The following is a 55,851-nucleotide window of genomic DNA, read 5'->3' as shown; positions in this document are numbered from 1 at the left end:
GACGCGGGAGAGCGCAAGGTTCGCGCGTGGTACGCGCGCCACAAGACGGTCGAAGTCGCCTTTGCCGATGAGCGCGCGTTTTACAATATCAACTCATTGCAAGAACTGGCTGACCTCGAACGTACCTGAGCTCTCAGCCGAAATCCTGCTTCGGCCGCTAGACGGCCCCCCGGATCCGCATCCGGCCGACCGAAATCCGGCCAACCGCGTCCGGCCGCGACGCTCCTCCATTCATGACCACGCTTAACGAATTTTCCAGTTGCGTCGCCCAGTACGATCCTCACGCGCTGCCTGTTACGGCCGCTCAGGCGATCGTGCGCGAGTGGGCCACGCCCGTTACGGCGGTCGAACGCGTGCCGCTGCATGACGCGCTCGATCGCGTTCTGGCCGAAGACATCATCTCGCCGGGCGACGTGCCCGCGCACGACAACTCGGCCATGGACGGCTATGCCTTCCGCGGCACCGCACTCGCAGCTGCCGCCGCTTCGGACTCCAGCACGGTCGAACTGACAGTGGCCGGCAAGGCGCTGGCGGGTCATCCTTTCAGCGGCGCCGTCGCCGTGAACCAGTGCGTACGGGTCATGACAGGCGCCTCGATGCCGGCCGATTGCGATACGGTCGTGCCGCAGGAACTCGTCACCCGCACCGGGGACACCATCCGCTTCGCCGCCGACGCCGTGCGCGGCGGCGCCAACCGGCGCCTCGCAGGCGAAGACCTCGCCCGTGGCAGCGCAGCGTTGCTCGCGGGGCGCATCATGCGTGCGTCCGACCTGGGCTTGATTGCCTCGCTGGGAATCGCCGAAGTGCCGGTGCGGCGCCGTCTGCGCGTCGCGTTCTTTTCGACCGGCGACGAGCTGCGCTCGCTCGGCGAGCCGCTCGACCCCGGCTGCGTCTACGACAGCAACCGGCACACCCTGTTTGCGATGCTGCGCCGCCTGAATATCGACCCGCTGGATCTGGGCGTCGTGCGCGATCAGCCGGCTGCACTCGAAGCGGCGCTGCGCAGCGCCGCGGCGAGCGCCGATGTGGTTCTTACCTCGGGCGGCGTCTCGGTCGGCGAGGCGGATTTCACGAAGCAACTGTTGCAGACCTTCGGCGACGTCGCCTTCTGGAGCCTTGCCATGCGTCCCGGCAGGCCGCTCGCGTTCGGCCGCGTCTGGTCCGGCGAAAGGCCCGGCGTGGGCCGGCCCGCGCTATTCTTCGGCTTGCCGGGTAACCCGGTCGCCGTCATGGTGACGTTCTACCAGATCGTGCGCGAAGCCTTGCTGAAGATGGCTGGCGCGACCCCACGGCCCGTGCCGGTGTTGCAGGCGGCGAGCCGCGAGGTCATCCGCAAACGCGCGGGCCGCACCGAATTTCAACGCGGCGTCGCGGAACGCGACGCACACGGCCAATGGCATGTCACGCCCACGGGATCGCAAAGCTCCGGCGTGCTCAGTTCAATGAGCGAAGCCAATTGCTTTATCGTGCTCGACCACGCACGATCCGACATCACCGCAGGCGAGAGCGTGGATATCATGCTGTTCGACGGCCTGATCTGACTCACTACCCCTCTATCACTACTACTACGGCTAACGGGTTTGACTTACATGAAAAAACAGATCTCGTTCATCGCACCGGGACAGACTGCCAAGGCGCTCATCCTCGTGTACCTGACCTTCAGCGTACCCATTGTGCTGCTCGGTGTACTGGTCGCCTTCATCCGCTACGGGTCGGTCGAATTGAGCACCGTGTTCAGCGCACTGCTGCTGAATGCGATTCTTGGCTTCATCCTGCTGTGGATTGCCTGCCACGCGTATAACTGGGTAGCCTCGCGCTTTGGCGGCATTGAAATCCACTTGAGCGACGCGCCGGAGGAAGCGTAATGGCCGCCAAGATCCGCGCCGCGGCGCCCGGCGACGTCAGCGCGATTTTTTCCCTGATGCTGGAGCTGGCCGAGTTCGAAAGCCTCACCCATCTGTTCGTCGCCACTGAAGCGGGCGTGCATGATGCGCTGTTCGGCGCGCGGCCGTCGTCGGAGGCCATGGTGGCGCAGGACGAAGACGGTCGCATCGTCGCCTACGCGCTGTACTTCCACAACTTTTCGACCTTCCTCGGCCGCCGCGGGCTGTATCTCGAAGACCTGTACGTGCAGCCGGCCCAACGCGGCAGCGGCCTCGGCACACAAATGCTGCGGCAACTGGCGGCTTTGGCGGTCGAGCGCCAGTGTGGGCGCTTCGAATGGACGGTGCTGGACTGGAACCAGCAGGCCATCAGCTTCTACGAAAAAATGGGAGCGACCGTGCTGCCCGACTGGCGTATTGTCCGCATTACGGGAGATGCGCTGGAAGAGCTGGCCGGTACGACCGCGCTCAAGACGGAGTGAGGACTGAGGCATAACGCCTCGCCTCTGTTCCGCTTACTGCTCGTCCGCATCCGCGCCCAACAGCGCGTCGCCGAGCAGACCGCTCGCCTGCTCGCCGGGCAACGCCTCGACGTCGCGCAACTTGCGATTCATCATGCGAGTGCGCGTCTCGGCGGCCTCAATTGAACGGGTAACCGTCTCGAGCTGCGACTTCGTCTTCGCCAGCACGTCGCCGAACTTGCCAAACTCGGTCTTCACCGCGCCCAGCACCTGCCACACTTCGCTCGAACGCTTCTCGATGGCGAGCGTGCGAAAGCCCATCTGCAAACTGTTCAGCAAAGCAGTGAGCGTGGTCGGTCCGGCAATCGTCACACGGTAATCACGCTGCAACAGGTCGGTGAGACCTGGACGGCGCAGCACTTCGGCATACAGGCCTTCGGTGGGCAGGAACAGCAGCGCGAAATCCGTGGTGTGCGGCGGCGCCACGTATTTCTCCGCAATCGTGCGCGCCTCGATTCGAATGCGGGCCTCCAGCGCGCGCGACGCCTCTTCGACCGCCGCCGGATCGGCGCGCTCCTGCGCCTCGATCAACCGTTCGTAGTCTTCGCGCGGGAATTTGGCGTCGATGGGCAACCACACCGGTACCGTGATGCCTTCGCTGTCTTGCCGTCCCGGCAGCTTGATGGCGAATTCGACGCGCTCCGCACTCTTGGGTACCGTCGCGACATTCTTCGCATACTGATCCGCGGTCAGCACCTGTTCGAGCAAGGCTTCGAGCTGCACTTCGCCCCATGTGCCGCGCGTCTTCACATTGGTGAGCACTTTTTTCAGATCACCGACGCCCGCTGCCAGCGTCTGCATCTCGCCGAGCCCGCGATGCACCTGCTCCAGCCGGTCCGACACCTGCTTGAACGATTCGCCCAGACGCTGCTCCAGCGTGGCATGCAGCTTCTCGTCGACCGTGCGGCGCATCTCTTCCAGCCGGGTCGAGTTGTTCGCCTCGATGTCCTTCAGACGCTGTTCGATCGTGGCGCGCACCTCGGCAAACCGGCGATCGTTCGCCTCGCTCAACTGCCCGAGCTGCTGCGTCAGCGTTTCGCCGAAGCGCCTGAGCGTGATGCCCTGCTCGTCGCGCGCCTGCTGCGCCTGTTGCTGCAGGCTCTGCCGCACGGCTTCGAGTTGTTGCGCATTGGTTTCGGTCAGCTTGACCAGCTGTTGTGCAAAGCCGTCGATCTTGCCGTTCTGCACCGTCGTCATGCTGCTGAACTGCGCGGCGAGGGTTTGCTGAAACTGCGCGAAACCGCCATTCAACTCGGCGCGCGAGATCCGCGCCGTTTCCGTGATTTCGCTGCGCAGCTCGCGCTCGAGTCGTTCGACGGTCCGCGCCTGGGCTTGCGCGGTGGCCGCAAAGTGATCGCCGAGTTCGTCGAGGCGCATGTCCAGATCGCCATGGCGATTGCCGCGCATCAGGATCAACACGGCAATCACCAGCGCGACGGACAGTGCTACGACCGCCGCGAGCAAGGTCATCATCATGAACGGGCCTTGCCGATCACGTCGGGATTGACCGGATTCGGCGGACGTCCGGCGCGCGGTCCTTCACCCAGCGCCGCGATCAGGTTGTCCGCGGCGAGATTGGCCATGGCGCGCCGCGTCGCTTCCGTCGCGCTCGCGATGTGGGGCGTCAGCACCACGTTCGGCACTGTCAACAGCGCGGGGTTCAGGTTCGGCTCGCCTTCGTAGACATCCAGACCGGCAGCCGCGATCTGATGCGTGCGCAATGCTTCGGCGAGCGCCGCGTCGTCGACGATACCGCCGCGCGCGATGTTGGTCAGCGTCGCACTCGGCTTCATCTGCGCGAGTTCGGCGGCGCCGATGGTGTGATGACTCTCCTTCGTGTACGGCAGCACCAGCACCACGTGATCGGCCCGTCGCAACAGATCTTCTTTCGACACATACTGCGCGTTCAATTCGGCTTCGATCTCCGGCGCAACGCGCGAGCGGTTGTGATAGATCACCTGCATGTTGAAGCCGCGCGCACGCCGGGCGAGCGCCTGGCCGATGCGGCCCATGCCGATCACACCCAGTGTCGAACCATGGAGATCCGCGCCGAGAAAGCCGTCGTACGCCCACTTCTGCCACTTGCCGGCGCGCAACCAGTGCTCGGACTCGGCGAGGCGGCGGGCCGCCGCCATCATCAGCGCCCAGCCGAAGTCCGCGGTCGATTCGTTGAGCACGTCCGGCGTATTGGTGGCGAGCACGTTCGACGCGTTGAACGCGGCCATGTCGAAGTTGTTGTAGCCGACCGCCATGTTCGACACCACGCGCAAACGCGGCGCCGCCGCCAGCACGTCGGCGCCGACCGGATCGCCGGCGGTGAGCGCGCCATCCTTGTCGGCGAGGCGGCGCTTCAGTTCGTCGGCAGGCAGCACGTCGCCGTTATTCCAGTCGACTTCGAAATGCTGTTTGAGGCGTTCGATCACGTCCGGAAAGATCGGACGGGCAACAAGGATCTTCTGCATTGCAATTCTCCGAATAGCGCGGCGAGACCGGACCGTACGCGGGCCCGCCATCATCAACCGCTAAAAGAATATCCAGGTAGTCACCAGGAATACCGGCACTAACACGACCACGGACCACCCAAGATACGCAAAAAAACCTGGCATGCGCACGCCGCGCGATTCCGCGATGGCCTTCACCATGAAGTTTGGCGCATTGCCGATGTAGCTGTTGGCGCCCATGAAAACCGCGCCGGCGGAAATCGCCGCGAGCGTGGTAGCGCCCTGGGTCATCAGGATCCGCGCGTCGCCGCCGGCGAGGTTGAAAAACACCAGGTACGTCGGCGCGTTGTCGAGAAACGACGACAGCAGGCCCGTCGCCCAGAAGTACATCGCATCGTCCGGGTGGCCGGATGCATTGTTGACCAGATGGACGATGCCTGCAAACGCGCCCGCCTCGCCCGCGCGCAGGATGGTGATGACCGGCGCAATGGTCACGAAGATCCCGGCGAACAGTTTCGCAACTTCTTCGATAGGCGCCCAGTTGAACGCATTGCCGGCCCGTGCCGCACGCGGCGTCACTGCGAGCGACAACAGCGTGAGGCCGATCAAGCCGACATCGCGCACCCCGTTCTGCAGCGCGACGTGCGTGCCGAATACGTCGAACTCGACGCCGGGCTTCCACAGACCGCTCATCAGTACCAACGCGATCACCAGCGCAAGGATCACGAAATTGACCTTGCCGTCGATGCCCAGCATGTGCGAATCGGGCGTGGGGTCGAGAAACTGCGAGCGGCGCTCTTCGCGACGATGGTAATAGTACGAATCGAGCGCATAAAACAGCAGCAGGAGTACGCCGCACACGAATAGCATGGGCAGCAACAGATGCTGCGTGGTCCAGAAGAAGCTCACACCGGCCAGAAAACCGAGAAAGAGCGGCGGGTCGCCGAGCGGCGACAGCGAGCCGCCCGCGTTCGCAACGAGGAAGATGAAAAAGACCACCACGTGGACCACGTGCTTGCGGTCATCATTGGCGCGCAGCAATGGCCGGATCAGCAGCATGGCCGCGCCGGTGGTCCCCATGATGCTGGCGAGCAGCGTGCCGAGCGCGATGATGCCTGTGTTCAGACGCGGCGAGCCATGCAGGTTGCCGCGTACGCAGATGCCGCCCGCCACGGTGTAGAGCGCCGTCAGCAGCACGATGAACGGCACATACTCTTCGAGCATGGCGTGCGCCAGCGCGCCGAACGCGACCGCACTGCCGAACGTCACGGCAAACGGCACGAGAAACAGCATGGCCCACGCCGCCGCAATCTTGCCGAAATGGTGATGCCAGAATGCCGGCGCGAGCAGCGGGAAGACGGCGATCGACAGCAGCACGCCGGCGAACGGCACGCCCCACCAGGCCGACAGCGTGGCGCCGTCGAGCGTCGCAGCCGACGCAAGCTGAGGCCAGAGCGCCCATGCGGCGACGAGCCCCATGCTCGTCCACCCGGCATGTCGCTTCATATTCCTGTCCTTGTGACTGACGTCCGACAGCCCGCCGGGGTGGCCCATGTGGCCGGTATGCGCAAGGCCAGCCCTGCGCGATGCAAAGCTCACGCGCCGCGCACGACGATTGCATGCACCCGATACGGCCCATGGGCGCCAAGCACGATGGTCTGTTCGATGTCACCGGTACGCGACGGCCCGGACACAAAATTGACCGCGCGCGGCAGCTCGCCGCGTTCGGCGCGGATCAGGCCGAACGCCTCTTCATGACCGGCGACGATGCGCGAAGCGGGCACGATGGCAATATGCGTTTCGGGGAGCAGCCCCGCGGACGCGTACGTTTCGGGCCCGGACAGCAGCACCAGCGTGCCGGTCTCGGCCGTGGCGCAAAAACAGCCGGTGATGCCGACCACATCGCCGTCGATGGGCTTACGAAATTCGACCATGAGACCCGCTTTGACCCAGTCGAGGTCCTGCAGGGTTTGCCATGCGATCGCCTGCACCGGCAGGCCATGTTGTGCGAGGTAGCGATGCGCGGCGGCGGGAACGTCGCTCAATGCGTCGACGGTCTCAACCGTGGTCGCCATCTTCTGAGCTTCTTCGATGAAGTGCGTGACAAGGTCTTCCGGCATGAGCGGCCGGGGACCTTCGGGATGACGCGCGAGATAGCCGGCGGCGGCCTCGCGTTCAGGCGCGGACGGCTCGGCCTCGCGCCCTTGGGCTGCGCGGATGCGCGCAAGAATGTTGCGGCGGGCAATCGATGTATCCATGGGCGAAGTCCTCGCGAAGTGCTCGTTCAGATAGCCGTGCGGCGTCGCGAGGATTATAACGGCCGCCCCGTACGCGGACACTCGACCGGATGGCCAGTCGGGGCGCGATGTATACGGCCGCGCGCCCGCTGCAAAGCGTTACTTCGAGACTTCCGCTTCCGGCTCCGGAATACCGAACACCTGCCGCAAGTACGCCAGATAGGCCTTGTCTTCGCACATGTTCTTGCCCGGCGAGTCGGACAGCTTCGCGACCGGCTGGCCGTTGCAGCGGACCATCTTGATCACGATCTGCAGCGGGTTGTAGCCGAGATCGTTGGTCAGGTTCGTGCCGACCCCGAACGCCAGCTTGCAGCGGCCGCGGAAACGTTCGTAGAGCTGCAGAACCTTGGGAATATCGAGCGCGTCCGAGAACACGAGGATCTTCGTGCGCGGGTCGCAGCGGTTCGCCTCATAGTGCTTGAGCAGTCGCTCGCCCCAGTCGAACGGATCGCCCGAATCGTGACGCGCGCCGTCGAACAGCTTGCAGAAGTACATGTCGAAGTCGCGCAGGAACGCTTCCATCCCGTAGACGTCGGACAGTGCGATACCCAGGTCGCCGCGGTATTCCTTTGCCCACATCTCGAAGCCGAAGATCTGCGAATCGCGCAGCCGCGGCCCGAGCGCCTGACAGGCCTGCAGGTATTCGTGAGCCATCGTGCCGAGCGGCGTCAGGCCATGCTTCATTGCGTAGAAGACATTGCTCGTGCCGGTGAACTGCTCGCCGAGGTCGTCTTTCAGCGTGAGGATCACCTCTTCGTGCCAGCGTTTCGAGAAGCGGCGCCGCGTGCCGTAATCGGCGATCTTGCAATCGGCGAATTCCGCCCGCGCGCCAAGCAGCTTGATTTTCTCGCTCAGGCGCTCGCGGCCTTCGCTGTACGCCGGCTGCTGCTGCGTGTTGCGGAAGTAGACCTCGTTGACGATTGCCAGCACCGGGATCTCGAACAGGATCGTGTGCAGCCACGGCCCCTTGATGTCGATGTCGATCTCGCCGTTGCCCTTCGGCGAAGGCGTGATTGAGATGTACTTTTCGTTCAGATGGAAGAGCGCCAGGAACTCGATGAAATCGCCCTTGATGAAGCGCATACGCCGCAGGTAGTCGAGCTCGCCGTCGGTGAAGCGCAGTTCGCACAGCTTGCGCACTTCGTCGCGAATTTCCTCGATATACGGCACGAGGTCGACGTTCGGGGTCCGGCAGCGAAAGCGGTATTCCACGCTCGCGGCAGGAAAATGATGCAGAACGACCTGCATCATCGTGAACTTGTACAGATCAGTATCGAGCAGCGAAGTGATAATCATGATGGTGCGAACCGGACTGCGGAAATACGTTGGGCCAGTCAAGGCCGTGAGCCTGCGGCGCGCCCCTGCGCGCCGATTTGACGCATGTTACCCGAATGCGCCGGGCGGTACTTCGATACCGCCGCCGGCCGCAGTGCCATAAACTAATCACGAAATCGTATAAATGGCGTGAACGGCTAGTGTATATGCCACTTGACGTTACGTTACAATAGCGCTTTTGGCGTTTCGCCTCCCCCGATACCGCATGCAGGAGCTGCCTGAATGACTCACGTTGTGACCGAAAGCTGCATCAAGTGCCGCTATACCGACTGCGTCGATGTGTGCCCGGTGGACTGCTTTCGCGAAGGTCCCAACTTCCTCGCGATTGACCCCGATGAGTGCATCGACTGTGCCGTGTGCGTCGCCGAATGTCCGGTGAACGCCATCTACGCCGAGGAAGACGTACCGGGCGACCAGCAGGATTTCATCTCGCTGAACGCCGATCTCGCCAAGAACTGGCCCAGCATCACGAAAACCAAGGCTCCGCTGTCCGAGGCAGACGAGTTCAAGGACGTGAAGGAAAAGCTGGCCCTGCTCGCGCGTTAAGCGGCTCCCTGGCGGTGCCGGCGTGGCCAATCAGCCCTGCTCAGACCAGCACGGTTCGAACGGAACCGAGATGATCTGAAGGTATTGACAGGCCTGAAAGCACCCCCTACAATTTCGCTTCTCTGCTGTTGTTGTTCCCCGATAGCTCAGTCGGTAGAGCGCCGGACTGTTAATCCGTAGGTCCCTGGTTCGAGCCCAGGTCGGGGAGCCAAGAATTGCAAAGGCCCGTTAACCAAGACGGGCTTTTTTATGTAAAGGTTGTATCGCTGTTCCTCGATAGCTCAGTCGGTAGAGCGCCGGACTGTTAATCCGTAGGTCCCTGGTTCGAGCCCAGGTCGAGGAGCCAAAAATTTTGAAGGCCCGCATTCGTGCGGGCCTTTTGTTTTTGTCGACGACAAAAGATGTCAATCATCTGATTTCAACCCTCCGGTACGGTGAGCCGGGCAATTCGCCGCAGCTCTTCGCGGTGAAGCCATTTCGCGACTGCCGCCACCTCTCTCCTTCATCAAATACCCGGATGGCCACACCGCCCGACACGCCGTGGCGCGCCGAATGACGCCGCCATACGAATAATCTTAGACCTTTAAGAATTTTCTGATCGTCCACGAGCGCGTCTCGCCCGACAATTTCCATAGCGAAATAGCCTTTCAGGCGCAGCCCCGCGTTGCGACGCGGCGTCCCAAGATCACGAGATTCGAAAATGTCCAATGCACTGCTCAGTTTGTTCAAGAAGATGCTGCTCATCGCGGCGGCGTGCGCATCGACCAGTACATTTGCGGCGTATAGCGATTGCTCGGGTCCGCTGCCCCTGACCGTCAGCCTTCCGGCCGTGAGTGTTCCGGCCAACCTCCCGGTCGGACAAACCATACCTGGCGCGACTGCCACATTCGCGGTCCCCTTGACCTGTACAGTCAACCCAGTGGGTGACTGGTACCTCGCCGTATACTCTTCGCGCCTCACGCTGGTTCCGGGTTTTACGGATGTCTATACGACGTCGGGCATGACTGCCGGAATAGGTTTCAGAATCCGCAGCACTGCTGGAACCGTCCTGGTGCCGTTCGACTATGGCGCTGGTGGCGCGGTGAATGTGGGACCGTCGCAACTCGGCGCGAATGTTTTGCAGGGCGTTTTTGAGCTGGTCAAAACCGGCACCCCTGCAGTAGGTTCGGGTGGATTCCCCGCGGTCGGCACCGTAAACGCGAGGGAATATGCAAACGCCGGAAACCAGAGCAGCAGCACCATCAACTTCAACTACACGATTCTCAACAATTCGATCCCCAGTTGCTCGGTGACCACAACGGATGTCGCCGTGTCCATGCCTTATACAAAGACCTCGGCCTTTCAGGGCGTCGGCACGACGACCGCCGTGACTTCGTTAAATCTCGGCATGGTCTGCGACGCGAACGCGCATCCCTCCATCAGTTTCATGGACTCAGCCAATCCGTCGAATCAAAGCAACGCCCTGACGCTAGCGCCGGGCTCAACGGCGACCGGTGTGGGCGTGCAGATCCTTTACCAGTCGATACCGGTCATGTTTAGCCCCGGCGTCTATTCGTACACAACCAGCAATACACCTACGACCAACGGTGTTGCGCTCGGCACGCTCTCAGGGACTCAAACTGTGCCATTGCAGGCCCGTTATATCCAGACCGGCCCGTCCGTCACACCTGGCATGATCAAGGCCGTTGCGACCTTCACCATGAACTACAACTGACCTGCGAGACGGTCCAGGCGCCCGGTCGCGGTGATTTCGGTCCCGCGTGCGCAGCAACGCCGGAACGCGTGCGAGATAGACCGGCGCGGTGCACGAAGAATCACCCCGACAGCGAAAACAAGACCGCGGCCGTTATACGATGGCACTTTCCCCGCCATCATTCCGGTCTCCCAATGAAAACCACCTCGCTGTTGCGCATCGCGCTCGCCGTCGCCGTGGGCGCCCTCTTCGTTCCGCTCGTCCATAGCGAGGAGGTCGCCAGTGTCAACACCAACTTCCACGTGACAGGCTCCGACCGGGTCGTGGTCGAAGCCTACGATGACCCCGTCGTTCAGGGCGTCACCTGCTACGTGTCGCGGGCGCGCACGGGCGGCATCAAGGGTACGCTCGGGATTGCCGAAGATCCCACCGAGGCATCGATTGCCTGCCGGCAAGTCGGTGAGATCAAGTTTACCGGACCGCTTAAGCAGCAATCCGACGTGTTCTCGGTGAGCATGTCGCTGATCTTCAAGACGCTGCATGTGGTGCGCGTGGTCGACCCGAAGCGCAATACCCTGGTCTACCTGACCTACAGCGACCGGGTCGCCAGCGGCAGCGCGAAAAACAGCGTGACCGCCGTGCCGATGCCCGCCGGCACCACCATTCCGCTTAAATGAAGGCACCTCGTACGGGTGCGGTCCGCGCGCGCTAAACTGGCAGACCGCGCCGGACTTTCATCATGACCGTCACCCGTTTTCGCGATTCCGCCCGCTACTGGCGTACGCCGCTTTTGCCCGGCGCGGATCTGCTCACGGCCGAATATCACGATCACGAATTTTCGCCGCACTGGCACGACGCGTACACGATTCCGGTGATCGTGGCCGGCGCCGAGTGCTATCGCTATCTCGGCGCCGACTACGTCGCCGAGGCCGGCAGCGTGCCCATCATCAATCCCGGCGAACTGCACACGGGGGCGAGGGCGATCGAGGAAGGCTGGCGCTATCGGGTGCTGTATGCGCCGGTGGACTTCATCCATCAGCTGGCCGTCGAGGTCGCCGCCCAGCCGCAGGCGCTGCCTTGGTTCGAGCCGGGTGTGATCCGCGATCAGGACCTCGCTCAGCGGCTCGCACGCGCCCACCGGCTGCTCGAAAGCGCGTCCGAAACCGATCCGCTTGCCGCCGAAGCCGCCATGCTCGACGCCCTGTCGACCTTGCTGGTCCGCTACTCGGGCAATCCGCTGAAACCTGCCCGGCTCGCCGCCGACGACACCCGCGTGGCGACCATGAAAGAACAACTCACCGGCGATCTCACGGCACCGCTCAAACTCGCCGAGCTGGCCGAGGCTGTCGGCCTGTCGCCGTTTCACGCCGCCCGGCTCTTCACGCAGACAACCGGTCTGGCGCCGCATGCCTGGCGCAATCAGGTGCGGCTGCAGCGCGCATTGGCGCCGTTGCGCGCGGGCGTGTCCGTCACCGAAGTGGCCGCCGCCAGCGGCTTCACGGATCAAAGCCACTTCACGCGGCACTTCCGGCGCATGTTCGGCGTGCCGCCCGGGCGCTGGCAATCCGCCTGAGCGCGGCGCACCGGGGTTCACCGCAAGAACGTACAAGCTCCGCTCGCACAGTCGCGGCTATCCTCGGTGCATCAAGGAGGATAGATTGACCCAAGCAACCCTGACGCACCCCCGGCGTCTCACCGAATTCACCGCCGGCGCGCGCGACATCATTCCGATGATGGTCGGCGCGGCGCCGTTCGGCGTCATCTTCGGCACGCTCGTCACGTCCGGCCCGCTGCAGCTGTGGCACGGACAATTGATGTCGCTCGTCGTGTTTGCCGGCTCGGCCCAGTTCATCGCGCTCGGCCTGATTGCCAGCCATGCCAGCTTTGCCGTGGTGCTGGCCACCACCTTCGTCGTCAACCTGCGCCACGTGCTGTACAGCGCGACCCTCGCGCCCTATGTCTCGCATCTGCCGCTGCGCTGGCGTCTCGCGCTCGGCGCCGTGCTCACCGACGAGGTCTTCGCGGTTGCCTGGGCTCATTACCGGCACCATCAGCCGGGCAGCGTGGGACCGCACTATTTCCTGGGCGCGGGCGTTGCCATGTACGTCAACTGGCAGATCTGGACGCTCGCCGGCCTGCTGTTCGGCGCGGCCTTCCCGGGTCTGCAGTCGCTCGGCCTCGATTTCGCCATGGTGGCGACCTTCATTGCGATCGTCGTGCCGCAACTCGTCGCGCTGCGCTTTCTCGCAGCGGCCGCTACGGCGGGCGCGCTGGCGTTCTTCTGGCAGGCGTGGCCGTACAAGCTGGGGCTGCTCGGTGCGGTACTGGCCGGCGTCGTGGTCGGCGTCCTGCTGTCGCTGTCTCGCACCGACACGCAAGCCCGCACGGCGGAGGCGTCGCAATGAGCTACGTCGTTCTGATTCTCGGCATGGCGCTGATCACATGGCTGATCCGCGCGGCAGTCTTCGTGCTCGGCGACCGGCTGGTGTTTCCGCCGCTGGTACGCACCGCGCTCGGCTTCGTGCCGGTCACGGTGCTGACCGCGATCATCGTGCCGATGGCCGTCGCGCCGCACGGCGGCGGCGCCGAGCTGACCTGGCGCAATCCTCAGCTGGTCGGCGCGCTGGCCGCCGTGGCCGTCAGTGCGCTGACCCGCCGGCCACTGCTGACCATCGCGGTCGGGCTCGCCGTATTTTTCGTCTGGCAAGGCGTGGTGCTCAAATAGAGCCATCCACCTGGTTTGGGCCGGCGAATTTTGCGCCGCCCCGCGACATCCCTCAGCCAGCGGCAGATTGCCGCACAATGTGCGCGAAAGCGATGTGAAAGCAGCATAAATTCGCGCAAGTTCTCGCAAACGGGCCTTTCGGAGCTTGCTGCACGCCTCACCTGGCGGCCCTTGCGCCGCGCCCCATCCGTTTGCTCCCTGCCGCTTGCCCTCAAGTTTCACCCTGCTTCGCCGTTATGCAGTCGAGGTCCGCTCGTCGGGATGAAACCCCCGCTGGTTACGCGGCAACAAGCAGGATCAACCGCGTCGAGCATCGACGTCGCCCTCGTACCAAGGCACCTGGCAGACGGCGACACCCATGCGATGCAGCGCGGGAGGACCAAACGGGATAAGACATGGGTCAGATCACCCTTTCAATCAAGGACGAAACCGTCGCATCGCTGCGCAAGGATTTCGATGCTTTTCTGCGCGTATCGCTGAAGCTCGATCCGCAGTTCGCGACGCCGTCGTTTGAAGATTTTCTGCGCGCCAAGCTGCTCGACAACATGCTGCCGCTCACCGAACACGCGGTGAAGCGCATGTTGCAAGGTGGCCAGTACGCGTGGGCAAAACGCACACTCGACAAGGAGTTTCCGGACGTCGTCGCGATCCTGATGCAGCAGGCGCGCGAGTTCGGCTTCGGCTTCGCGGCACGCTCGGAATGGACCCCTGAGGAACTGGCCAAGCAGTGCCACGACTGGGCGGCGGCGATTGTCAGGGAAGCGGAAGGCGACGCCTCGCTGGTCGATCCGCTCGCGGCGCAGATCAAAAGCGAGGCACAGGACATTCAGGCACTCGAAGAAGCCATGCAGACGCCTGCGTGGCGGCTGGTGGAGTCGCTGCGTCAGCGCGTGTACGAGGCGAAAGTGGCGTGCGAAACAAGCGTGGGCAGCACCGCCCGCGAAAAGCTCGGCGAGCTGCGCGGCCTGCTGCGCCTCGGCATTTCGCATGGCTCGTTCCAGAAACAGGAAGCCCAGCAGATCATGGAATATCTGCGTCTGCTGAAGCCGGAGATTTTCGTCGACGAACCGTACGACATCTTTTCGCGGCTCGCGGGATGGCTGCGTAACTTCTTTGCGCCACCGCCCCCGCAACAACAGCAGCCGCGGCAATCGCGCTGACCGACCCGGCCGGACTCCGTCAATCCCACATTTTCCGCAGCTTCGCGGCGATTTCGAGCTTCGCCTGCGCTGCCGCAGCCAGCCCGGCTGCGGTCGGCGCGGCAGGCTCGGGAATGCGCGGCCACGCGTAGGCGTCGAAGAGCGGCATCAGATGCGCCGGAATGAAGCGGGTGCGCGACGCCCAGACGTGCCGGTCGCCCAGATGCGTCTGGTTGTGCACATAGAAACGCTGCGGCACGACGATGTGCAGGTCTTCTCTGGCACGCGTCATTGCGACGTAGAGCAGGCGCCGCTCTTCGTCGATCTCCTCTTCGCTGCCGGTACCGAGATCCGACGGAATGCAGCCGTCCACACCGTTCAGCACGAACACGTTGCGCCACTCCAGGCCTTTGGCCGAATGGATCGTCGACAGGATCAGATAGTCCTCGTCCAGTAGCGGAACGCCGGACTCGTCGCTGGTGGCATCGGGGGGGTCGAGCGTCAATTCGGTCAGGAAGCGCTCGCGCGACGCATAAGTGCCCGCGATGCTCTCCATTTGCAGCAGGTCGGCATGCCGGATGGCGGCGTCCTCGTGATTGCGTTCGAGGTGAGGCTCGTACCAGCGGCGGATCAGCTCGAACTCGGCGGGCCACGGCGAGTCGGCGCCGCAGACCCGCGACATCAGCGCGACAAACGGCTGCCAGTCTTCCAGCGCCCGGGCTGGCGGCGCGAATCCGGCCAGTACGGTGGACGCGTTTGCAACGGTGCGACGTGCGGCATCAAGGGCATTAGGCGCAGCGCCGTCCTCCTCATTACCGGCCGCATCATCTCCACCCAGTGTCACACCCGTATGCGCCGCGATCTGATCCAGCACGCGCGCGGCCGTAGCCGGCCCCACGCCCGGCAGCAGTTGCATGACCCGAAAACCGGCCACGCGATCGCGCGGATTCTGCGCCCAGCGCAACACGGCGAGGACGTCTTTCACGTGCACTGAATCGAGAAACTTGAGCCCGCCAAACTTGACGAACGGAATGTTGCGCCGGGTCAGTTCGATCTCCAGCGCGGCGCTGTGATGAGCCGCCCGAAACAGCACCGCCTGCGCCTTCAGCTTCATCCCGGCTTCGCGTGCTTCAAGCACCTGCTCGACCACGTACCGCGCCTGATCGGCTTCATCTGCGACGGTTACGAGACGCGGCCGCTGCGCCGAGGCCTGATCGGTCCAGAGATTCTTCGTGAACCGCTCCGAGGCGAGTTCGATCACTGCGTTCGACGCAGCCAGAATCGGCTGCGTGGAGCGGTAGTTGCGCTCCAGCGTGACCTGCTTTGCGGGCGGGTCGAAGTGCGTGGGAAAGTCGAGAATGTTGCGCACCGTCGCACCGCGAAACGAGTAGATGGACTGCGCGTCGTCACCCACTACGGTCAGGCCGCGCCCGTCCGGCTTCAGTGCGAGCAGGATCGACGCCTGCAGGCGGTTGGTGTCCTGATACTCGTCGACCAGCACGTGATCGAAGCGGCCGGACAGGTCTGCGGCAATCGTGGGTTGCTGCGCCATCAACGACCAGTACAGCAGCAGATCGTCGTAGTCGAGCACGCTCTGTTTCTGCTTGGCCTCCACGTAGCTGGCGAACAGCACGCGCAGATCCGCCTCCCATTCGCGGCACCACGGAAACGCGCCGTTCAGCACCTCGGCAAGCGCCGCGCCGGTGTTCACCACGCGCGAGTAAATCGCAAAGCAGGTGCCCTTGGACGGAAAACGCCGCTCTTTCGCTGAAAACCCCAGTTCATGCCGCACGAGGTTCATCAGATCCGCGGAATCTTCCCGGTCGTTGATCGTGAAGGTCGGAGCGAGGCCGATCAGATCGGCATATTCGCGTAACAGCCGCGCACCGATTCCGTGAAAGGTGCCCGACCAGGTAAGCCCCTGTGCCACCGAAGCGCGGCTGCCGAGTGCGTGCGTGGCGATACGCGTAACCCGGCGCGTCATCTCCTGTGCCGCGCGCCGCGAGAAGGTCAGCAGCAGGATGCGGCGCGGATCGGCGCCCTTGACCACCAGATTCGCTACCCGATGCGCGAGCGTATTGGTCTTGCCCGAACCCGCCCCGGCAATTACCAGCAATGCCCCGGGCAGCTGCGTGAGCGTGCCCGTGCCGTATTCGACGGCTTCGCGCTGCGCGTCGTTCAGCTTCGCCAGCCAGGCGGCAGTGTCAGGCGGCGAGGACGGCGCGCTCGGCGCGGAGTCGGCAACGGAGAGCACAGTGGTCGGGATCGTCAGATGGAAACGTGGCAAGGGACGGCAGCGCCGCATACTGTATATCCATACAACCCTTCACGACAAGCGCCCTTTTTAGATACACCCGACCGGCGCAGCCACCTCGCCGCAACGCCTATTCCTTCCTGGCGTCTTTTTCCTTCGCGTCTGCGGCTGCCTTATCGGCATCGGCCTGGGCGTCGGTTTTGGACTTGTCGGCCTTCGCCTGGGCGACGTCCGCCTTCTTGTTCGCCTTGGCCTGCTCCTTCGCGGCCTTCTTGTCCGCGTGGGTCGGCTCGGTCGAACCCGAGTCGGTCTGCGCAAAGGCAACCGCCGACAAACAGCCTGCGATCAATGCAACGGCAATTCTGCTAACTGACTGGTTCATGCATAACCTCCGTGATGGCCGCGGATGAGTGACTCGCCACCGCGCAGCCGCTAGCTGCCTGCGCCGCCAGCGGTTGCGCGCGCAACATCAATGCCTGGTGTCAGCCGAGTCGTCCTGCTGGGCCGACTGCCCTTGCATGTTCATCTTCATTTCGTTGCTGGCTGCTTCCTTGTCGGCCTTCTTGTTCAGTTTGGCGTCGCTGACCTGCTGCTTGTATTGCGATCTGGCCGCCGCCTGCTGTTGCTTCAACTGCTCCTTCGAGGCTTTCTTCGACGCGCTGTACTCCGCATTGGCCTTCGCATTGGCGTCGCGCTTTTGCACCAGCGGATCGGTCGAGCCGCTGGCCGTCAGGCGTTGGGGCGTCGGCGTCACCGGTTGAACGCCTTGCGCGGCGGGAGCGGCGTTATCCGCATTTGGCATCTCAGCCGGCGCCATTTGCTGCTGGCCCGCAGCGCCGGCATCCGGTTGCGTCATGGTCTGCGCGAAGGCGCTGCTCGCGCTGAGCGCAGCAGCAGTCAGGGCGGTACCGATCAGGAGCGAACGAATCTGGGTCATAGCAATCCTCTCTAAAATGGTTGTCAGAACCAGGCGCCGTGCGCGAACCGCGTGCGCACGAGTGAGACTCTCCCGGTCTGTCTATGGCCCACTGCAAAATGCAGCAGACTTCTTCTGCGAACTGATACTTTACGAGCACATTTCGCGAGAAACGCTCGCTGTTACGGAACGTTTCATTTTCTGACAGTCAGATAACATCTACTTTCAGCGACTTGAGGGCGATACAGGCCAAACTTCTGGCTTATGATGCGAACCCTTTCTTTGCACGCGCAATCGCCATGCCCAACCTCGATTTCACGCTGACCGGCGACTACGTCGAACTGCACAATCTCCTGAAGATTACGGGACTCGCCGACAGCGGCGGCTCGGCGAAAGTGATCGTGGCATCGGGCGCGGTGACGGTGGACGGGCAGGTCGAACTGCGTAAAACCTGCAAAATCCGCGCGGGACAGGTCGTGCTGCTTGGCGATACCCGTATCGCCGTTCACGAGGCGTAGTGCCCACAAAGCACTCGGCATAAGACGCCGTTCGGCGGCGCCAAAAATCCGCACCAAGAATGTGCTTACAGATCGACAACAGGTCGCCCACACAATAAGCTGTCTGTTTTGACAGAAGACGGCGCGGCTTTGCCCGCGCCGTTACTCGTTCATGACCCAATCCGGCTTTTCCCGGCTGACCGGCCGGCCGCCTACGTTGTCCCGCCACGCTGCCGACACCGCCCGCCTCGCTGCTCCGCTTGCCATCGCCCAGCTGTCGCAGATGGCCATGGGCGTCACCGACACGATCCTGCTCGGCTCGCTCGGCCCCGACGCGCTCGCCGCGTGCGGCCTCGGCGCGAACCTGTTCTTCGTGGTCGTCACCCTGCTGCAGGGCGTGCTCACCTCCGTCAGCGTGAGCGTCTCGCACGCGCGCGGCGCGCAGGCGGAGGACCGCGTGCCGCATATCTACTGGACCGGCTTCGTGATGTCGCTGCTGCTGGCGGTGCCGGCATTCGCGCTACTGTCGTTCGCCACGCCGGTCCTGCTGGCTTTCGGCGAGCCGGCGCTGCTCGCGCACAACGTCGGCGAGTACACGGCCATCCTGCGCTGGGGCGCGCTCGGCAGCCTGATCGGCATTGGCTTGATGCGCTCGTTCCTGCCCGCCATCGGCGCGGCGAAACGGTTGCTGTGGGTGTCTATCGTCGGCGTGTTCATCAATGGTTTTCTGAACTACGGCATGATTCACGGCGCGTATGGTTTGCCGCACCTCGGCTTTCTGGGCTCGGCCGCGGCCACCACGATCACCGTCTGGATCACCGCGCTCGTGCTGATGGCCTGGCTGCATCTGCGGCCGCGTTATCGCCACTTTGTCACCGCGACACGGCCGAAATTGCCACTGCTGGGCGAACTGTTCGGCATCGGCTGGCCAGTGGCCATTACGTACGGCGTCGAATCGACGCTGTTTCTGGCCACCGGACTGATGGTCGGCGTGCTCGGCGAGTCGCAACTTGCTGCACACCAGATCGCGCTGAACGTGGCGTCGGTCGCGTTCATGGTGCCGCTCGCCATCGGTCAGGCCGCCAATGTGCGGGTCGGCTTCTGGTCGGGCGCCGGGCAGCCGCTCGCCGCGCGTCACGCGGGCTTCGTGGCCCTCGCGCTCGGCGTCGCCTTCATGACGCTGTCGGGGCTCGTGCTGATCCTCGCTCCGCACTGGATCGTCGGTCTGTATCTGCATCTCGACGATCCGGCCAACGCGGCCACCGTCGCGCTCGCCAGTTCGCTGCTGGGCGTGGCGGCCATCTTCCAGATCGTCGATGGCATGCAGACGGTCTGCTCGGGATGTCTGCGCGGTCTGAAGGACACCCGGGTGCCCATGCTGGTGGCGGCCTTCGGCTATTGGGGCATTGGCTTCCCGACCGGCTACACGCTCGCGTTTCACTTCGGTCTGGGCGCACGCGGCTTGTGGTGGGGTCTTGCCGCGGGACTCGCGAGCGTCGCCTTGCTGATGACGCTGCGTTTTCACCGCCTCAGTTTGCGCCGTGCCGCGCCGGCTCCGGTGGCCTCCGCTTGAGGCGGCGGCACGCGGCGACGCTCAAAACACTTTCAAGGACTCTCTCATGCTTGCCCGGGTTACCCGTCTGTTTCCACTGTGGGCCGTGCTGGTTTCGCTGGCCGCCTATTTCTCGCCGGCCTCCTTCGGCTTTATCGCGCCGCACGTCACGACGCTGCTGACCATCATCATGCTGGCGATGGGCGTCACGCTTTCCATCGCCGATTTCAAGCGCGTCTTCACGCGGCCCGCGCCGGTCGTCGCCGGCATCGTGCTGCACTATCTGGTGATGCCGCTCGCCGCGTGGGCCATCGCCAGAGTGCTGCACATGCCGCCCGACCTGACGGCCGGCATGGTGCTGGTGGGCAGCGTCGCCAGCGGCACCGCGTCGAACGTGATGATCTATCTGGCGCGCGGCGACGTCGCGTTGTCGGTGACCATCAGCGCGCTGTCGACGCTGGTGGGCGTGTTCGCCACGCCGCTCCTCACGCGCCTCTATGTGGACGCGTCGATTGCCGTCGACGTGCACGGCATGCTGATGAGCATCCTCGAGATCGTCGCGCTGCCCATCGTGGTGGGCCTCGCGATCAATCATCTGTTCGGCAAACTGGTGCGCAAGGTCGAGCCGCTGCTGCCGCTGGTTTCGATGATCGCGATTCTGCTGATCATTTCCGCTGTCGTGGGCGGCACGCAAAAGAGCATTGCGTCCGTGGGTCTCGTGGTGATGCTCGGCGTCGTGCTGCACAACGGCATCGGACTGCTCGGCGGCTATTGGGGCGGCCGCCTGCTCGGCTTCGACGAGGCGGTGTGCCGCACGCTCGCCATCGAAGTGGGCATGCAAAACTCCGGTCTCGCCGCGACGCTCGGCAAGCTGTATTTCAGCCCGCTCGCTGCACTGCCCGGCGCGCTATTCTCGGTCTGGCACAACCTGTCGGGATCGCTGCTCGCGGGTTACTGGGCGGGACGTCCGGCGCAAGGCTCCACGCATTCAGGGAGCGCCGCGCCCCTCAACCCCGAGCGCGGCTGATGCCGGAGCGGCGCGCCACAGGAAAGGCGCGAGCAGCGTCATCAGCTCGCACCGCACCACGCAATGGTTCGGGGTACAGATAGTTTTACCCTGCTGCATCCGGTAGACGTTTCGTGCCGCCCTGAAACAACGCATGCAGGGCGAATTTCCGGTGCGCCGAGCAGCACCCGGCAGCCCGCGCCGAGGGCCGATGCCGCCGATTCCCCTTAGAATGCTTTCCACAACTGAGCGCATCGGCATCAGTTGCAATGCATCGGGGAAGATGCGCCCTGCAGTCGAATCCAGTGGAGGAACTAGCGTGCCGGCGTACAACAGCAACAACAACACCACGTCGCATCACAGTCAGGGTCCATCGCCAACGGAACGGCCCCGCGAAAGCAGCTGGCAGATCGGCTGGAGAACCGGCAAGCATTGCCTGCTGGTCGGTGCCGCTGCGGCACTTTTGACCGCCTGCGCGAGCCGGCCGCCCGCCAGCGCATTCGAGCGTCCGGTCACGCATGCGCTGCCCGCCTCCACCAGCACGCCGCTCAGTGCTGCCCTCGCCCCGCTGGAAACCGCGCATCCGGGTGAATCGGGCTTTCGTGTGCTGTCGAGCGGAACCGACGCACTGCAGATGCGCATCGCCCTCGCGCGCGCCGCGACGAAGACGCTCGACATGCAGTACTACATCGCCAACGAGGACACCACCGGCAAGCTGCTGCTCGGCGCCGCGCTCTATGCCGCGGATCACGGCGTGCGGGTGCGCATGCTGGTCGACGATCTGAACTTCAAGGACATCGACGACATCATGGCCAGTCTGAACTCGCATCCGAACATCGAGGTGCGCGTGTTCAATCCGTTCGGCAGTACGCATCGCAGCGTGTTCGAACGCACCACCGATGTCTTCACGAAGATCGACCGGTTCACGCGCCGCATGCACAACAAGGCGATGATCGCCGACAACCAGCTGGCGATTGTCGGCGGCCGCAATCTCGGCGACGAATACTTCAGCGCGAGCCCGACGCTGCAGTTCCGCGATCTCGACGTGCTGGCCGCGGGCCCGATCACATCCGAGGTCTCCGCCAGCTTCGACGAGTACTGGAGCAGCAGCGGCGCGTATCCGCTGCGGGCGCTGAATCATCAGCACTTCACGCAACAGGAACTGGACGATACTCGCGAGGCGCTGCGCACGCACTGGCGCACCAATGCCGATCCGTACAATGCCAGGCCGTTGAACGCGACGCCGCTCGCCACGCAGATCTCCAGCGACGAACTCGGCCTCACATGGGCGCCGGCCGAACTCAAGGTGGACTCACCAGGCAAGATCGACGCACCGTCACCGGATTACGTCAGCCCGCCGCTGCAGCGCCTCGTCGAACTGACGCACGAGGCACAGCAGGAATTCCTCATCGTCTCGCCCTATTTCGTGCCGCACGATGCCGGCGTCAAGGCTTTAGGCGAACTCACGCAGCGCGGCGTGCGCGTAGTGGTTCTGACCAATTCGCTGGCCGCCACCGACGCGGTCGCCGTGCAGGCCGGCTACAGCCCCTACCGCGTACCGTTGCTGCAAAACGGCGTCGAGCTCTACGAGTACAAGCCGCGCCAGGAAACCCGCGTCTCGGTGGCCGGCTCGGAATCGCGCGCGAGCTTGCATGCGAAGACCTACGTGATCGACCGCAAGATTCTGGTGATCGGTTCGATGAATCTCGACCCGCGCTCGGCGAATCTGAATACCGAACTGGCGCTCATCATTCACAGCCCGGTGCTCGCCGATCAGGTCGCGACGCTGTTCGGCCGCGCCACCACGCCAGAAGAAAGCTACCGTGTGACGCTCGCCACACCGCAACAGCTCGCGAACCTGAAGTACATCGGCGCGCCGCAGTCGCAGCTCGTCTGGACGGACGTCGAGGACCACCAGCAGCACGTCTACCACATCGATCCTCAAGCCGGTTTGTACCGAAACGTGCTGACAGGGATATTCTTGCTGTTGCCAGTTCAAGGGGAGCTTTGATGCGCGCCGCGCCACGATTGCGCACGCCATAGAAACGATGCAAAAAGATCGGAATCATCCAGTCAAACGGAGTTGAACCATGACCGAAAACGTACGAATGGAGCGTGACACGTTCGGCGAAATTGCCGTGCCGAACGCTCACCTTTGGGGCGCGCAGACGCAGCGCTCGCTGCAGAACTTCAAGATCTCGACCGAGAAGCAGTCGCCCGAACTGATTACGGCGCTGGCCGTCATCAAGCGTGCCGCCGCGGAGGTCAATCTGGGGCTCGGCGTGCTCGACGAAAGCAAGGCGAAAGCGATCATGCAGGCCGCCGACGAGATCATCGCCGGCAAGCATCCCGACGAATTTCCGCTGGCGGTCTGGCAAACCGGTTCCGGCACGCAGACCAACATGAACCTCAACGAGGTCATTGCCAACCGCGCAAGCGAACTGCTCGGCGGCGAGCGCGGCGAAGCGCGCAAGGTCCATCCGAACGACGACGTAAACCGCGGCCAATCGTCCAACGACGTGTTTCCGACCGCCATGCACGTGGCGGCGGCGGTGGGCATCGTCAAGCATCTGCTGCCCGCGCTGAAGACGCTGCGCGATACGCTCGACAGCAAGTCGAAAGCGTTTGCGGACATCGTCAAGATTGGCCGCACCCACCTGCAGGACGCGACGCCGCTCACGCTCGGCCAGGAATTCTCGGGTTATGTCGCGCAGCTCAATCACGGCATCGGTCACGTGGAAGCGAGCCTGCCACATCTGTACGAACTCGCGCAGGGCGGCACGGCGGTGGGCACGGGGCTCAATGCGCATCCGCAATTCGCCGACAAGGTCGCGGCGGCCATCGGCAAGCTGACCGGCGTGCCGTTCGTGTCGGCGCCAAACAAGTTCGAGGTGATGGCCGCAGCCGATGCGCTGGTGTTCGCGCACGGCGCGCTAAAGACGGTCGCCGCCAGCCTGATGAAAATCGCCAACGACGTGCGCTGGCTCGCCAGCGGCCCGCGCTGCGGGTTGGGCGAACTGTCGATCCCGGAGAACGAGCCGGGCAGCTCGATCATGCCGGGCAAGGTGAACCCGACCCAGTCTGAAGCACTGACCATGCTGTGCTGTCAGGTGTTCGGCAACGATGTCGCCGTGAACATCGGCGGCGCGAGCGGCAACTTCGAACTGAACGTGTTCCGTCCGATGATTGCGCACAATGTCCTGCAATCGATTCGTCTGCTGGCGGACGGCTTGCACAGCTTCAACGACAACTGCGCGGTAGGCATCGAGCCGAATCGTGAGCGCGTCGACCAGTTGCTCAATGAATCGCTGATGCTGGTGACGGCGCTCAATCCGCACATTGGCTACGACAAGGCCGCGAAGATCGCCAAGAAGGCGCACAAGGAAGGCACCACCCTGAAGGCCTCGGCGCTGGCGCTCGGTTTTGTCACCGAACAGCAGTTCGACGAGTGGGTGCGCCCGCATGACATGGTGGGCAACACGGGGCGCTGAACGGTGCTTCGAGCCCAGGCCTGAAGCACAGGCCGCGCCCCCACGCGGGCGCGGCTGTGCGGCGCTTAGATCTTTCCCTGCGCCACTTCTTCCGGCTTCAGTTCGACGATCGCGTCGAGCGCTTCCTTCACGTCCAGCGCGTAACGGGCGAGCCGCTTCTGCTCATCGGTCTGCGGCACGAACGACGGCACGGGCACCGGGCCGCCGTTTTCGTTCACGGCCACCATGACGATCAGGCAGTCCGTGGTCTGCAGCAGTTCGCCGCCCTTCGGATCGCCGGCCTGCACCGACACGTGGATATGCATGCTGGTGCGTCCGGTATGGACCACACGGGCGCGCAGTTCGACCAGATTGCCGACGAGGATCGGCCGGCGGAAGCGGATATTGCCGACGCTCACCGTCACGCAATAGCGTCCCGACCAGACCGCGGCGCATGCATAGGCGGTCTCGTCAATCCACTTCATCAGCGCGCCGCCGTGCACCTTGCCGCCGAAATTGACTGAGGTGGGCTCGGCGAGAAAGCGGAACGTAGTTTCAGAACGGTCCAGTGGTGCAGCGGCAGGGGTGCTCATCTTGACTCCGGTCAAACGTGTATCGAAAGGAGCCGATTATACGAGTGCAATCTTGACCGCGCAGCGGATTGCGATGCGGTAACTCTGTTCAAACCGCTGGCATCACGCCTGGTTTGCAGTCTGAAGCGTCGTTTCCGCAGAACCGAAGCGCTCCCGGTAATCCTGCGGCAGCACGCCGAAACGCCGCACGAAGGCGCGCCGCAGGTTCTGTTCGCTGCCAAAGCCGCATTCCACCGCAATCCGCTTGAGCGGGCGACGCGATTCGGCAAGGGAACGCGACGCCGCCTCCAGACGCAGCGCCGCCACCGTTTTGGCAGGCGTGCGGCCCACTTCGTCGACATAGCGTCGCGCGAAGGTGCGCGGGCTCATCTGGGTGCGCTCAGCCAGTCGCTCTACGGTGAGATCGTCGCGCAGGTTCTCCGCCATCCAGCTATGCAGGGCCTCGAACGGGCCGCCCGCCGAGGCCTGCGCGGCCAGCGCCGCGCTGAATTGCGACTGGCCGCCCGGCCGCTTCATGAAGACCACCAGCCGGCGCGCCGCCTGCATCGCCACCGCGTGGCCGACGTCCTCTTCAATCAACGCCAGCGCCAGGTCGATGCCGGCGGTCACGCCGGCCGAAGTCCATACGGCGCGGCCGTCACGCATATCGCGGATGAAAATCGGATCGGCATCGACGCGGACGTTGGGAAACCGCCGCGCGAGCTGCGCCGCGTCGCGCCAGTGCGTGGTCGCACGGCGGCCGTCCAGCAACCCGGCTGCCGCGAGATAAAACGCGCCGGTGCAGACCGAGCACACCCGCCGCACCTGCGGCGCGCGCCGCGCGAGCCACGCGACCAGTTCCGCTTGCAGGGGCGTCGCGTCATCGACCGGCACGCCGGGGACGATCAGCGTATCGATCGGCTCGTCGTCGAGCGCGTCCAGCCGCGTGGTCAGCACCGGCAAGCCGGGAAACGTCTGCAGGACTCCGCCGTCGACCGACGCAATGCTGGTGCGATACGCCACCGGCTGCGAGCGCGCCGCCTGAGGCGTGCCGGCCGCAAGCGTCAGCTCGGCGCGCCAGAATGCCTCCAGCGGCCCGCAGGCGTCGAGCAGCACGAGCTCCGGCGCGACCGCGAACACGACGTGACGCACGCGAGGCGCACTCGCGTCGACGGCACTCACGGGGCCGGTCGAAGACGAAGACGAAGACGAAGACGCGTTATCCAACGAAGCTGCCATAGACGCTATTCCTGGTTCCAATGCCGTGTTCATGCACGCTTGCCGAACGATCGCGTTGCTTCACGATACCCACGCCGGCTGTCGCGCACGCGACCAGGCGTAGCCGAGCGTGGCCATAGCGGCCAGCCCGAGCAGCGGGAAGATGGCGAGATTGATCGTCGTCCAGCCGAAGCGTGCGAGCAGTTGCCCGGCAAACAGCGAACCGAGTGCCGAAAACGCGAAGGTGGTGAATTCGCTGGTGGCCTGGGTCTTGGCCCGCTCAGCCGGCCGGTATGACTGCGACAGCAGTGTCGTGCCGCCGACGAACATGAAATTCCAACCCACGCCAAGGCAGGCGAGCGCCGCGTAGAAATGCGGCAAATCCGTCGAGCGCAACGCGAGTACCCCGCACAGCGCCGACAGCACGATGCCGCAGCCGATCACCCGCAACACGCCGAAGCGCTGGATCAGACGCGCCGAAAACAGCGATGGCGCGAACATGCCGACCAGATGCCACTGGATGATCTGCGCGCCGTCGCCGATCGTATGACCGCACGCCACCGCGGCAATCGGCGTCGCGGTCATCACGAACATCATCACCGCATAGCCGAGCGCGTTGTTGGCGAGTGCAGCGACGAAGACCGGCTGCCGCACGATCTGGCCGAGCGGGCGCGGCGCTTCGGCTGCAACGGCGGCGCTCGCGGCCGGCATCACGTCGCGGTAAGCGAAGGCCAGCAGCACCATCGAGATCAGACCCAGCGCCGTCACGAGCGCGTATGAGCCGGCGAACGCAACCGGCGCGAGCCAGTCCTTGCTCGACGCGGCCAGCCACGGTCCCAGCACGGCGGCGACTACACCGCCCGTCAGCACGGTGGAGATTGCGCGGCTCCTGGCCAACGGGCCGACCGCGTCGGCGGCAGCGAGGCGGTAATACTGGGCGAAGGCCTGAAACACGCCGACCGTCGCGGTGCCTGCGCAGAAAGCCCAGAAACTGTGATGGAAGATGGCCCACACGGAGATCGAACCGCCCAGCGCGCCCACGCCCGAGCCAAGCAGAAAGCCCGCGCGCCGGCCAATCCGGGCCATCAGGAACGAAGCGAAGACGGTGGTGAGCGCCGCGGCGACCGTGATCAATGAAAACGGCAGCGTGGCGAGGGCTTTGTTGGTGGCGAGCGTGTAGCCGACCAGACCGGTCAGCGTCAGATCGATCGAAACGGCCGAGGTGTACAGCGCCTGACAGACCGCCAGCACGCGCGCGCCGCGCCGGCCGTCAGGAGCGGGAACGCCGTAGTCGGCCGCGCCGGTGTGATGAGCGGAGGAAAGCACGGACGAAGACGGCATCGGTAAGCCTCGCTTGGCAAGAAGAACGAAGCCCTATCGTCACACGGGCAAGATTGGCAGGAATGACAATCGTGTATCAATTCCAGCCAAACGGCGAGCCGCCGCAGACCCGCCGCGCGTCACCGCGATCTAACACACTACGAGCAAACAGTCCGTCAGGCAGCGCACCTTCAACGTCATCGCAAATTGCGATCGTTCATTTGTGATACGAAATCCCTTCGTCGATCGTGCCGTACATCGTGATGCCGCTCGAATCGGCGCCTGGCGGTCCGGAACCACCCTGGGCGCAGGCGGCGCACAGCAGGACGGCGGCCGCAATGGCAAACAGGAGTTTCATGATGGTGCTTCTCATGAGGACGGGTTTTGATTCTAGCCTGGCCACCTGACGTGGCGCAGAGCCGCCTCCCGCATCGATGCGGCAGCCCGGCTGGCTGCATTCCACGCTTCACGCTACGCTGAAACATGGAATGCGCCATGCGGATAAAGTAGTGCTGTAATGAAACGTTGGCGTATGCCCATCAAGGAGCCTGTCATGTCCGCCCATCTACCTGATGAACAGAACCACTTTCCGGGCTTGAGCCGGATTGGCGCCCTGCTCGCCGATCCCGGCCGCGCCGCGATGCTGTGGGCGCTGATGGACGGCAGCGCGCGGCCGGCCGGCGAACTGACGCTGATTGCCGGGCTCTCGCCGTCTGCTGCCAGCGCGCACCTCGCGCGCCTCACGGATGGCGGCCTGCTCGCGCTCGAAGTGCGGGGGCGGCATCGCTATTTCCGCATCGCCTCGCCGGATATCGCCGCGTCCATCGAGGCGCTGGCCAATGTCGCGCAGGCGAGCGCGGCGCAACGGCCCATCCCGCGCCCGGCGCGTACCGTGCCGGTGGATATGCGTTATGCGCGCACCTGCTACGACCACATGGCGGGCGAGCTATCCGTGCAGCTGTTCGAACGGATGCTCAACCACAAGCTGCTGACGCTGCACGGCAACATGCTCGATGCAACGCCCGCCGGCGCGGCCCAGCTGGCCAGTTGGGGCATTGATGTCGCCGCCCAGCAAAGCCGTCGGCGGCGCTTCGCCTGCACCTGCCCGGACTGGAGCGAACGGCGTCCGCATCTGGGCGGCGCGCTCGGCGCGGCGCTGCTCGACGCGTGGTCGTCGCACGGTTGGGTCGAGCGCACCGAGCGCCCCCGCATCCTGAGAATCACGCCGGCGGGGCATCGTCAGTTCGACGCTTTTCTGACGAATTAAGCGCCGCGAGACGCGCGAGATTTGCCTGAAGGCGGCCGGCATGGCGCCCATTTCTACGACGAAACGGGTCGCCAAACATTTTTTGTTACACGCGAGGTAAGGCGGCTTACAAATGTCGATGCCTTGAAACAGGCGCCAAAGGTACAGTGGTTTCACGGATGCAAACCGATTCGTGTCCGCCCGAGAGACAACATGAAACCGCTCATCACACAAAAACATTTGCTGGGTTATTCGATCAGCCGCGCCACGGGTTTGACACTCATCGCCGCGGCCGCATTGACGCTGGCTGCTCAGGCAGCCGTCGCCCAGGAGGCGCCGCCCGACAACCCGCCTGCCGCCACGCAGAACACCGGCAATACCGATCCGCCGGGGCGCGTCGCGCGTCTGAACTACACCCAAGGCGCCGTGACGACCGAGCCGGCCGGAGCCACCGACTGGGCCTACGCACAGATCAACCGCCCGCTCACTACCGGCGACCAGCTGTGGAACGACCAGAATGCGCGCTCGGAGATGCATATCGGTTCGACAGCGGTGCGTCTGGGTCAAGCGACCAGCCTCGACATCCTCAATCTCGACGACAACACCGCGCAGCTGAAAGTCGCGCAAGGCACGCTGTCGGCCCGCGTGCGCGAACTCCCGCCGGGCTCGTCGTATGAAATCGACACGCCGAACCTGGCGCTCGGCCTGAACGGCCCGGGCGACTATCGCGTCGACGTCGCGCCCGACGGCAGCAGCACGACCGTGACGGTGCGCAGCGGCAGCGCCACGGTGTATGGCGACAACGGCCAGGTGCCGGTGGCCGAGGGCCAGCAGATCCGCTTCGAGGGCACCAACCTGCAACAGGCCGCCGACAACGGCGCGCCGGGCCTCGACGGCTTCGATCAATGGGCTGCCAGCCGCGACGCCGCCGAAGACCGCTCGGTCTCGGCACGCTATGTGTCGCGCGACGTGCCCGGCTACGAGGATCTCGACGCGAACGGCACCTGGCGCAGCAGCCCGCAATACGGCGAGGTGTGGACGCCGAATGCGGTGCCGGCCGGCTGGGCGCCCTATCACGACGGCCACTGGGTGTGGCAGGCGCCTTGGGGCTGGACCTGGGTCGACGATGCACCGTGGGGCTTCGCGCCTTACCACTACGGCCGCTGGGCCTACGTCGAGGATTCGTGGGCGTGGGTGCCGGGCCCGGTGGTCGTCAGCGAGCCGCCGGTGTATGCGCCCGCCCTGGTTGCTTTCGTAGGCGGTGGTGACGGCGGCGGTGGCGTCAACTGGGGCGTGAGCCTTGCGGTGGGAGGGATTGCCGCGGCGGGCGTCGCGTGGTTCCCGCTCGGCCCGGGCGAGGCGTGTCAGCCGCGCTGGGGCGGCGGCTGGAGTCCGCGCTACTACGAGCGCCTGAACCGCGCCTCGGTCGTCAACAGCTACAACCACAACGTGAACATCACGAACATCAATGTTCACAACACCTATATCAACTACCGTGCACCCGGCGGCGTCACCGCCGTGCCGGCAACCGCCTTCGTGCATGGGCAGCCGGTTGGCCGCTTCGCGCAGAAGGTCGACCCGCAGCAATGGCGCAATGCGCGGATCAACCCGGGCGGTCCGGGGCTCGCGCCGGTCCGTCAAAGCTTCGCGCCCGGCCTGCGCAATGCGAGCTACCGTCCTCCCGCCGCGACAATGGGGCGCCCGGTCGTGGCGACGCGCAATCCGGCCGTGCCGGCCGCCTATCACGACACGCTGGCCCAGCGCTTTGCGCAAGGCGGTGGCCGCGTGCCGGGCGCGGGCGACCCGATCGTCCGTACGTCAGTACCCGCGCATTTCGCCGGCGCGCAGCAGCCGCATGGCGCACCGGCGACGGGCATGGCGAACGTGCGAGTCGTGCAATCGCATGTGCCCGGCATGATGCCGGGGGCTGCACCACACATCGCTCAGGGCGCCGGCCAGCGGCCCGGCGAAGCGGCGCCGAACGGCGCGCAGACCGCGCAGCGCGGCATGCCGGAACAGGCGCGCCCGGGAATGCCCCCGCAGATGGGTAATCCGATGCCCAATCAGATGGCAAACCAGCGCCCGCAGCCAAACGGCGGTGTGCCGCGTCCACCGCAAGCGACAGGCGCGAATCCGAACGGCTTCGCGCAGCGTGGCGGACCTTCGCCGAATGGCCAGCAGGCTGCCGCGCAACCCGGGCACGAACCGGCGTGGACGCAGCCTCACGCGCCCATGGCGCAGCAAGCGGAGGCGCGTGGCGAGCCGCAGCAGGCGGCCGGCCATCAGCCGTTCGCGCCGCAACCTGGCCAGCCGCAGAACCGGCCGCAGCCTGCGGGCCTGGCTGCGGAGCCGGCGCATGAGGCGCCCCGCCCGCAGCAGCCAGTCGCGCGTCAGCCTGAACCCATGCAGCAGCAGGCTCCGCGCGAGCCGCAGATGCAGGCGCAGGCTCAGCCCCAGCCGCGCGTGCCGGAGTCTCACCCGCAGCCGGCCCAGCAGGCGCCACGGCCGGAAATGCGGCCGCAGCAGCAGGCACGCCAGGAAATTCATCCGCAGCCGGTTCAGCAGGCGCCGCGGCCGGAATTCCACCCGCAGCCCCAGGCGCAGCCACGTCAGGAGGCCCGTCCCCCGCAGCAGGCGCAGGAGCCCCGCCCTCAGCCGCGTCCGCCGCAGCAGGCTCAGCAACCGCGCCAGCAGCCTCAGCAGCCTCAGCAGCATTCGAACAATGGGCACGACGAGCATCGCAAGGGTTGATAACCGCAGACCCATCTGCGCTTATCAAAGCAAAAAGCCCGCGCATCGGATGAGGCCTACCCGTGCCACAAAGATGTTGGCAAACGGGCAAGCCTGGTAATGACTGCGAGCCTCGAAGAGGCTCGCTTTTTTTGCGGCCATTGAAAGCCGATACGAGCCTGGGCCAGGCGGTGTCGAGCGCTGCTGCGCCCGCGATTGCGGAGCTGCTCGGCGTCGAAGAAAGAAAGGTCATGCAGCGGCGCCGCACCCTCAACATTGCAAAGCTCTTTGGCTTGTCATAAAGGGCTCGACGCCTTTCTTGTCGGTGCTGGCTAAGTCGTACTTCGCGCGAAGACCAGGAGCAAACTGTAGTTACCTTTATCCGCCGCACGTAAGGCGGTTAGGTAATCCGACCGGGCGTTATCCGCTTTAACCAAGGTCCCGCCGCCGCCCCACGAAAAAGCCTCTTGTTTCATGCTGCGCAAGAGCGCGTCAGCCATCATTCGTGAGTGTCGACCGTTACCGTTTGGGAAGGGATGAATCCACACCAGCTCGCGGTGAAATCGTGCGGCGATCTCATCGGGCGGGAATGTGCCGTTGTCGACCCACCACTGCGTGTTACCGAAAAGGTTTCTCAGTTTGACGCTGACTTGCGTCCAGTCACATCCGATGTTCTTGTCGGACTTGCGGAACATGCCCGCCCACGACCAGGTCTGGTCGAACATTTTCTTGTGAAGGTTGCGACAGAACGCTTCACTGAGGACTTCGACCTTCCGTTGGCGCCGAACCCATTGCACGGCTTGCAGGATGTTCTCCTGCTCCCAGTCATTCAGTTCGCCCTTGGTGGTCAGGTGCGCCGGTAGCAGCCCTGCAAGCTCGTCGGGGTCGAGCGGTGTCTGGCCGTCCTGCTCGTCTAAATCTATCGCCATAGGTCGGACCAGCGGCCCCGGAGCAGTTCCGCCGTTCTCTGCTCAACCTGTTTGCGAAGCCGGTCGGTTGCCGGGCGTTGGTCTTCCAGACTCATGGTGTGCGCAACCCCACTCACCTCCTGCAGGGCGATTGAGCGCGCCCGGTCTTCGACCACTTGAGTCAGTGGCTTTCTGGGCACCAGAGCATAGACCAGCTCGCAGTCCAGCCCGTCAGCCAGTTTGCGCAGTTGCCCGAGCGTGATTCGGTCCTCGGCTTCCGCCAACTCCGACTTGTGCAGGGTCGAACCGGTCATGCCTAATCTGTCGGCTTGCTGCCGCTCGGTGAGCCCTAACGACTCGCGGATGGCCTTCAGCCATCCACGCGGCGGGCGCCGACGGTTGGTCAAATCCGAGTACGCCGCGACCGACGCCTGAACCTGTTGAAGCCGGAGCTGCCTCATTCTGGAATCCATTCTGCTGGCCTATAGGCTATCAAAAACACAACAAATGCTAGCCTATAGGGAAGCAACTATCAAGTTTTCGCTTCATCAAAGTGAATCAAATAGATACGTTTTGCGTCGGCATAGTGACTCAAAGTTGTGGTTTTTCGCTTCATTATGAGAAAGCATCAAATACGGTGATGCTTCACTATAGGGAACCAGAGTTCACATGATTGCCGCATTTTGCAGAAGCAAGTGTCTCTAATGTGCGGTATTGCAAGCCAGCGACTGCGAAACAGTTCGCTTCGAATGTCGGTCGCCCTGTCCGACAAAAGAATGCCCGCGAGAAAATCTCTCCGGCAAGAAAAAGACCCGCAGTCCTCTTTGGGGACGCGGGTCTCAGCGGTAACCGGCTCAAAAGCGAGCAGCGTTGAGGTACCGGTAGCAGATCACGCGCGGGCTTTTCTGTCGCACCAGCCGGCTGTGATCTGGCGGCCAGGCCGCCTGCGGATCAAACCGCCATGGGTGCGGTCAGCGGCTCATGGTGACGATAGCCGACCAGCGAGAAATCCGACGGCTCGATCTTTTCCAGCCATTCCGGTTCGTAGATGCCGGTTTGCGCATAGTCCGGCACCCGCTCCGAGATGGCGAGGCGCGGGCTTTCGTATGGCTCACGGGTGAGTTGCCGCTGCAGCATGTCGAGCTGGTTTTCGTAGATGTGCGCGTCGCCGATGAAATACGTGAACCAGCGCGGCGTATAGCCCGTCAGGCGCCCGACCAGATGCAGCAGGGCCGCGCCTTCGGTCAGGTTGAACGGCGTGCCGAGACCCACGTCGTTGCTGCGAATGTAGAGACACAGCGAGATCTCTTTGCGCGCCGCGTTCGGCAGGAACTGATACAGCAAATGACACGCAGGCAACGCGATCTGGTCGAGCACGGCCGGATTCCAGGCATGAAACAGGATGCGGCGGTCCGACGGGTTCTGCATGATCGTGTCGAGGCATTGCCGCAGCTGGTCGATCGACTTGTACAGCAGCACTTTGCGGGCGCCGTCTTCGTCGAATTCGGTGACCACCTGGTAGCCGCGCCCGGTCGCATCCGCAAGCTGCGCGGCGGCCGTCGCATCCAGCACCTTGTAGGCGGGCCACTTGCGCCATTGCACGCCGTACACGTCGCCGAGGTCGTCAGGCCCCTCACGATACGGGTTCGCGAGCCATTGCGGATTCTGGTTAGCGTTCGCGTCCCACACCTTGCAGCCCAGATCGCGAAAGTCCGCCGCGCTGCGCGAGGCGCGCAGGAAGCCCACCAGCTCGCCAATCGCCGATTTGAACGCGAGCTTTTTCGTGGTGACGGCGGGGAAGCCCTGCTGCAGATCGAAGCGCAACATCGCGCCCGGCATACTGATGGTGCGGATGCCGGTGCGGTTTTCCTGCCACGTGCCGGTATCGAGAATCGATTGGACGAGGTCGAGGTATTGTTTCATTCGGGTTCCTTCGGCCCGGCGCGCGGTGCCTGGGCGAGTTCGCGGAAAAACCCGATTTTAGCAAGCGCGGACGGCTCTCGTCCGAGCCGACTTTTTATGGGCAAAAAGCAACGGCGGTGAAATCCTGCCAGCCGCTCCGCAGGATCACCGCCGCTGCATTTCAAGCTTCGCTGACTTCTCCACCGTTTCAATCAGGTGTCTCAAATGTGAGGCACCGAAGCCGGCTCCCCATGCGGGACGATCGGCTCGCCTTCCATGTGGCGCATGCCGTGTGCGCACAACAGCCGGTACAGCGTCACACGCGAGATACCAAGCTCCTGCGCGGCATCGCCGAGACGCCCGCGGTGGCGCAACAGCGCCAGTTCGATCGCCTGCCGCTCGGCCGCCTCGCGCGCCTGCGCGAGCGACACGGGCACGATTTCCACGTACTCCGCGAGTTCGAGGTCGCGGGCCGTAATGGCCCGCCCTTCCGACATCACGATGGCGCGCCGCACCCGGTTGATCAGCTCGCGCACGTTGCCCGGCCAGCTGTAGTTGTGCAGCGCTGCGATCGCGTCCGGCGCGAAGCCGCGCAGACGGCGGCTCGCATCTTTCCTGAAGCGCTCGAGCATGTGCCGTGCGAGTAATTCGATATCCTTGCCACGCGCGCGTAAAGGCGGCTCGTCGATCTGCAGCACGCACAGGCGGTGGTACAGGTCGGAGCGGAAGCGTCCTTCGATCATCGCCGTGTTCATATCCACGTGCGTGGCCGAAATGATGCGCACGTCGACGTCGATGGAGCCGTGGCCGCCCAGTCTTTCGACCTTGCGCTCCTGCAGGAAGCGCAGCAGGCTCGCCTGGCTTTCGAGCGGCAGATCGCCGATTTCATCGAGAAATAGCGTGCCGCCATTCGCGGCTTCGACCCGGCCGATCTTGCGCTGGTTGGCGCCGGTAAACGCGCCGCGCTCATAGCCGAACAATTCGGATTGCAGCAGATGCGGCGGAATCGCGCCGCAATTGATTGGGACAAACGGCGCGTTGCGGCGCGCCGAGCGTTCGTGGATGGCCACGGCTGTCAGTTCTTTGCCGGTCCCGGATTCGCCCGAAATGAATACCGGCGCGTCGGTCATCGCGACCTTGCGGATGGAGCGGAACAGCGCCAGCATCGCGTCGCACGAGCCGACCATCTCGCCTTCGGTGCCGCCCGGCGTACCGTCGTTCGACGCAGGCTCACCCAATGAAATCATGCCGTATGCATGGCCGACCGAATCGACGATGCGATCGCCGGAAAGCGGTACGGTGACGTAATCGAAACAGTAGTCGCGCACGAGCCGGCGCAAAGCGGCGTCCTGCAATTGGCCGGGCGTGGTTGCGGCGACCCAGCCGACGTTCGGCATCGTCAGACACGATTCGAACGCAGCGATTTCATGCGGCTGGAAATGGCTGGACAAGTCAAGCAAGCCGCCCGCTGCCATTCCGGCGCGAACAGCACGGCGCACATCGCGCGCCGACCCCACGACTTCGACTTGCCAGCCACGCTGGTGAAACCTGGTATTCAATTCCGCGCTTGGATCGCGCGAAACGTAAATCAGTTGCCGCGTTGCGGGTTCCATTATTCAGATCCTCTCGTCAACGAACGTTAAGGATGACGGCACGCACCTGAACAAGTTTCAGACACGTTGACTCAGTCCGGGATTCGCGCAAAGCAAAAAACCGAACGGCCATTCCATTCCGTGCGGACAGCTGATCCCCGAAAAGCGGCGTGTGTGCTTGAGACGGCCCAGCTTCAGGCTTTTTTTAAATGTGACTCTCTTTTCGAGAGCTTACTATACGCGCGCCGCTTCGAAAACAATTATGCGAATTTAATCGGCACTCCACCGCCCAGCAAGGCTGGGCGGGCGATCCAGAAGTCTGCGTATTCTGCTTAAAACGTTTCCAGACGCACCGGGTTAGCGAGAACCCTTACTCTTCGTGTACTGGCTCTAAATGCGAATTTTCGGTATTTCCTTCCTCCCGTTTCAGGCCTGAAACGTTTTTGCCGGATTTTTCTCTATTTGCTCATCAGTAGTGGCGCTAGATCCAGTCACATCAATGGATTGCGCGTCATGGCACACGTTTCGCTAAAAGTCTCGCACCAAGGAGATACACCATGCGACTCGTTTTCCGCATCCACTTGCGCCTTACTCCGCCTCATACCGCGCTGAGCGCCGCCGTCATTCTGGGCGCCTTGAGCGCCGGCGTGAATGCGCAAGAACCAGTCTCGGCAAGTTCCACCGGCGCCGGGTCCGCCGCCCTCGCGAGCACGTCGCCCGCAGCGGCGGCAGCCCAGGACCCGGTGGCCGGGAACAGTGACGCCGCCGCCGACACGCAGGACGCGTCCGCTCAGGCCGGCGAACTGGCGGCCGCCGCGCTCAGCATTTCCGCCGACACCGCCTCCAGTAGTGATCAGGCGCTCGACGACCAGGTGCTCTCGCGTCAACGCGGCGGCTTTAGCGGCATGTTGATGGTGGCCGCGACGCCGCAGCTGATGCGCGGCACCGGCAGCGGCGGCAACGGCGTGACGTTGTGGGACGAAATTGCGCCGCCCTCGCCGCTGCCGGTTCCGATCGACGCTGCGCGGACCGCGCAGGACAACGTCGCGAACTACCAGAGAAAGTAATCGAACCGCGGCCCGCGTGCACCTCACGCGCAAACGCAACGACAACACAACAACGACGGCAACCACGCAAGCGCCAGCAAGGAACTGAAATGACCGCCTCAACCCAGATGCCGCGTAGCGGCCGGCCACTGATCGCACTGCTCGGCATGCTGTTCGGAGTACTTGCCATTAGCGCCAGTGCGAATGTCAAGGCGCAGGTGGTGAATCCAGGCGACATCATCGTCGAGCGCCAGATCACGCCGCGTGATGCGTTCGACGCGGTGCCGAAGAGCCAGGATCCGGTGCTCGTGCGCGCCACCACGTTCCCGGCCAACACCTTCAATCCGTCGATGGCGCAAGTCGTCACCGACACCGATCTGACCAACGCGCACGGCTCTAGCGGCGTGGCAAGCAACGGCGCGCTGAACGGCACCGGAATGCAGGCCGTCACGCAGATCCTGAGCGGCAACGCGACCGGCAGCAACATCGCCCTGAACGCGGGCAGCATCGGCCAACCGGCGGCCGGCATCGGCGGCACGATCTCGTCGTCGGTCACGGGCGCGCTGGCGCCGCTGTCGACCGCCCTCGGCGGCGCCCTGGGAGGCCTGAAATGAAGCCCTCCAGACTGCTTGCCTGCGCCTGCCTGAGCGGCATGACGCTCGCAGTGTCCAGCGCCTACGCACAGTCGGTGCCGCGCGTCGGTGGCGACGCGGCAATCTCGAGCGGCGTCGCGGTGGGCGCAACCGGCGCGATCACCGTCAACGAGACGGCCGGCCTCAATAACGCGCAAGGCAATCAGTTGACGATTTCAACCGGTGGCCCGGTGCTCGACGACAACGCCAGCCTGCAAGGCGCGGCAGGCGCGGCGAAGGTGACGAACGCGCGCACGTCGATTCAAGGCAATGCATTTTCGAATACGTCCGGGGCGGTGATGGTGAACCAGTCCGCGGGCGCAGGGAATCTCCAGCGCAACAGCACCATGGTGGGTACTGCTGCACTGGGAGTCGAGACCGTCTCGGATGGGGATCTATCCGCGACGGCCGCGAGAAACGGCGGTCAGGGTCAATCGATCGGGGTTAGCGGCGTACGCGAGGCAGACATCTCCAACCAGGCCTTCAAGAACGTTAGCGGGATCGTGCAGATCAATCAGGCAGCCGGTGCCGGTAATGCCACGGCAAACAGTTTTGTGCTCCGTCCCCCGGCGGGCACTCTTTTTAACTGACCACACTTGTATCGGAGCGAAATCATGAAGCGCACTCTTATCGCAGCAGCAGTACTGGCCGTTGCCTCCAGCAGCGTATTCGCCCACGGCATGAAAGACCCGTACATCTTCAACGCCACGCTGGTCGGCGAAGAAGTCGGCATGGAAGGCTTCGTCACCCTGTGGGGCTGCGTGCACGTCTCGAGCAGCGCAGGCGCTGTCGTGAACAACACGCAAAACGTCTGGGCCAATGCCTCGATCAGCCCGAACGCACAAACCTACACGAGCGGCAAGGTCACGACGACGATCAACAACAACAGCTCGTCGATCCACAGCAACGGCTCGGCCTATGCACTGGTGACGAAGGGCGGCACGCAATCGGCGTGGGGTGCGCAAGCGTTCCAGGCTTCCGGCGGCTACGCGTATGGCAACCAGAGCAGCGCAGTCGCAGGCGGCGGCTATGAATATAGCCAGCAAGCCGCAGGCATTGCCGGCGACTTCACCCACAGCAGCCAGAACCAGGGCGGCCACATCGCCGCCGGCGGCAAGATTCAGGGCGGCTTCATCTACGGTGGCATCGTGACGCCGAACTTCGGCGTCGGCGGTCTTGCGGCGGAAGGCAGCCTGTCGGCCGGCTACAAGGAATCCAGCTATAGCAACACGGCCAACCTGGCCGGCGCCTTCGAAGCAACGGAAGGTTCGGGACAAGGCAAGGTCTGGGGCTTCCAGGCTAACCAGGGCTCCGGCTACGCAGCGGTCGGCGAAGAGTCTTCCGGCTACGAAACCAGCGGTTCCACCTCGACCCAGGGCGTCGCCGCGGTATGGGGCGTCAATGCAACCCAGACCACGACTGACGTGACGACCACCGGCTACGTGACGGAACACATCAACACGCAAAAGGCCGGCACGCTGACGGCAACGACCGGCACTGGCGTGGGCAACGGCGCATCGGGCAACGTCGGCATCAACATTGCGGAAGGCGTCGACAACGCCCAAAGCAACGATGCCTCGCTGGCTGCAATCGATGCCGGCAACGTGTTCGGCAACGCCCAGGTGTTCAACACGCAATCGTCGGGCGGCAAGGCGAAGATCGACAACTTCGTTGTGAACGCATCGATCGGCGACGGCTCGCTGCAAGGCGCGTCGGGCAACATCGGCGTGAACGTGGCAGCTGGTATCGGCAACGCGCAAAACAACAGCCTTGCCGCATCCACGACGACGGCATCGCGCAACGCCGGCTCAGTGGCGATGGTGGCAACCGACCAGAACAGCCAGTCGGCTAACCTGAACTTTAGCGGCAGCTTCGAAGGCACGGCGAATCTCGGCACCAACTCGCTGCAGTACTCGAGCGGCAACATTGGTGTGAACATCGCCGGCGGTGCGGGCAACCTGCAGCACAACGGCCTTGCCATCGCATCCTTGACGGTCAACAAGTAACAGCAGTATCGGGGCGGGACGCGCCGACGGCCTTCACGGCCGCCGGCGCGCAAGAACAGCAGGAGACCAGCATGTCCGGGTATAACAGGCTCCCGGCGTTACGGCTCGCCGTGACGCTGGCGGGGTTCACTTTGTGTGCGGTAAGCAACGCACAGTCGACCATCGATACGACTAATCTCGTTGGCGTTCCGCTGACCAAGAATATTCACTCGATGAAAGACATCCGCTATGGCCACATCGTCAACCAGCAATTCGACTACAGCTGCGGTGCGGCCGCACTCGCGACTCTCCTCAAATACGGCTATGGCATCGACATTCCGGAAACCGAACTGATTCGCCGGATGATGGTGTTCTCCACGCCCGAAGTGGTCGTCAAGAACGGCTTCTCGATGCTCGACATGAAGAAATTCGTCGAGACCATCGGGATGCACGGCCGCGGCTTTCGCGTCAACACGGAAGCGCTGTATCACCTGCAAGTCCCCGTCATGGTGCTGATGAACATCAACGGCTACGAGCACTTCGTGATCGTCAAGCACGCAGAGAATCACCGCATTTTCATTGCGGACCCTGCGCTCGGCAATCGCATCGTGCTGGAGGACGATTTCTCGAAGACCTGGAACGGTCTCGTGTTTGCGGTCCTCGGCAAACCCTTCAGGGAGGATTCCCCGCTGTTGCAAGGTAACGAGTCGCTGGCCCTCAAGCTGCGTGAAAACGCGCTGCAAAACGGCACCGCGGCGACTCCTTTTGTGGAGTACGGCTTGATCAAGGCAGAACTCTTCTGACCCAAACATGAAACGCCACCTCTCACAATTGGGCCTCGCGTTGTGCGCCACGATGTGCGGCCTTTCAAGCGGCGCATTCGCCGCTGAGATCACCGGCTTGCCACCGGTGCCCGAGTTTCTGTCGACACGCAATCTCGCACCGCAGACGCTGCAGGTGCAGGCTGTCGACGACGACGTACTAGGACAACAGACCGGCAAATATGCCGGCGGATCAATGATCTCCGGGTTCGTGCTGAACCTGATTTCGCAATGGCAACTGCCGAACGGCGCCACCGCGCTCGCCCAAGGCACGCTGTCCGCCGTGCAGAACGCAGCCGGCCAGATCGCCGCCACGGTCAACACGCTGGCGCAGGTGACCAACGGCAACGGCGGCAACAACGGCGCCAATCCGAACGCCATCACGACGGGCGGACAGGGCATCGCGGTGAACGGCGTGTCGCAGGTCACGCAGGTCGCCGGCAATAACAACCTCGGCAGCAACGCCGCGCAGATCGACTTCAGCAACACGCCCGTGGTTCTAGCAGGCGGCAACGCGCCGAGCGCCGCCGCCGCCAATTCGACCGGCTCCATCAAAGCCGGCATCACGTTCGGCAGCAACGGCGTGACCGTGGCATTGCAGACGCCGGCGGGACTGGCGACGCAAACCATCACGCCCAACAACGCGCAGATTGCCCAGTTGCTGCAGATCACCGGCAATAGCCAGCAGGTCGCCAACCAGTTGCAGTTGCATTTGCAGACGCAGCAAATGTCGGCCGCCATGGTGCGTCAGCTGGGCGTGCTGCAAGGACTGCAGAACAGCGCGAGCTCGCGGAGATGAGAGGACGTTCAGGTAGCACATAGGCGGTACATGAGCAGCAGATAAGCACCAGATAAGCGGTACATAAGCCGCAGACAAGCGGCACATAAGCAGCACATAAGCCGCGCAAAAAAGCAGCCAGCAACGGGGCAAAGAAGCAGATGCAGCAACAAGGAGACCATGCGGGCCGCCACCCGCTTGAGGCAACAGAAGTAGAGGACGTACTGATAAGACGGCGCGGCGCATCAGGAGGCACGCGACGCGCCGTCAGAATACCGGGGGAACACAAAATGAATAACGCTTCAAGAACCGGGGTGCCGCGCACGGCCCTGGCGGCGATTCCCATCGCCGTCATGCTGTTCGCGCTCTCACAAGGAGCCGGCGCGCAAGCGCTCGCAAACCAGTCCGTCGACGATCGGCTGAACATGCTGATGCGGGTAGTCGACCAGCAGCAAAAGCAGATCAACGCACTCGAGCGGCAACTCACCGACCTGGAGATGTCGCAACGCGGCCGGGGCCTGTCAGGCCCCGCTTCGTCTGCCGACAGCAACACGGTTGCCGAGCAGCCCGGCGCAGACGGCTTGCCGGTGCCGCTGCCGCCGCTCGCGCAGACCAATCCGGGCGCACCCGCGCCCGGCAGCGCGACGGGCACCGCGACCGGCGTGCCGGTCACGCCGCCGGTGCCGGACAACGGCGGCGCTACGGCAGGCGGATTGCCGCCCGCCTCCGACGGCACCGGCGCCATCGGCCAGACGCAGAAGGCCGCGCAGCCGGTGCGCACGCAGTCCGAAGACGCGATCGTGCAACAGCAGCAGAACGCGCCGCTGTTCGAGCACAGCCTGACCTTCGACTGGGGCATCAGCGATACCTACTACGATCGCCGCCAATTGCAACTGTCCGGTTTCCTCGCGCTCGATGCGATTTTCCTCGGCAACATCAACCTGGGCGAAACCAAGTCGCACCAGGTGATGGCCGATCTCGATACGCGCTACGGACTCACCGACCGCATCAGTGTCGATGTCGACGTGCCGTACATCTACCGGCACAGCAACTTTATCGTCGGCGGTGCGGGCGGCGCGGCCAATACGCTGTCGGACGCGTCGGCGAATTCGAACGACATCGGCGACGTCAACTTCGGGATCTACTACCAGTTCCTGAAAGAGACCAACACCCTGCCGGACCTGGTTGCGAGTCTGCGCGTGAAGGCGCCGACCGGCTCGTCGCCATTCGGCATCAAGGTCCAGCAGGTCGATGCCGACAACACGAACCTCGTCGCCCCGAGCAAGCTGCCCACCGGCACCGGCTTCTGGAACATCACAGCGGGGATGTCGGTGTTGAAGACGTTCGACCCGGTCGTGCTGTTCGGCAGCCTCTCGTACACCTACAACGTGGCGCGCTCGTTCTCCGACATCTCGTCCGTGGTGGGCCAGACCGAGCCGGCAACCGTGAAGCTGGGCGACATCGTGCAGTTCGGCGGCGGCGTCGCGCTGGCGTTCTCGGACAAGGACTCGGCCAGCATCTCCTACACGATGGCGCTGGAGCCCGAGTCGCAGACCAAGGCGCCGGGCGGCTCGTACTCGAAGGTGCCGGGCAGCGAAACCGCCGCCGCCGCGCTCAATTTCGGGCTGAACCACGTAGTGAACAAGCACCTGACCATCAACGGCTCGGTTTCCGTCGGCCTGACTCCCGACGCACCGAACTTCGTGGTCGGCGTGCGCTTTCCCTACACATTTTGACGTGCCAACGATACGAGGCTGATCGTGCGCGAATCTCCCCATCTGACCAGTGTCAACCCGCCCTCCGGCGCGCATCTTTCCCTTGCCAGGACGAAGGATGCCGCCGCTGGGCGAGCGCAGGACGCATCTGTGGCAAGACCGCCGGAACTCTCCACGGGCACGCCAAAAGCAACGCCTGTGGCGCGCCCGCCGGCACTCGCCGCGCAAGCGGGGCAACCGGCGCAGCCGGCTGAAACGGCTGGCCTCGTGCACGCGCGCACCGAGCGCACGCTGCTCTATGTCGCGCGCACACCGGACGAGACACTCACCGCGCATCTGAAGAGCCGCGGCTGGAACGTCATGGTCGCGCGTTCGGCCCATGAAGTCGGGCGCCTGCTGAAGCCGGATGCGGCGTGCGCAGGTATCGTCGATCTGGCGAGCTTCGCGCCGCGCGACCTCGGCGGTCTCGAGGCGAGCCTGCGGCAGCAGCAGATTGGCTGGATTGCGCTGGCTACGTCGGAGCGGCTAACCGACCCTGACGTGCGGCGCCTGATCCGCCATTACTGCTTCGACTACGTGAAGACGCCGGTGGCGCATGCCACGATCGACTATCTCGTCGGTCACGCGTTCGGCATGGTGACGCTGTGTGAAGCCGATCCGGCACTGGCACCGAGCGCATCGTCCAGTGGCGACGACGAAATGGTCGGCACCTGCGAAGCGATGCAGCACCTGTTTCGCACCATCCGCAAAGTCGCCAATACCGACGCGAGCGTGTTCATCTCGGGAGAGTCGGGCACGGGCAAGGAACTGACCGCGCTGGCGATTCACGAACGTTCGCCGCGCCGCAAGGCGCCGTTTATCGCCATCAACTGCGGAGCGATTCCGCATCATCTGCTGCAGTCCGAACTATTCGGCTACGAGCGCGGCGCCTTCACCGGAGCGAACCAGCGCAAGATCGGCCGGGTCGAAGCGGCGCACGGGGGCACCTTGCTGCTCGACGAAATTGGCGACCTGCCACTGGAAAGCCAGGCGAGCCTGTTGCGCTTTCTGCAGGAGGGCAAGATCGAGCGGCTGGGCGGCCGCGAATCCATTCCAGTCGACGTGCGGATCATTTCGGCAACGCACGTGGATCTGGAAACCGCGATGCGCGACGGACGTTTTCGCGCCGACCTGTTCCACCGCCTGTGCGTGCTGCGCGTCGACGAGCCGCCGCTGCGGGCGCGCGGCAAGGACATTGAAATTCTCGCGCATCACGTCATGCACAAGTTCAAGACGGACAGCGCGCGCAAGATCCGCGGCTTCACGCCGTCGGCGATTGAAGCCATGTACAACTACAACTGGCCGGGCAACGTGCGCGAGATGATCAATCGCGTGCGCCGCGCCATCGTGATGGCGGAAAACAAGCTGATTTCCGCGGAAGACCTCGATCTGGCCCACTTCACCGCGCAGCAGACCGTGAGCCTGTCGCAGGCGCGCGAAGCCGCCGAGAAGCGCGCCATCGAAGCGGCCTTGCTGCGTCACCGGCACCGGCTGAACGAGGCGGCCGCGGATCTTGGCGTGTCGCGCGTCACGCTATACCGGTTGATGGGCACGCTTGGGCTGCGCGATATGGCGGAACTCGACGACAAGTCATTGCTGGGCGACGATGCGCAGGCGCATGAGTGACGCGGGTGGCCCTCAGGTAGAATCGGTCGATTACGTTTTACGTGTTCACTCGATGACGACGCTCACCCTGATCGTCGCTCGCGCCCGCAACGGCGTGATCGGCCGCGATAACCAGCTTCCCTGGCGCTTGCCCGAAGATCTCAAGTTCTTCAAGCGCACCACGATGGGCGCGCCCATCATCATGGGCCGCAAGACGCACGAGTCGATCGGCCGGCCGCTGCCCGGACGGCGCAACATCGTCGTCACCCGTGATGCCACGCGCCGCTTTGGCGGCTGCGATACGGCCACCAATCTCGACGAAGCCCTCGCGCTGGCGGCCCAGGATCAGGCGCCGGAAGCGTTCCTGATTGGCGGCGCCCAGCTCTACGTGGAAGGGCTGCGCCATGCCGACAAGCTGATCATCACCGAGATTTCGATCGACTTCGAAGGCGACGCGCATTTCGCCGCGCTTGACCCGCAGGAATGGGAAGAAGTGGCGCATGAGACGCACCGTGCCCACGCGCCCAACGAATTCGACTACGCGTTCGTCACCTACCGGCGCAAAGCCCATCTGGACGAGGAACGGCAGGGGGCGGCGGCGTAGCCGGGGCAATCTTCAGCCGATTTCAGGCGCACCGGTACCGGTCGTGCCCGCGCACACAACGAAAAACGCCACGGACATGCTTCCCGTGGCGTTTCTGTTTGCAGCGGCCGGCGCCTGTGACGACGCCGCGCGGCACTTACTGCCTTACTGTCCGGCGATCGTCATCCGTTCGATCAGCACCGAGCCGGTCTGCTTGGTGCCACGCACGATGGTATCCGCGCCGATCGCGACGATATGGTGGAACATCTCCTGCAGCGTGCTCGCCACCGTGATCTCTTCGACCGGATACTGGATCTTGCCGTTTTCGACCCAGAAGCCCGACGCGCCGCGCGAATAGTCGCCGGTCACGTAGTTGACGCCCTGCCCCATCAGTTCGGTCAGCAAGAGGCCGGTACCGAGCTTCTTGAGCATGGCTTCGAAGTCGTCGTCGGAACGCGTCTTCGAACTCAGCAGCTTCAGGTTATGCGAGCCGCCTGCGTTGCCGGTGGTCTGCATGCCCAGCTTGCGTGCCGAATAGGTCGAGAGGAAATACCCTTCGACGACGCCGTCCTTCACCACCGAACGCTTATGGGTGCGCACGCCTTCTTCGTCGAACGGGGCGCTGCCCATCTCACGCGGCACGTGCGGATCTTCGACCACCTGGATGTGCGGCGCGAACACCGGCTTGCCCAGGCTGTCGACGAGGAACGAGGTCTTGCGATACAGCGCGCCGCCACTCACCGCCTGCACGAACGCGCCGAGCAGGCCCGCGGCCAGCGGCGCTTCGAACAGCACCGGCACCTTGCGCGTATCCAGCCCGCGCGCGCCGATGCGCGCCAGCGCCCGCTCAGCCGCATAACGGCCGATGGCCTCCGGCGCGGCCAGTTCCGCGGCGCTGCGTTTCGAGGTATACCAGTCGTCGCGCTGCATGTTGCGGCCGCTGCCGGCGATCGGCGCGCACGCCACGTAATGGCGCGAATACGGATAGCCCGACAGGAAGCCGCGCGACGTAGCCAGCACGAACTGCGAGTGCTGTGCGGACACGCTCGCGCCTTCGGAATTCTTGATCTGCGGATCAGTAGCGAAGGCGGCGTCTTCCGCGCGGCGGGCGATCTCGACGGCTTCGTCCGCCGTCAGATTCCACGGGTGATACAGATCGAGGTCACGCGGCGAGGTTTCGAGCAGTTCGCTTTCTGCGAGGCCCGCACAATCGTCCTCAGCGGTGAAGCGCGCGATGTTGTACGCCGCCGCTACCGTGTCCTTGAGCGCCTGCGGCGAAAAGTCCGAGGTGCTCGCATTGCCGCGCTTATTGCCGATGAACACCGTGACGCCGACCATCTTGTCGCGGTTGTGCTCGATCGTTTCGACCTCGCCACGCCGCACCGAGACGGACAGGCCGTCGCCTTCGGAGATTTCGGTCGCCGCGTCGGTGCCCCCGAGCGACTTCGCGTGACGCAGGATGTCCGAGGCGATTTCCTTCAGCTCATCCTGGGTATGCGGAAAAAAGCGCTGTCTGACGTCCATATCTGCTGCCATATTCGTTGCCGTCCTGTTCGGGGCCGGGAACGGCCCGCGGGTATGTTCTCGAGTACGTCGCTACGTATCCCGCGATCATAGCAAGGTCCGCGTCGCCGTACCTGGCATTCGCTGTCCTGCGACGGCAGCCGTGCGCGGCAGCACACAGCTGCGATTCGCCGGGCAAGCGCCGCGCCGCAGCGGCGGGTGTGGGGAGCACGGCACGCTACAATAACGGTATGACACGCAAAACCCGCATTCAACCGATGGAACCCGCCGCCGACCCCGTAGTCGACGAGAATGGGTATGACCGTCCCAGCAAGTCCCAGCTCAAGCGCGAAATGCACGCGCTGCAGGAGCTGGGCGAGGCGCTGATCGCGCTGCCCAAAGATGCGCTCAAGCGCATGCCGATGCCCGAAAAGCTCGACGACGCCGTGCGCGAAGCACGCCGTATTACCGACCACGAAGGCAAGCGCCGCCAGGTCCAGTACGTGGGCCGTGTAATGCGCTCGCTGCACGACGACGAAACCGCCGCGCTGCGCACCGCGCTGGATTCGTACAACGGCATCAACAAGGCCGAGACGGCGCGTCTACACTGGATCGAACGCACGCGCGAGAAGCTGCTCGCCGACGACGCCGCGCTGACCGAATTCATCCGCCAGCATCCCGCTGCCGATCCGCAGGAAGGCCGCACGCTGATCCGCAACGCCCGCAAGGAAGCGCAGCAGAGCAAGCCGCCGCGCTACTTCCGCGAGCTGTTCCAGTGGATCAAGAACGCCGACGGCCCGGAAGCGGACGAAGACGACGAGCACGAAATTCCGGAACACGACGATGACGAAGATCGCGCGTAATCATCCTGACGAAATCCTGATCGGCCTCGTGTCGATCAGCGACCGGGCGAGCACCGGCGTCTACGAAGACAAAGGCATTCCGGCGCTGCAGGAATGGCTCGGCGCGGCGCTGAGCTCGCCGTGGCAGGCCGCGACCCGGCTGATTCAGGATGACGCGCCGACCATCTGCGCGACGCTGATCGAACTGGTCGACCAGGTGGGCTGCGATCTGGTGCTGACCACCGGCGGGACCGGGCCGTCGCGCCGCGACGTGACGCCGGAGGCGACGCTCGCGGTCGGGACCCGGGAAATGCCGGGTTTCGGCGAACAGATGCGGCAAATCAGCCTGAATTTCGTGCCGACGGCGATTCTGTCGCGCCAGGTCGCGGTGATTCGCGAGACGCCGGACCACGCGGCGCTGATCGTGAATCTGCCGGGTCAGCCGAAGTCGATTCGTGAAACGCTGGAAGGCTTGCGGGACGAGGCCGGCGCGACGAAGGTGCCGGGCATTTTTGCCGCGGTGCCTTATTGCGTGGATCTGATTGGCGGCCCGTACGTTGAAACGAACGCGGCCGTCGTGAAGGCGTTCCGGCCGAAAAACGCGATCCGGCCGGCGCGCCAGGACTGATCCGCGGGCTCGATGCCGAAGCCGCCCGCGGGTGTGCCGATACAGGTTAGTTGAGCGGAACCCGCTCCGCTTACTCTTGCACGAGCGGCGCGCTCGCAGCCGGGATCAGGAAATGTTCGCGGTAGTACTTGAGCTCGTCGATCGACTCGTGAATATCGGCCAGCGCGGTATGCATGGCACGTTTCTGGAAGCCCTTGTAGATGGCCGGCTGCCAGCGGCGGCACAATTCCTTCAAGGTGCTGACGTCGAGATTGCGATAATGGAAGAAACGCTCCAGATCCGGCATCCAGCGCGCCATGAAGCGGCGGTCCTGGCAAATGGAGTTGCCGCACATGGGTGACTTGCCCGGCGGCACGTACTGGCCGAGGAAATCGCGGATCAGTTCGGTCGCGGCCGCTTCGCTGACGCTCGACGCGCGCACCCGGTCGATCAGCCCCGAACGGCCATGGGTGTTCTGATTCCACTGATCCATTTTGGCGAGTGTTTCGTCGCTCTGATGAATGGCCAGCACCGGGCCTTCGACCACCTTGTCGAGCGTGGAATTCGTCACGACCACAGCGATTTCGATGATGCGGTCGGTGTCGGGTTCGAGCCCGGTCATTTCCATGTCCAGCCAGATCAGGTTCATGTCGCTGCGCACGAGCGACGGCTGGTCGGTGGATTCGAGGATGTCAGTCATGAAGGCAACCTTGGTGAACGGCCCTGCACGCCATGACAGACGTGCCGCAAGGCCGTTGAAAAAGTTCGTATTGGCGTGACCCCGCCAGGCGGCGGGAAGAAACATATAATTCTCGCATAGATACCACGGATTCCCCGGATGCCTACTCTGTACTTCACCGTTCTGTTCGCGATCGCCGTAGTGGCGATGGTCGGCACCAAGCTCTGGCTTGCGTCGCGGCAAATCCGCTTCGTCGCGGCGCACCGCGAGCAGGTGCCCGGCCAGTTCGCTACGACGATCCCACTCACCGCGCATCAGCGCGCAGCCGACTACACGGTCGAACGCACACGGCTGACCATGCTCGAGATCGTCGTCAGCGCGGCCGTGTTGATCGGCCTCACGCTGCTGGGCGGCGTGCAGGCGCTCGATATGGCCATTTCCGACTGGCTCGGCCGTGGCTACGTCGGCCAGATCGGGCTGATCGCCGCGGTGATTGCGATCACCAGCGTCATCGACCTGCCGTTCGACTATTACCGCCAGTTCGTGATCGAGCAGCGTTTCGGCTTCAACCGGATGACGCGGGGCATCTTTTTCGCCGACCGCATCAAGGGTGCCCTGCTCGGCGCGGCCTTCGGCCTGCCCTTGCTGTTCGTCGTACTGTGGCTCATGAATCAGGCCGGCAGCTTCTGGTGGCTGTGGACGTGGGTGGTCTGGGTAGTGTTCCAGATGCTCGTACTGGTGCTGTACCCGTCGTTTATCGCACCGCTGTTCAACAAGTTCGAGCCGCTCAAGGACGAAGCGCTGGTGAACCGCATCGAATCGCTGATGAAGCGCTGCGGCTTTGCCGCCAAGGGCCTGTTCGTGATGGACGGCAGCCGCCGCTCCGCGCACGGCAACGCGTACTTCACCGGCTTTGGCGCCGCCAAACGGATCGTCTTCTTCGACACCCTGCTCGCGCGCCTCTCGGGCAGCGAGATCGAAGCGGTGCTCGCGCATGAGCTCGGCCACTTCAAGCGCCGTCACGTCGTCAAGCGCATGGTCGTGATTTTCGCCATCAGCCTCGTGATGCTCGCGCTGCTCGGCTGGCTCATGCAGTGCGTGTGGTTTTACGAAGGGCTGGGCGTGCGGCCCTCGCTGACAGGCGGCAACAGCGGACTCGCGCTGGTGCTGTTCTTCCTCGCGCTGCCAGTGTTCCTGTTCTTCGTGACGCCGCTCGGCAGCCTCAGCTCGCGCAAGCACGAGTTCGAGGCCGACGCATTCGCCGCGACCCAGACCGACGCACAGGATCTCGTCAACGCGCTGGTGAAGCTGTACGAGGACAACGCATCCACCCTGACCCCTGACCCGCTCTATACCGCGTTCTACTATTCGCATCCGCCGGCGTCGCAGCGGATCGACCGCCTGCTGCGGCACGCATGAGCCGGTCCCCGAAAGCGGCGCGCGTACCGTCCACCACGCGCGTGAACGGCCTCGTGATCGCGGCCCATGGGCGTCACTACCTGGTCGCGCCGGAAGACGGCAGCACGCCGCTGCAGTGCTTCCCGCGCGGCAAACGCAGCGAAGTGGCGGTCGGCGACCGGGTGATCTACGAACCGACCTCTGCCGACCAGGGGGTGATCGTCGAGATTGGCGAACGGCGCAACCTGCTGTACCGCTCCGACCAGTACAAATCGAAGCTGTTTGCGGCGAATCTCGACCAGTTGCTGATCGTGCTCGCTACCGAGCCGCATTTCAGCGAGGACCTGCTCGGCCGCGCACTGGTGGCCGCCGAGGCAAATGAACTCAAGCCGCTGATCGTGCTCAACAAGACCGACGTGCAAGCCGCGTTGCCGGGCGCGCGGGCGCGCCTCGAGCGCTATCGGGCGCTCGGCTATGCAGTCGTCGAACTGTCCATCAAGACGCAGCCGGACGCCGCACGCACCGCGCTCGATGAGCACCTGCGGGGTCACTCGACGTTGTTGCTCGGTCAGTCCGGCATGGGCAAGTCGACGCTGGTGAACCTCGTCGTACCGAATGCGGAAGTCGCGACACGCGAAATCTCCACGGCGCTCAATAGCGGTCGTCACACCACGACGTTCACGCGGCTCTATCCGCTGCCCGACGGTGGCGCGTTGATCGACTCGCCGGGGTTTCAGGAGTTCGGTCTGCACCATCTGACCGAAGGCACGCTGGAGCGTGCATTTCCAGAGTTCAGGCCGCTGCTGCCGAACTGCCGCTTCTATAACTGTCATCATCTGCAAGAACCAGGGTGCGCGATTCTTGAAGCGGTGGCCGATGGGCGGATCGCGCCCGCGCGCCATGCGCTTTATGCGCAACTCGTGCATGAAGCGAGTCAGATTGTTCGCTGAGCAGAACGGGCGGCGGCGTCTGAGCCGTTGCCTGCTTGCGAACACTCGTGGCACCGCTTAGGCAATTTCCAAGCCCTTTCATCCATCACCGGCCTTCACTCATGATGAAACTGATGCGCGCGCCGAATCTGCTGATCGGACAGCATTGGATCAATGTGCTCGCGACGGCGGGCATTGCGTGTGAACTCCACAATCGCTATCTGAACGGCGCGCTCGGGGAAATTCCGGCGGATCAGTGTTCGCCGGAACTCTGGCTGGTGGACGAACGCGACGAAAAGATGGCGCGCAAGCTGATCGACATCGCCGCACACGGACCAGCGGCGGGAACGCCGAACTGGCGCTGTGCGAAATGCGGCGAGACGCTGGAGGCGCAGTTCACCGTGTGCTGGCAATGCGGCACGGCGCGTGATCCGCTTGATGGGTGAGTTTTACGGAGCGGTTCGAGGGCCTGGTGAGGAAGGCGATGAGAGCCGACCTCAGGCGAGCCACACTGCAATCGTCAGCATCAGCAACAAAATCATCCACAGGATCACCGCCCGCCACACCAGCCCCACGGCCGATTGCAGCGTGCGCGGCGTGCAGTCGTCGCCGACCTGCATCGGGCCGCCGTCGCCGGTGGCCAATGCATCGAGGCTGGACGGTTCGGCCAGCGGCCCGCTCAGGCGCGCGCCGAGCGCACCGCTGCCTGCGGCAAGCAGCACGCCGTCATTGGTATCCGGCCACTGACGCGCGTGATTGCGCCAGGCATAGATTGCGTCCTCGAAATTGCCGACGATCGCAAAACCCAGCGACGTCAGCCGCGCCGGCACCCAGTCGATCACGAAGAACGCCTTTTGCGCGAAGCTTGAGAACGCAACGGTCCGGTCGTCCGCCGGGCGCGACCAGGCGCGCGCGAGATACTCGGCAATCCGGTACAACACGGCACCCGCAGGTCCAACCGGAATCAAGAACCAGAAGAACACACCGAATACATGGCGATGCGATGCCACGACCGCGTGAATCAGCGTGTGACGCACGATCTCGCTGACCGGCATGTCGACCGTATCGAGACCGGTCCATTCATTGAGGATTTCCCGCGCACGCGGCACGTCGTCATTGTTGAGCGCGAGGTGAATATCAGTGAAATAGTGGCTGAACTGGCGGAAACCGAGCGTGAAATAAACGATCACGACGTTCCACAGGAACGCCAGCATGAAGCTGATGTGGTAGAGCACGTAATAGACGAGCGCGACGGCCAGCGTCCACGGCACCACGACCACGAGCCACGCGAGCAGGCCATGCTTGGGTTTGCCGGCATCGAATCCGTGCGCCGCCGACTCCGCATGATATTGAAGCAGCGCGGACACCGGATTGTTCGGCGACAGCGCGCGCACCTGTTCAATGATCAGAGCCAGCAATACGGAGAAAAAAGTCATGCGATGCGCCGTGCTTTTCGAGTTTTTACGATTGTTTTATAACGATAGCACAGGGTCGGATGGGAACGAGTCGGCGATGGTTGCAAACCCGCGACACCCGGACAGCCCGGCAACACACAGTGCGATGCGCTGCCGATCATGCGGCGAGAAAGCGATAGAAATTGCGCAACATGCCGGCCGTTGCACCCCAGATGAAGTAGTGGCCGCCCGCATCACCGCGTGGATAAGGCATGGAGAAAAAGCGGCGTTCGCCGCCTTCCCAACGCAACACCCGCACCTCGTGATGGGCGGGATTCATCAGAAAACTGAGCGGCACCTCGAAGATGTCCGCGACTTCGAGCAAATCCGCTTTGACGCTGAACGGCGGATGCACGAGGCCGACAACCGGTGTGACGCGAAACCCGGTGCCAGTCATGTAATCGGGCAATGACCCCAGCACCTCGACGCGCGACGGGTCCAGACCCACCTCTTCCTGGGCCTCGCGCAGTGCGGTGGCCGTTGCGTTGGCATCGAAAGGTTCGTGACGCCCGCCTGGGAAGCTCACCTGGCCGGCGTGATCGTTGAGGTGATCGGCTCGCTGTGTCAACAGCACCGCAATGCCGTCATCACGCACAACTAGCGGAACCAGCACGGCGGCCACGCGTGGATCGCCGAACTCTGTCCAGCGTGGATCGGCCGCTTCGGGGGTCCAGGGTAGACGCTGCTCGAAGCGCGCGCGCAGGGCATCTGGCGTCAGACGTGCGGCGGCAACCGGTGGCAGATCATCGCCCGTCGATTCGACAGGCAGGGTTTCGGGCTCAAAGACGGGGCGGGTCAACGGAACTCTCGGACGAGCGGATTCGGACATGCCGCTATTTTGACCCAACAAACAAAAAAGCACCCGTGGAGGGTGCTTTTTCTTACAGCTTTTACGCCTGGGAAGCAGCGCGGTCTTTCGAGACCAGCTTTTCCTTGATCCGGGCCGACTTGCCCGAACGGTCGCGCAGGTAGTACAGCTTCGCACGACGCACATCACCGCGACGCTTCACGACGATGCTTGCCAGCAGCGGCGAGTACGTCTGGAACGTACGCTCAACGCCTTCGCCCGACGAAATCTTACGGACGATGAACGACGAATTCAGACCACGGTTACGCTTGGCGATAACCACGCCTTCGTAAGCCTGAACACGCTTACGCGTACCTTCAACCACATTCACGCTGACGATCACCGTGTCGCCGGGGGCGAATTCGGGGATGGTCTTCTCGCCGAGGGCGCGCGCGATTTCTTCCTGCTCGAGTTTTGCAATCAGATTCATCACTGACTCCTAATGCCATCTTGTCGACGTTCGTACCTGCCTCGTGCCCGGTTTCCCTTCTGCACTCAGCTACGGCCCCGATAGAGGATGGGTTCACATCTGGCACCGTACACGCATGTGCGGCACCGCCTATTCGCTAGTCACAACCGGGGCTTACGCCCTGGACGCTTCCTTCGCGAGACTTGCAAGCCATGCCTCGTCGGCACGGCTCAACATTTTATGCTTTCTGGCCTTCTCGATCAGATCGGGCCGTTTGTTCAGCGTGTTGCGCAGCGCTTCGCGGCGACGCCATGCTTCGATTTCCGCATGATGGCCGCCGAGCAGCACATCCGGCACACGCACGCCCTCGTATTCCTCGGGGCGCGTGTAATGCGGGCAATCCAGCAGCACGTCGACGAAACTGTCCTGCACCGCCGACTGCGAGTCGTTCAGCACGCCGGGCAACTGGCGCACCACGGCATCCATCAACGCCATGGCAGGAAGTTCTCCGCCTGACAGGACGAAATCGCCAAGGCTCACTTCCTCGTCCACGCAACGGTCGATCAGGCGCTGGTCGATCGCTTCGTAACGGCCGCACAACACGATCAGACCGGGCTCTGCAGCGAATCGCATCACCCGTTCATGATTGAGCGTCGCACCTTGCGGGGACATCATCACGACACGCGAGGCGGTAATGCCCTGCTCTGCCTGGGCGGCTTTCGCCGCGTTGATTGAGTCTTCCAGCGGTCTGCCCAGCATCACCATGCCAGGCCCACCGCCGTACGGACGATCGTCGATCGTGCGATAGTTGTCGGTCGTGAAATCGCGCGGATTCCACGTACGCAAACCATAGCGCTCCTGCTTCGCCGCACGGCTGGTGATTCCCCAGTCGGTCAGCGCACGAAACATGTCAGGAAAGAGCGTCACGACATCGAACTGCATCGCTCTCTCCGGTCAACGAGCTTGTTTAATAATCGGCTTCCCAGTCGACGACAATCTGCCTCGCCGCCTGATCCACCGTTTTGACATAGACACCGACGAACGGGATCAAACGCTCGCCGGTTGCCGGCTTACCGTCTTTACCGATGGCCGGGTATTCGATGCGCAACACCGAATGCGCACCGTTGTCGATCATGTCGGCCACTTTACCGAGGGCGACCCCGGTAAGGTTCACGACATCCAGGCCGAGCAGGTCGACCCAGTAAAATTCGTCAGCTTCAAGTGCCGGAAAATCGCTACGGCAGATGTACACGCGAGTGCCGCGCAATGCGAGCGCCGCGTCGCGATCAGCTGTGCCGCCCAGATGGGCCACGATGCTGTCGCTATGTATCTTTGCCTGCAACGCCGGCGCCGAACTCCGCTCGTGGCCTTTCATCAGCCACCAGCGCTTTGCGCTCAGCAACGCGTCGCCACCTCGCCCGGCATCCGCATGCGCGGCTACCTTGACCCAGCCTTTGAGACCGTAGGCGTCGACGATCGCGCCAACTTCGACAGCGTCGTCAGGCCAGCTTTCAGCTGATTCAGCGCGCATTTCTGCGGCGCCTGTGCCTGGACTGGCTGCAGCCCGTTCGACCGGCTTGCGGACGAACGCACCGAATGATGCACGCCCGGATGCCTGAGCACGCGATGCAGTCCTGGCGCGATCTGAATTGTCGGAATCACGCTGGGACATCACGCAACCTCACAGCCAGCTTCAGTAAAACTCGCGCACCGGACACCTCGCGCAAGCTGCGCGAGCCGCGGACGATGCACATGCTAGCTGCCATTAAGCAGCCGGCTGCGCCTTTTGCGCTTCCTTCACGAGACGCTCGACTGTCGGCGACAGTTGCGCGCCAACGCCTTGCCAATACGTCAGGCGGTCTTGAGCGATACGCAGCGACTCACCCTTCGTTGCGACCGGGTTATAGAAGCCAACGCGTTCGATGAAGCGGCCGTCACGACGGTTACGCGAATCAGTTGCGACGATGTTGTAGAACGGGCGCTTCTTGGAGCCGCCACGAGCCAAGCGGATGATGACCATACTAGAATCCTTGAAAACCGGGGTTCGGAACGACTGAAACACGCGATTATAGCGGGAAACCGACGCCATAACAAACACTTACCGGGATAAACTGAGCGAGGCGGGTTGCGCCGGCGGTGGCCACCGGCTCGAAAAGCCACTCGAGCGCCCCGCCGTTGCCCGGATCACCTGGAGGAGCGCCCGTGAAACGTCTGCG

At 63.8% G+C, this 55,851-nt stretch carries 57 protein-coding genes and 2 tRNA genes (1 of these 59 only partly in view); 34 read left to right on the top strand and 25 right to left on the bottom strand.

Features of this window, described 5'->3' with window-relative positions; all coding sequences use genetic code 11:
• The 4 genes from mobA to VGH41_RS03445 form a co-directional block, all read left to right on the top strand.
• Positions 1-129, top strand: the 3' end of a protein-coding gene (gene mobA / locus VGH41_RS03460; RefSeq protein WP_331595943.1) for a molybdenum cofactor guanylyltransferase MobA. It extends 486 nt beyond the left edge of the window; 129 of the gene's 615 nt are visible here — the last part of the coding sequence; the start codon falls outside the window, past its left edge; the stop codon is at positions 127-129.
• A 104-nt stretch (positions 130-233) separates the two neighbouring features.
• Positions 234-1,541, top strand: coding sequence for a gephyrin-like molybdotransferase Glp (gene glp, locus VGH41_RS03455; protein WP_331595942.1), 1,308 nt, complete (start codon positions 234-236; stop codon positions 1,539-1,541).
• Positions 1,542-1,589: 48 nt separating this feature from the next.
• The gene (locus VGH41_RS03450) at positions 1,590-1,865 is read left to right on the top strand and encodes a hypothetical protein (protein ID WP_331595941.1); all 276 of its coding nucleotides are present in this window, start codon (positions 1,590-1,592) and stop codon (positions 1,863-1,865) included.
• Positions 1,865-2,365 (top strand): GNAT family N-acetyltransferase, encoded by a 501-nt coding sequence (locus tag VGH41_RS03445; RefSeq protein WP_331595940.1) that lies wholly within the window; start codon positions 1,865-1,867, stop codon positions 2,363-2,365. The genes VGH41_RS03450 and VGH41_RS03445 overlap by 1 nt, the downstream gene beginning before the upstream one ends.
• A gap of 33 nt (positions 2,366-2,398) precedes the next feature.
• Here VGH41_RS03445 and VGH41_RS03440 read toward each other — a convergent pair whose 3' ends face one another.
• The 5 genes from VGH41_RS03440 to pncB form a co-directional block, all read right to left on the bottom strand.
• The gene (locus tag VGH41_RS03440; protein ID WP_331595939.1) at positions 2,399-3,880 is read right to left on the bottom strand and encodes a DNA recombination protein RmuC; all 1,482 of its coding nucleotides are present in this window, start codon (positions 3,878-3,880) and stop codon (positions 2,399-2,401) included.
• Positions 3,877-4,866, bottom strand: a complete 990-nt coding sequence (locus VGH41_RS03435; RefSeq protein WP_331595938.1) for a D-glycerate dehydrogenase — start codon at positions 4,864-4,866, stop codon at positions 3,877-3,879. The genes VGH41_RS03440 and VGH41_RS03435 overlap by 4 nt, the downstream gene beginning before the upstream one ends.
• Before the next feature lie 60 nt (positions 4,867-4,926).
• Positions 4,927-6,351, bottom strand: coding sequence for a sodium:proton antiporter (locus tag VGH41_RS03430; RefSeq protein ID WP_331595937.1), 1,425 nt, complete (start codon positions 6,349-6,351; stop codon positions 4,927-4,929).
• 89 nt (positions 6,352-6,440) lie between these two features.
• The gene (locus VGH41_RS03425; protein WP_331595936.1) at positions 6,441-7,103 is read right to left on the bottom strand and encodes a lactate utilization protein C; all 663 of its coding nucleotides are present in this window, start codon (positions 7,101-7,103) and stop codon (positions 6,441-6,443) included.
• Positions 7,104-7,241: 138 nt separating this feature from the next.
• Positions 7,242-8,438 (bottom strand): nicotinate phosphoribosyltransferase, encoded by a 1,197-nt coding sequence (gene pncB, locus VGH41_RS03420; RefSeq protein WP_331595935.1) that lies wholly within the window; start codon positions 8,436-8,438, stop codon positions 7,242-7,244.
• Between the two features lie 261 nt (positions 8,439-8,699).
• On the opposite strand from pncB, the gene fdxA reads away from it, so the two are divergent.
• From fdxA to VGH41_RS03405, 3 genes are all read left to right on the top strand, one after another.
• Positions 8,700-9,023: a ferredoxin FdxA gene (gene fdxA / locus VGH41_RS03415; RefSeq protein ID WP_331595934.1), complete on the top strand. Its 324-nt coding sequence runs from the start codon at positions 8,700-8,702 to the stop codon at positions 9,021-9,023.
• 135 nt (positions 9,024-9,158) lie between these two features.
• Positions 9,159-9,234: transfer RNA gene (locus VGH41_RS03410), tRNA-Asn, on the top strand.
• Between the two features lie 59 nt (positions 9,235-9,293).
• Positions 9,294-9,369 (top strand) — tRNA-Asn (locus tag VGH41_RS03405).
• 62 nt (positions 9,370-9,431) lie between these two features.
• Here the strand turns inward: VGH41_RS03405 and VGH41_RS03400 are convergent.
• A complete protein-coding gene (locus VGH41_RS03400; protein ID WP_331595933.1) occupies positions 9,432-9,731 on the bottom strand; it encodes a hypothetical protein in 300 nt (99 codons plus the stop codon).
• Here VGH41_RS03400 and VGH41_RS03395 point away from each other — a divergent pair.
• The 6 genes from VGH41_RS03395 to VGH41_RS03370 all read left to right on the top strand — a co-directional run bounded on the left by VGH41_RS03395 (position 9,724) and on the right by VGH41_RS03370 (position 14,601).
• The gene (locus VGH41_RS03395) at positions 9,724-10,737 is read left to right on the top strand and encodes a fimbrial protein (RefSeq protein WP_331595932.1); all 1,014 of its coding nucleotides are present in this window, start codon (positions 9,724-9,726) and stop codon (positions 10,735-10,737) included. The two genes, VGH41_RS03400 and VGH41_RS03395, sit on opposite strands and share 8 nt — an antisense overlap.
• Before the next feature lie 173 nt (positions 10,738-10,910).
• Positions 10,911-11,393, top strand: a complete 483-nt coding sequence (locus VGH41_RS03390) for a CreA family protein (RefSeq protein WP_331595931.1) — start codon at positions 10,911-10,913, stop codon at positions 11,391-11,393.
• A 62-nt stretch (positions 11,394-11,455) separates the two neighbouring features.
• Complete coding sequence (locus VGH41_RS03385) at positions 11,456-12,289, top strand: AraC family transcriptional regulator (protein WP_331595930.1); 834 nt, start codon at positions 11,456-11,458, stop codon at positions 12,287-12,289.
• A 157-nt stretch (positions 12,290-12,446) separates the two neighbouring features.
• The gene (locus VGH41_RS03380; RefSeq protein ID WP_331595949.1) at positions 12,447-13,121 is read left to right on the top strand and encodes an AzlC family ABC transporter permease; all 675 of its coding nucleotides are present in this window, start codon (positions 12,447-12,449) and stop codon (positions 13,119-13,121) included.
• Positions 13,118-13,441, top strand: a complete 324-nt coding sequence (locus VGH41_RS03375; protein WP_331595928.1) for an AzlD domain-containing protein — start codon at positions 13,118-13,120, stop codon at positions 13,439-13,441. The genes VGH41_RS03380 and VGH41_RS03375 overlap by 4 nt, the downstream gene beginning before the upstream one ends.
• A 395-nt stretch (positions 13,442-13,836) precedes the next feature.
• Positions 13,837-14,601, top strand: coding sequence for a DUF4088 family protein (locus VGH41_RS03370; RefSeq protein WP_331595927.1), 765 nt, complete (start codon positions 13,837-13,839; stop codon positions 14,599-14,601).
• Positions 14,602-14,620: 19 nt separating this feature from the next.
• On the opposite strand, the gene VGH41_RS03365 is transcribed toward VGH41_RS03370, so the two are convergent.
• The 3 genes from VGH41_RS03365 to VGH41_RS03355 all read right to left on the bottom strand — a co-directional run bounded on the left by VGH41_RS03365 (position 14,621) and on the right by VGH41_RS03355 (position 17,771).
• Positions 14,621-16,885, bottom strand: a complete 2,265-nt coding sequence (locus tag VGH41_RS03365; RefSeq protein WP_331595926.1) for an ATP-dependent helicase — start codon at positions 16,883-16,885, stop codon at positions 14,621-14,623.
• A gap of 79 nt (positions 16,886-16,964) precedes the next feature.
• Positions 16,965-17,216, bottom strand: a complete 252-nt coding sequence (locus VGH41_RS03360; protein ID WP_331595925.1) for a hypothetical protein — start codon at positions 17,214-17,216, stop codon at positions 16,965-16,967.
• An 87-nt stretch (positions 17,217-17,303) separates the two neighbouring features.
• Entirely contained in the window at positions 17,304-17,771 is a 468-nt protein-coding gene (locus VGH41_RS03355) for a hypothetical protein (RefSeq protein ID WP_331595924.1), read from the bottom strand.
• A gap of 278 nt (positions 17,772-18,049) precedes the next feature.
• Between VGH41_RS03355 and VGH41_RS03350 the strand changes: the two genes are divergently transcribed.
• The 5 genes from VGH41_RS03350 to fumC all read left to right on the top strand — a co-directional run bounded on the left by VGH41_RS03350 (position 18,050) and on the right by fumC (position 24,296).
• Positions 18,050-18,268, top strand: a complete 219-nt coding sequence (locus VGH41_RS03350) for an RNA-binding S4 domain-containing protein (protein WP_331595923.1) — start codon at positions 18,050-18,052, stop codon at positions 18,266-18,268.
• A 151-nt stretch (positions 18,269-18,419) separates the two neighbouring features.
• A complete protein-coding gene (locus tag VGH41_RS03345) occupies positions 18,420-19,820 on the top strand; it encodes an MATE family efflux transporter (protein WP_331595922.1) in 1,401 nt (466 codons plus the stop codon).
• Positions 19,821-19,866: 46 nt separating this feature from the next.
• Positions 19,867-20,826, top strand: coding sequence for a ketopantoate/pantoate/pantothenate transporter PanS (gene panS, locus VGH41_RS03340; RefSeq protein ID WP_331595921.1), 960 nt, complete (start codon positions 19,867-19,869; stop codon positions 20,824-20,826).
• Positions 20,827-21,214: 388 nt separating this feature from the next.
• Entirely contained in the window at positions 21,215-22,816 is a 1,602-nt protein-coding gene (locus VGH41_RS03335; protein ID WP_414696596.1) for a phospholipase D family protein, read from the top strand.
• Between the two features lie 79 nt (positions 22,817-22,895).
• Complete coding sequence (fumC, locus tag VGH41_RS03330; protein WP_331595920.1) at positions 22,896-24,296, top strand: class II fumarate hydratase; 1,401 nt, start codon at positions 22,896-22,898, stop codon at positions 24,294-24,296.
• Between the two features lie 65 nt (positions 24,297-24,361).
• Here fumC and VGH41_RS03325 read toward each other — a convergent pair whose 3' ends face one another.
• From VGH41_RS03325 to VGH41_RS03310, 4 genes are all read right to left on the bottom strand, one after another.
• A complete protein-coding gene (locus VGH41_RS03325; RefSeq protein WP_331595919.1) occupies positions 24,362-24,868 on the bottom strand; it encodes an acyl-CoA thioesterase in 507 nt (168 codons plus the stop codon).
• Between the two features lie 102 nt (positions 24,869-24,970).
• The gene (locus VGH41_RS03320) at positions 24,971-26,086 is read right to left on the bottom strand and encodes a GlxA family transcriptional regulator (protein ID WP_331595918.1); all 1,116 of its coding nucleotides are present in this window, start codon (positions 26,084-26,086) and stop codon (positions 24,971-24,973) included.
• Between the two features lie 60 nt (positions 26,087-26,146).
• Complete coding sequence (locus VGH41_RS03315) at positions 26,147-27,406, bottom strand: MFS transporter (protein WP_331595917.1); 1,260 nt, start codon at positions 27,404-27,406, stop codon at positions 26,147-26,149.
• A gap of 196 nt (positions 27,407-27,602) precedes the next feature.
• Complete coding sequence (locus VGH41_RS03310) at positions 27,603-27,743, bottom strand: hypothetical protein (RefSeq protein ID WP_331595916.1); 141 nt, start codon at positions 27,741-27,743, stop codon at positions 27,603-27,605.
• A 195-nt stretch (positions 27,744-27,938) separates the two neighbouring features.
• On the opposite strand from VGH41_RS03310, the gene VGH41_RS03305 reads away from it, so the two are divergent.
• Together VGH41_RS03305 and VGH41_RS03300 are read left to right on the top strand one after the other, a co-directional pair.
• Positions 27,939-28,652, top strand: coding sequence for a helix-turn-helix transcriptional regulator (locus VGH41_RS03305; RefSeq protein ID WP_331595915.1), 714 nt, complete (start codon positions 27,939-27,941; stop codon positions 28,650-28,652).
• Positions 28,653-28,844: 192 nt separating this feature from the next.
• On the top strand, positions 28,845-31,382 hold the full coding sequence (locus VGH41_RS03300) for a DUF6600 domain-containing protein (RefSeq protein WP_331595914.1): 2,538 nt from the start codon (positions 28,845-28,847) through the stop codon (positions 31,380-31,382).
• Positions 31,383-31,693: 311 nt separating this feature from the next.
• Here VGH41_RS03300 and VGH41_RS03295 read toward each other — a convergent pair whose 3' ends face one another.
• The 4 genes from VGH41_RS03295 to VGH41_RS03280 form a co-directional block, all read right to left on the bottom strand.
• Positions 31,694-32,290 (bottom strand): mobile mystery protein B, encoded by a 597-nt coding sequence (locus VGH41_RS03295; RefSeq protein WP_331595913.1) that lies wholly within the window; start codon positions 32,288-32,290, stop codon positions 31,694-31,696.
• Positions 32,281-32,730, bottom strand: a complete 450-nt coding sequence (locus VGH41_RS03290) for a mobile mystery protein A (protein WP_331595912.1) — start codon at positions 32,728-32,730, stop codon at positions 32,281-32,283. Before VGH41_RS03290 ends, VGH41_RS03295 begins: the two co-directional genes overlap by 10 nt.
• Before the next feature lie 490 nt (positions 32,731-33,220).
• The gene (locus VGH41_RS03285) at positions 33,221-34,192 is read right to left on the bottom strand and encodes a thymidylate synthase (RefSeq protein WP_331595911.1); all 972 of its coding nucleotides are present in this window, start codon (positions 34,190-34,192) and stop codon (positions 33,221-33,223) included.
• A 200-nt stretch (positions 34,193-34,392) separates the two neighbouring features.
• Positions 34,393-35,784: a sigma-54 dependent transcriptional regulator gene (locus VGH41_RS03280; protein ID WP_331595910.1), complete on the bottom strand. Its 1,392-nt coding sequence runs from the start codon at positions 35,782-35,784 to the stop codon at positions 34,393-34,395.
• Positions 35,785-36,320: 536 nt separating this feature from the next.
• Between VGH41_RS03280 and VGH41_RS03275 the strand changes: the two genes are divergently transcribed.
• The 9 genes from VGH41_RS03275 (at position 36,321) to VGH41_RS03235 (ending at position 44,988) form a co-directional block, all read left to right on the top strand.
• On the top strand, positions 36,321-36,830 hold the full coding sequence (locus tag VGH41_RS03275; protein ID WP_331595909.1) for a hypothetical protein: 510 nt from the start codon (positions 36,321-36,323) through the stop codon (positions 36,828-36,830).
• Between the two features lie 146 nt (positions 36,831-36,976).
• Positions 36,977-37,423, top strand: coding sequence for a hypothetical protein (locus tag VGH41_RS03270; RefSeq protein ID WP_414696595.1), 447 nt, complete (start codon positions 36,977-36,979; stop codon positions 37,421-37,423).
• Complete coding sequence (locus VGH41_RS03265; RefSeq protein WP_414696594.1) at positions 37,420-38,031, top strand: hypothetical protein; 612 nt, start codon at positions 37,420-37,422, stop codon at positions 38,029-38,031. The genes VGH41_RS03270 and VGH41_RS03265 overlap by 4 nt, the downstream gene beginning before the upstream one ends.
• A 24-nt stretch (positions 38,032-38,055) precedes the next feature.
• Positions 38,056-39,447 carry a hypothetical protein gene (locus tag VGH41_RS03260; protein ID WP_331595907.1) on the top strand — a complete coding sequence of 464 codons (1,392 nt, stop codon included), beginning with the start codon at positions 38,056-38,058 and terminating at the stop codon, positions 39,445-39,447.
• Between the two features lie 71 nt (positions 39,448-39,518).
• Positions 39,519-40,229, top strand: a complete 711-nt coding sequence (locus VGH41_RS03255; RefSeq protein WP_331595906.1) for a C39 family peptidase — start codon at positions 39,519-39,521, stop codon at positions 40,227-40,229.
• 7 nt (positions 40,230-40,236) lie between these two features.
• Positions 40,237-41,046, top strand: a complete 810-nt coding sequence (locus VGH41_RS03250; RefSeq protein WP_331595905.1) for a peptidase C39 — start codon at positions 40,237-40,239, stop codon at positions 41,044-41,046.
• A gap of 269 nt (positions 41,047-41,315) precedes the next feature.
• Positions 41,316-42,761, top strand: a complete 1,446-nt coding sequence (locus tag VGH41_RS03245) for a hypothetical protein (RefSeq protein ID WP_331595904.1) — start codon at positions 41,316-41,318, stop codon at positions 42,759-42,761.
• A 24-nt stretch (positions 42,762-42,785) separates the two neighbouring features.
• Complete coding sequence (locus tag VGH41_RS03240; protein WP_331595903.1) at positions 42,786-44,405, top strand: sigma-54 dependent transcriptional regulator; 1,620 nt, start codon at positions 42,786-42,788, stop codon at positions 44,403-44,405.
• Between the two features lie 52 nt (positions 44,406-44,457).
• Positions 44,458-44,988 carry a dihydrofolate reductase gene (locus tag VGH41_RS03235; protein WP_331595902.1) on the top strand — a complete coding sequence of 177 codons (531 nt, stop codon included), beginning with the start codon at positions 44,458-44,460 and terminating at the stop codon, positions 44,986-44,988.
• Between the two features lie 144 nt (positions 44,989-45,132).
• On the opposite strand, the gene pmbA is transcribed toward VGH41_RS03235, so the two are convergent.
• Positions 45,133-46,503, bottom strand: coding sequence for a metalloprotease PmbA (pmbA, locus tag VGH41_RS03230; RefSeq protein WP_331595901.1), 1,371 nt, complete (start codon positions 46,501-46,503; stop codon positions 45,133-45,135).
• A gap of 218 nt (positions 46,504-46,721) precedes the next feature.
• Here pmbA and yjgA point away from each other — a divergent pair, with 218 nt between their 5' ends.
• Together yjgA and mog are read left to right on the top strand one after the other, a co-directional pair.
• Positions 46,722-47,333 carry a ribosome biogenesis factor YjgA gene (gene yjgA / locus VGH41_RS03225; protein ID WP_331595900.1) on the top strand — a complete coding sequence of 204 codons (612 nt, stop codon included), beginning with the start codon at positions 46,722-46,724 and terminating at the stop codon, positions 47,331-47,333.
• Positions 47,314-47,940, top strand: coding sequence for a molybdopterin adenylyltransferase (mog, locus tag VGH41_RS03220; protein ID WP_331595899.1), 627 nt, complete (start codon positions 47,314-47,316; stop codon positions 47,938-47,940). Before yjgA ends, mog begins: the two co-directional genes overlap by 20 nt.
• A gap of 70 nt (positions 47,941-48,010) precedes the next feature.
• On the opposite strand, the gene orn is transcribed toward mog, so the two are convergent.
• The gene (orn, locus tag VGH41_RS03215) at positions 48,011-48,619 is read right to left on the bottom strand and encodes an oligoribonuclease (RefSeq protein WP_331595898.1); all 609 of its coding nucleotides are present in this window, start codon (positions 48,617-48,619) and stop codon (positions 48,011-48,013) included.
• A gap of 138 nt (positions 48,620-48,757) precedes the next feature.
• Between orn and VGH41_RS03210 the strand changes: the two genes are divergently transcribed.
• From VGH41_RS03210 to VGH41_RS03200, 3 genes are all read left to right on the top strand, one after another.
• Positions 48,758-50,017, top strand: coding sequence for a M48 family metallopeptidase (locus tag VGH41_RS03210; RefSeq protein ID WP_331595897.1), 1,260 nt, complete (start codon positions 48,758-48,760; stop codon positions 50,015-50,017).
• Positions 50,014-50,946: a ribosome small subunit-dependent GTPase A gene (gene rsgA / locus VGH41_RS03205; RefSeq protein WP_331595896.1), complete on the top strand. Its 933-nt coding sequence runs from the start codon at positions 50,014-50,016 to the stop codon at positions 50,944-50,946. Before VGH41_RS03210 ends, rsgA begins: the two co-directional genes overlap by 4 nt.
• Positions 50,947-51,050: 104 nt before the next feature.
• Complete coding sequence (locus VGH41_RS03200) at positions 51,051-51,371, top strand: putative signal transducing protein (RefSeq protein WP_331595946.1); 321 nt, start codon at positions 51,051-51,053, stop codon at positions 51,369-51,371.
• A 51-nt stretch (positions 51,372-51,422) separates the two neighbouring features.
• Here the strand turns inward: VGH41_RS03200 and VGH41_RS03195 are convergent, their stop codons facing one another.
• The 6 genes from VGH41_RS03195 to rpsP all read right to left on the bottom strand — a co-directional run bounded on the left by VGH41_RS03195 (position 51,423) and on the right by rpsP (position 55,655).
• A complete protein-coding gene (locus VGH41_RS03195; protein WP_331595895.1) occupies positions 51,423-52,361 on the bottom strand; it encodes a CobD/CbiB family protein in 939 nt (312 codons plus the stop codon).
• 136 nt (positions 52,362-52,497) lie between these two features.
• A complete protein-coding gene (locus VGH41_RS03190; RefSeq protein WP_331595894.1) occupies positions 52,498-53,178 on the bottom strand; it encodes a CoA pyrophosphatase in 681 nt (226 codons plus the stop codon).
• Positions 53,179-53,269: 91 nt separating this feature from the next.
• A complete protein-coding gene (gene rplS / locus VGH41_RS03185; RefSeq protein WP_020069334.1) occupies positions 53,270-53,656 on the bottom strand; it encodes a 50S ribosomal protein L19 in 387 nt (128 codons plus the stop codon).
• Between the two features lie 153 nt (positions 53,657-53,809).
• Positions 53,810-54,577 (bottom strand): tRNA (guanosine(37)-N1)-methyltransferase TrmD, encoded by a 768-nt coding sequence (gene trmD, locus VGH41_RS03180; RefSeq protein WP_331595893.1) that lies wholly within the window; start codon positions 54,575-54,577, stop codon positions 53,810-53,812.
• Between the two features lie 25 nt (positions 54,578-54,602).
• Positions 54,603-55,307: a ribosome maturation factor RimM gene (rimM, locus tag VGH41_RS03175; protein ID WP_331595892.1), complete on the bottom strand. Its 705-nt coding sequence runs from the start codon at positions 55,305-55,307 to the stop codon at positions 54,603-54,605.
• Between the two features lie 93 nt (positions 55,308-55,400).
• On the bottom strand, positions 55,401-55,655 hold the full coding sequence (gene rpsP, locus VGH41_RS03170) for a 30S ribosomal protein S16 (protein ID WP_006050280.1): 255 nt from the start codon (positions 55,653-55,655) through the stop codon (positions 55,401-55,403).
• Positions 55,656-55,851: the final 196 nt, after the last annotated feature.

Origin of the sequence: Paraburkholderia sp., assembly GCF_036488795.1 — a bacterium.
Taxonomy (GTDB): Bacteria; Pseudomonadota; Gammaproteobacteria; order Burkholderiales; family Burkholderiaceae; genus Paraburkholderia.
This window is presented reverse-complemented; position numbering and strand designations above follow the sequence as displayed.

Coding starts and splice junctions, on each gene's coding strand:
- yjgA (WP_331595900.1), top strand. CDS start 46,722: ATGACACGCAAAACCCGCATTCAACCGATGGAACCCGCCGCCGACCCC.
- VGH41_RS03440 (WP_331595939.1), bottom strand. CDS start 3,880: ATGATGATGACCTTGCTCGCGGCGGTCGTAGCACTGTCCGTCGCGCTG.
- fdxA (WP_331595934.1), top strand. CDS start 8,700: ATGACTCACGTTGTGACCGAAAGCTGCATCAAGTGCCGCTATACCGAC.
- VGH41_RS03360 (WP_331595925.1), bottom strand. CDS start 17,216: ATGAACCAGTCAGTTAGCAGAATTGCCGTTGCATTGATCGCAGGCTGT.
- VGH41_RS03320 (WP_331595918.1), bottom strand. CDS start 26,086: ATGGCAGCTTCGTTGGATAACGCGTCTTCGTCTTCGTCTTCGTCTTCG.
- VGH41_RS03385 (WP_331595930.1), top strand. CDS start 11,456: ATGACCGTCACCCGTTTTCGCGATTCCGCCCGCTACTGGCGTACGCCG.
- glp (WP_331595942.1), top strand. CDS start 234: ATGACCACGCTTAACGAATTTTCCAGTTGCGTCGCCCAGTACGATCCT.
- VGH41_RS03290 (WP_331595912.1), bottom strand. CDS start 32,730: ATGAGGCAGCTCCGGCTTCAACAGGTTCAGGCGTCGGTCGCGGCGTAC.
- VGH41_RS03195 (WP_331595895.1), bottom strand. CDS start 52,361: ATGACTTTTTTCTCCGTATTGCTGGCTCTGATCATTGAACAGGTGCGC.
- VGH41_RS03450 (WP_331595941.1), top strand. CDS start 1,590: ATGAAAAAACAGATCTCGTTCATCGCACCGGGACAGACTGCCAAGGCG.
- VGH41_RS03355 (WP_331595924.1), bottom strand. CDS start 17,771: ATGACCCAGATTCGTTCGCTCCTGATCGGTACCGCCCTGACTGCTGCT.
- VGH41_RS03250 (WP_331595905.1), top strand. CDS start 40,237: ATGAAACGCCACCTCTCACAATTGGGCCTCGCGTTGTGCGCCACGATG.
- rpsP (WP_006050280.1), bottom strand. CDS start 55,655: ATGGTCATCATCCGCTTGGCTCGTGGCGGCTCCAAGAAGCGCCCGTTC.
- VGH41_RS03245 (WP_331595904.1), top strand. CDS start 41,316: ATGAATAACGCTTCAAGAACCGGGGTGCCGCGCACGGCCCTGGCGGCG.
- VGH41_RS03380 (WP_331595949.1), top strand. CDS start 12,447: ATGATGGTCGGCGCGGCGCCGTTCGGCGTCATCTTCGGCACGCTCGTC.
- VGH41_RS03265 (WP_414696594.1), top strand. CDS start 37,420: ATGAAGCCCTCCAGACTGCTTGCCTGCGCCTGCCTGAGCGGCATGACG.
- VGH41_RS03325 (WP_331595919.1), bottom strand. CDS start 24,868: ATGAGCACCCCTGCCGCTGCACCACTGGACCGTTCTGAAACTACGTTC.
- orn (WP_331595898.1), bottom strand. CDS start 48,619: ATGACTGACATCCTCGAATCCACCGACCAGCCGTCGCTCGTGCGCAGC.
- pmbA (WP_331595901.1), bottom strand. CDS start 46,503: ATGGCAGCAGATATGGACGTCAGACAGCGCTTTTTTCCGCATACCCAG.
- VGH41_RS03235 (WP_331595902.1), top strand. CDS start 44,458: ATGACGACGCTCACCCTGATCGTCGCTCGCGCCCGCAACGGCGTGATC.
- VGH41_RS03300 (WP_331595914.1), top strand. CDS start 28,845: ATGAAACCGCTCATCACACAAAAACATTTGCTGGGTTATTCGATCAGC.
- rimM (WP_331595892.1), bottom strand. CDS start 55,307: ATGTCCCAGCGTGATTCCGACAATTCAGATCGCGCCAGGACTGCATCG.
- VGH41_RS03365 (WP_331595926.1), bottom strand. CDS start 16,885: ATGCGGCGCTGCCGTCCCTTGCCACGTTTCCATCTGACGATCCCGACC.
- VGH41_RS03375 (WP_331595928.1), top strand. CDS start 13,118: ATGAGCTACGTCGTTCTGATTCTCGGCATGGCGCTGATCACATGGCTG.
- panS (WP_331595921.1), top strand. CDS start 19,867: ATGCTTGCCCGGGTTACCCGTCTGTTTCCACTGTGGGCCGTGCTGGTT.
- pncB (WP_331595935.1), bottom strand. CDS start 8,438: ATGATTATCACTTCGCTGCTCGATACTGATCTGTACAAGTTCACGATG.
- VGH41_RS03350 (WP_331595923.1), top strand. CDS start 18,050: ATGCCCAACCTCGATTTCACGCTGACCGGCGACTACGTCGAACTGCAC.
- VGH41_RS03425 (WP_331595936.1), bottom strand. CDS start 7,103: ATGGATACATCGATTGCCCGCCGCAACATTCTTGCGCGCATCCGCGCA.
- VGH41_RS03305 (WP_331595915.1), top strand. CDS start 27,939: ATGTCCGCCCATCTACCTGATGAACAGAACCACTTTCCGGGCTTGAGC.
- VGH41_RS03395 (WP_331595932.1), top strand. CDS start 9,724: ATGTCCAATGCACTGCTCAGTTTGTTCAAGAAGATGCTGCTCATCGCG.
- VGH41_RS03210 (WP_331595897.1), top strand. CDS start 48,758: ATGCCTACTCTGTACTTCACCGTTCTGTTCGCGATCGCCGTAGTGGCG.
- VGH41_RS03390 (WP_331595931.1), top strand. CDS start 10,911: ATGAAAACCACCTCGCTGTTGCGCATCGCGCTCGCCGTCGCCGTGGGC.
- trmD (WP_331595893.1), bottom strand. CDS start 54,577: ATGCAGTTCGATGTCGTGACGCTCTTTCCTGACATGTTTCGTGCGCTG.
- VGH41_RS03310 (WP_331595916.1), bottom strand. CDS start 27,743: ATGAAACTCCTGTTTGCCATTGCGGCCGCCGTCCTGCTGTGCGCCGCC.
- VGH41_RS03315 (WP_331595917.1), bottom strand. CDS start 27,406: ATGCCGTCTTCGTCCGTGCTTTCCTCCGCTCATCACACCGGCGCGGCC.
- rsgA (WP_331595896.1), top strand. CDS start 50,014: ATGAGCCGGTCCCCGAAAGCGGCGCGCGTACCGTCCACCACGCGCGTG.
- VGH41_RS03435 (WP_331595938.1), bottom strand. CDS start 4,866: ATGCAGAAGATCCTTGTTGCCCGTCCGATCTTTCCGGACGTGATCGAA.
- VGH41_RS03200 (WP_331595946.1), top strand. CDS start 51,051: ATGAAACTGATGCGCGCGCCGAATCTGCTGATCGGACAGCATTGGATC.
- VGH41_RS03345 (WP_331595922.1), top strand. CDS start 18,420: ATGACCCAATCCGGCTTTTCCCGGCTGACCGGCCGGCCGCCTACGTTG.
- VGH41_RS03430 (WP_331595937.1), bottom strand. CDS start 6,351: ATGAAGCGACATGCCGGGTGGACGAGCATGGGGCTCGTCGCCGCATGG.
- VGH41_RS03370 (WP_331595927.1), top strand. CDS start 13,837: ATGGGTCAGATCACCCTTTCAATCAAGGACGAAACCGTCGCATCGCTG.
- VGH41_RS03270 (WP_414696595.1), top strand. CDS start 36,977: ATGCTGTTCGGAGTACTTGCCATTAGCGCCAGTGCGAATGTCAAGGCG.
- VGH41_RS03445 (WP_331595940.1), top strand. CDS start 1,865: ATGGCCGCCAAGATCCGCGCCGCGGCGCCCGGCGACGTCAGCGCGATT.
- VGH41_RS03285 (WP_331595911.1), bottom strand. CDS start 34,192: ATGAAACAATACCTCGACCTCGTCCAATCGATTCTCGATACCGGCACG.
- mog (WP_331595899.1), top strand. CDS start 47,314: ATGACGAAGATCGCGCGTAATCATCCTGACGAAATCCTGATCGGCCTC.
- fumC (WP_331595920.1), top strand. CDS start 22,896: ATGACCGAAAACGTACGAATGGAGCGTGACACGTTCGGCGAAATTGCC.
- rplS (WP_020069334.1), bottom strand. CDS start 53,656: ATGAATCTGATTGCAAAACTCGAGCAGGAAGAAATCGCGCGCGCCCTC.
- VGH41_RS03295 (WP_331595913.1), bottom strand. CDS start 32,290: ATGGCGATAGATTTAGACGAGCAGGACGGCCAGACACCGCTCGACCCC.
- VGH41_RS03260 (WP_331595907.1), top strand. CDS start 38,056: ATGAAGCGCACTCTTATCGCAGCAGCAGTACTGGCCGTTGCCTCCAGC.
- VGH41_RS03275 (WP_331595909.1), top strand. CDS start 36,321: ATGCGACTCGTTTTCCGCATCCACTTGCGCCTTACTCCGCCTCATACC.
- VGH41_RS03255 (WP_331595906.1), top strand. CDS start 39,519: ATGTCCGGGTATAACAGGCTCCCGGCGTTACGGCTCGCCGTGACGCTG.
- VGH41_RS03280 (WP_331595910.1), bottom strand. CDS start 35,784: ATGGAACCCGCAACGCGGCAACTGATTTACGTTTCGCGCGATCCAAGC.